The 57671-nt window shown below is 71.1% G+C and carries 44 protein-coding genes and 1 riboswitch (2 of these 45 cut by a window edge); of the genes, 16 read left to right on the top strand and 28 right to left on the bottom strand.

The genetic code is table 11. The features are described 5' to 3' along the window. The 3 genes from ABZ855_RS09940 to ABZ855_RS09930 all read right to left on the bottom strand — a co-directional run. Positions 1–495, bottom strand: the 5' portion of a protein-coding gene (locus ABZ855_RS09940; RefSeq protein ID WP_360803794.1) for a helix-turn-helix transcriptional regulator. Its footprint begins 24 nt before the window's first position; the window shows 495 of its 519 coding nt (coding positions 1–495); it begins with the start codon at positions 493–495; its stop codon lies off the left edge, out of view. Positions 496–604: 109 nt separating this feature from the next. Further along, positions 605–1087: a DUF3017 domain-containing protein gene (locus ABZ855_RS09935; RefSeq protein WP_360804189.1), complete on the bottom strand. Its 483-nt coding sequence runs from the start codon at positions 1085–1087 to the stop codon at positions 605–607. A gap of 31 nt (positions 1088–1118) precedes the next feature. Further along, positions 1119–1973: a bifunctional methylenetetrahydrofolate dehydrogenase/methenyltetrahydrofolate cyclohydrolase gene (locus ABZ855_RS09930; protein ID WP_360803791.1), complete on the bottom strand. Its 855-nt coding sequence runs from the start codon at positions 1971–1973 to the stop codon at positions 1119–1121. Between the two features lie 282 nt (positions 1974–2255). Between ABZ855_RS09930 and ABZ855_RS09925 the strand changes: the two genes are divergently transcribed. Next, positions 2256–2891: a hypothetical protein gene (locus tag ABZ855_RS09925; RefSeq protein ID WP_360803788.1), complete on the top strand. Its 636-nt coding sequence runs from the start codon at positions 2256–2258 to the stop codon at positions 2889–2891. 751 nt (positions 2892–3642) lie between these two features. Here ABZ855_RS09925 and ABZ855_RS09920 read toward each other — a convergent pair. From ABZ855_RS09920 to purN, 3 genes are all read right to left on the bottom strand, one after another. Beyond that, positions 3643–4017, bottom strand: coding sequence for a hypothetical protein (locus ABZ855_RS09920; protein ID WP_360803785.1), 375 nt, complete (start codon positions 4015–4017; stop codon positions 3643–3645). Between the two features lie 185 nt (positions 4018–4202). After that, a complete protein-coding gene (gene purH / locus ABZ855_RS09915; protein WP_360803782.1) occupies positions 4203–5786 on the bottom strand; it encodes a bifunctional phosphoribosylaminoimidazolecarboxamide formyltransferase/IMP cyclohydrolase in 1584 nt (527 codons plus the stop codon). After that, positions 5783–6412 (bottom strand): phosphoribosylglycinamide formyltransferase, encoded by a 630-nt coding sequence (gene purN, locus ABZ855_RS09910; protein ID WP_360803779.1) that lies wholly within the window; start codon positions 6410–6412, stop codon positions 5783–5785. The genes purH and purN overlap by 4 nt, the downstream gene beginning before the upstream one ends. Before the next feature lie 294 nt (positions 6413–6706). Here purN and ABZ855_RS09905 point away from each other — a divergent pair, with 294 nt between their 5' ends. After that, complete coding sequence (locus ABZ855_RS09905) at positions 6707–7477, top strand: hypothetical protein (RefSeq protein ID WP_360803776.1); 771 nt, start codon at positions 6707–6709, stop codon at positions 7475–7477. Positions 7478–7503: 26 nt separating this feature from the next. On the opposite strand, the gene ABZ855_RS09900 is transcribed toward ABZ855_RS09905, so the two are convergent. Next, on the bottom strand, positions 7504–9171 hold the full coding sequence (locus ABZ855_RS09900) for a DUF6350 family protein (RefSeq protein ID WP_360803773.1): 1668 nt from the start codon (positions 9169–9171) through the stop codon (positions 7504–7506). A gap of 97 nt (positions 9172–9268) precedes the next feature. On the opposite strand from ABZ855_RS09900, the gene ABZ855_RS09895 reads away from it, so the two are divergent. Continuing rightward, positions 9269–10312 (top strand): helix-turn-helix domain-containing protein, encoded by a 1044-nt coding sequence (locus ABZ855_RS09895; RefSeq protein WP_360803770.1) that lies wholly within the window; start codon positions 9269–9271, stop codon positions 10310–10312. 173 nt (positions 10313–10485) lie between these two features. On the opposite strand, the gene sucD is transcribed toward ABZ855_RS09895, so the two are convergent. The 5 genes from sucD to ABZ855_RS09870 form a co-directional block, all read right to left on the bottom strand. Next, entirely contained in the window at positions 10486–11370 is an 885-nt protein-coding gene (gene sucD / locus ABZ855_RS09890; protein ID WP_319212911.1) for a succinate--CoA ligase subunit alpha, read from the bottom strand. 21 nt (positions 11371–11391) lie between these two features. Then, the gene (gene sucC / locus ABZ855_RS09885; protein ID WP_360803767.1) at positions 11392–12570 is read right to left on the bottom strand and encodes an ADP-forming succinate--CoA ligase subunit beta; all 1179 of its coding nucleotides are present in this window, start codon (positions 12568–12570) and stop codon (positions 11392–11394) included. 783 nt (positions 12571–13353) lie between these two features. Further along, positions 13354–14571 carry a VWA domain-containing protein gene (locus ABZ855_RS09880; protein WP_360803764.1) on the bottom strand — a complete coding sequence of 406 codons (1218 nt, stop codon included), beginning with the start codon at positions 14569–14571 and terminating at the stop codon, positions 13354–13356. Further along, positions 14568–17606 carry a DUF5682 family protein gene (locus ABZ855_RS09875; protein WP_360803761.1) on the bottom strand — a complete coding sequence of 1013 codons (3039 nt, stop codon included), beginning with the start codon at positions 17604–17606 and terminating at the stop codon, positions 14568–14570. Before ABZ855_RS09875 ends, ABZ855_RS09880 begins: the two co-directional genes overlap by 4 nt. A gap of 154 nt (positions 17607–17760) precedes the next feature. Then, a complete protein-coding gene (locus ABZ855_RS09870; RefSeq protein WP_360803758.1) occupies positions 17761–18906 on the bottom strand; it encodes an AAA family ATPase in 1146 nt (381 codons plus the stop codon). A gap of 167 nt (positions 18907–19073) precedes the next feature. On the opposite strand from ABZ855_RS09870, the gene ABZ855_RS09865 reads away from it, so the two are divergent. After that, a complete protein-coding gene (locus ABZ855_RS09865) occupies positions 19074–20432 on the top strand; it encodes an SWIM zinc finger family protein (protein WP_360803755.1) in 1359 nt (452 codons plus the stop codon). Between the two features lie 104 nt (positions 20433–20536). After that, positions 20537–22249, top strand: a complete 1713-nt coding sequence (locus tag ABZ855_RS09860; protein ID WP_360803752.1) for a DUF5691 domain-containing protein — start codon at positions 20537–20539, stop codon at positions 22247–22249. A gap of 71 nt (positions 22250–22320) precedes the next feature. Here the strand turns inward: ABZ855_RS09860 and ABZ855_RS09855 are convergent, their stop codons facing one another. Beyond that, on the bottom strand, positions 22321–22725 hold the full coding sequence (locus ABZ855_RS09855; protein WP_360804186.1) for a cobalamin B12-binding domain-containing protein: 405 nt from the start codon (positions 22723–22725) through the stop codon (positions 22321–22323). Between the two features lie 400 nt (positions 22726–23125). On the opposite strand from ABZ855_RS09855, the gene ABZ855_RS09850 reads away from it, so the two are divergent. Together ABZ855_RS09850 and ABZ855_RS09845 are read left to right on the top strand one after the other, a co-directional pair. Further along, the gene (locus tag ABZ855_RS09850; RefSeq protein ID WP_360803749.1) at positions 23126–24013 is read left to right on the top strand and encodes an alpha/beta fold hydrolase; all 888 of its coding nucleotides are present in this window, start codon (positions 23126–23128) and stop codon (positions 24011–24013) included. Between the two features lie 240 nt (positions 24014–24253). Further along, complete coding sequence (locus ABZ855_RS09845; RefSeq protein WP_360803746.1) at positions 24254–25804, top strand: M23 family metallopeptidase; 1551 nt, start codon at positions 24254–24256, stop codon at positions 25802–25804. Between the two features lie 96 nt (positions 25805–25900). Here the strand turns inward: ABZ855_RS09845 and pcrA are convergent, their stop codons facing one another. Further along, positions 25901–28444, bottom strand: a complete 2544-nt coding sequence (gene pcrA, locus ABZ855_RS09840) for a DNA helicase PcrA (protein WP_360803743.1) — start codon at positions 28442–28444, stop codon at positions 25901–25903. Between the two features lie 294 nt (positions 28445–28738). Next, a riboswitch (cyclic di-AMP (ydaO/yuaA leader) is annotated at positions 28739–28913 on the top strand. 7 nt (positions 28914–28920) lie between these two features. Between pcrA and ABZ855_RS09835 the strand changes: the two genes are divergently transcribed. Next, positions 28921–30126 carry an NlpC/P60 family protein gene (locus tag ABZ855_RS09835; RefSeq protein ID WP_360803740.1) on the top strand — a complete coding sequence of 402 codons (1206 nt, stop codon included), beginning with the start codon at positions 28921–28923 and terminating at the stop codon, positions 30124–30126. A 27-nt stretch (positions 30127–30153) separates the two neighbouring features. On the opposite strand, the gene ABZ855_RS09830 is transcribed toward ABZ855_RS09835, so the two are convergent. Beyond that, complete coding sequence (locus ABZ855_RS09830; protein ID WP_360803737.1) at positions 30154–30507, bottom strand: hypothetical protein; 354 nt, start codon at positions 30505–30507, stop codon at positions 30154–30156. Positions 30508–30957: 450 nt separating this feature from the next. On the opposite strand from ABZ855_RS09830, the gene ABZ855_RS09825 reads away from it, so the two are divergent. Beyond that, positions 30958–32085, top strand: coding sequence for an NlpC/P60 family protein (locus ABZ855_RS09825; RefSeq protein WP_360803734.1), 1128 nt, complete (start codon positions 30958–30960; stop codon positions 32083–32085). Positions 32086–32101: 16 nt separating this feature from the next. Here ABZ855_RS09825 and ABZ855_RS09820 read toward each other — a convergent pair whose 3' ends face one another. Then, positions 32102–32917 carry a response regulator transcription factor gene (locus ABZ855_RS09820; RefSeq protein WP_360803731.1) on the bottom strand — a complete coding sequence of 272 codons (816 nt, stop codon included), beginning with the start codon at positions 32915–32917 and terminating at the stop codon, positions 32102–32104. Next, complete coding sequence (locus tag ABZ855_RS09815; RefSeq protein ID WP_360803728.1) at positions 32914–34242, bottom strand: PspC domain-containing protein; 1329 nt, start codon at positions 34240–34242, stop codon at positions 32914–32916. The genes ABZ855_RS09820 and ABZ855_RS09815 overlap by 4 nt, the downstream gene beginning before the upstream one ends. 143 nt (positions 34243–34385) lie before the next feature. Here ABZ855_RS09815 and ABZ855_RS09810 point away from each other — a divergent pair, with 143 nt between their 5' ends. Both ABZ855_RS09810 and ABZ855_RS09805 read left to right on the top strand, forming a co-directional pair. Beyond that, positions 34386–35885 (top strand): PspC domain-containing protein, encoded by a 1500-nt coding sequence (locus ABZ855_RS09810; RefSeq protein ID WP_360803725.1) that lies wholly within the window; start codon positions 34386–34388, stop codon positions 35883–35885. Further along, entirely contained in the window at positions 35872–36141 is a 270-nt protein-coding gene (locus tag ABZ855_RS09805) for a hypothetical protein (protein ID WP_360803722.1), read from the top strand. The genes ABZ855_RS09810 and ABZ855_RS09805 overlap by 14 nt, the downstream gene beginning before the upstream one ends. Before the next feature lie 104 nt (positions 36142–36245). Here ABZ855_RS09805 and ABZ855_RS09800 read toward each other — a convergent pair whose 3' ends face one another. Both ABZ855_RS09800 and ABZ855_RS09795 read right to left on the bottom strand, forming a co-directional pair. Further along, positions 36246–36776: a DoxX family membrane protein gene (locus ABZ855_RS09800; protein ID WP_319212944.1), complete on the bottom strand. Its 531-nt coding sequence runs from the start codon at positions 36774–36776 to the stop codon at positions 36246–36248. Positions 36777–36972: 196 nt separating this feature from the next. Further along, on the bottom strand, positions 36973–38250 hold the full coding sequence (locus ABZ855_RS09795) for a hypothetical protein (RefSeq protein ID WP_360803719.1): 1278 nt from the start codon (positions 38248–38250) through the stop codon (positions 36973–36975). Between the two features lie 251 nt (positions 38251–38501). Between ABZ855_RS09795 and ABZ855_RS09790 the strand changes: the two genes are divergently transcribed. Continuing rightward, on the top strand, positions 38502–39383 hold the full coding sequence (locus ABZ855_RS09790; RefSeq protein WP_360803716.1) for a DUF4429 domain-containing protein: 882 nt from the start codon (positions 38502–38504) through the stop codon (positions 39381–39383). 59 nt (positions 39384–39442) lie between these two features. Here ABZ855_RS09790 and ABZ855_RS09785 read toward each other — a convergent pair whose 3' ends face one another. Further along, positions 39443–40237: a class II aldolase/adducin family protein gene (locus ABZ855_RS09785; protein ID WP_360803713.1), complete on the bottom strand. Its 795-nt coding sequence runs from the start codon at positions 40235–40237 to the stop codon at positions 39443–39445. Positions 40238–40424: 187 nt separating this feature from the next. Here ABZ855_RS09785 and ABZ855_RS09780 point away from each other — a divergent pair, with 187 nt between their 5' ends. Further along, the gene (locus ABZ855_RS09780; RefSeq protein ID WP_360803710.1) at positions 40425–40892 is read left to right on the top strand and encodes a pyridoxamine 5'-phosphate oxidase family protein; all 468 of its coding nucleotides are present in this window, start codon (positions 40425–40427) and stop codon (positions 40890–40892) included. An 18-nt stretch (positions 40893–40910) separates the two neighbouring features. Here the strand turns inward: ABZ855_RS09780 and guaA are convergent, their stop codons facing one another. After that, the gene (gene guaA / locus ABZ855_RS09775) at positions 40911–42482 is read right to left on the bottom strand and encodes a glutamine-hydrolyzing GMP synthase (RefSeq protein ID WP_360803706.1); all 1572 of its coding nucleotides are present in this window, start codon (positions 42480–42482) and stop codon (positions 40911–40913) included. A gap of 402 nt (positions 42483–42884) precedes the next feature. Between guaA and ABZ855_RS09770 the strand changes: the two genes are divergently transcribed. Both ABZ855_RS09770 and ABZ855_RS09765 read left to right on the top strand, forming a co-directional pair. Continuing rightward, a complete protein-coding gene (locus tag ABZ855_RS09770) occupies positions 42885–43166 on the top strand; it encodes a chorismate mutase (RefSeq protein WP_330288307.1) in 282 nt (93 codons plus the stop codon). A gap of 707 nt (positions 43167–43873) precedes the next feature. Further along, a complete protein-coding gene (locus ABZ855_RS09765; RefSeq protein ID WP_360803702.1) occupies positions 43874–44911 on the top strand; it encodes an LAETG motif-containing sortase-dependent surface protein in 1038 nt (345 codons plus the stop codon). A gap of 131 nt (positions 44912–45042) precedes the next feature. Here ABZ855_RS09765 and ABZ855_RS09760 read toward each other — a convergent pair whose 3' ends face one another. The 4 genes from ABZ855_RS09760 to ABZ855_RS09745 all read right to left on the bottom strand — a co-directional run bounded on the left by ABZ855_RS09760 (position 45043) and on the right by ABZ855_RS09745 (position 52102). Then, positions 45043–46809 carry a GMC family oxidoreductase gene (locus ABZ855_RS09760; RefSeq protein WP_360803699.1) on the bottom strand — a complete coding sequence of 589 codons (1767 nt, stop codon included), beginning with the start codon at positions 46807–46809 and terminating at the stop codon, positions 45043–45045. A 53-nt stretch (positions 46810–46862) separates the two neighbouring features. Next, positions 46863–48494 (bottom strand): succinic semialdehyde dehydrogenase, encoded by a 1632-nt coding sequence (locus ABZ855_RS09755; RefSeq protein WP_360803696.1) that lies wholly within the window; start codon positions 48492–48494, stop codon positions 46863–46865. 183 nt (positions 48495–48677) lie between these two features. Further along, entirely contained in the window at positions 48678–50618 is a 1941-nt protein-coding gene (locus tag ABZ855_RS09750; RefSeq protein ID WP_360803693.1) for a serine/threonine-protein kinase, read from the bottom strand. Then, complete coding sequence (locus ABZ855_RS09745) at positions 50615–52102, bottom strand: diacylglycerol kinase family protein (RefSeq protein WP_360804183.1); 1488 nt, start codon at positions 52100–52102, stop codon at positions 50615–50617. The genes ABZ855_RS09750 and ABZ855_RS09745 overlap by 4 nt, the downstream gene beginning before the upstream one ends. Positions 52103–52346: 244 nt before the next feature. Between ABZ855_RS09745 and ABZ855_RS09740 the strand changes: the two genes are divergently transcribed. Beyond that, a complete protein-coding gene (locus tag ABZ855_RS09740; RefSeq protein WP_360803690.1) occupies positions 52347–53330 on the top strand; it encodes a hypothetical protein in 984 nt (327 codons plus the stop codon). 25 nt (positions 53331–53355) lie between these two features. On the opposite strand, the gene ABZ855_RS09735 is transcribed toward ABZ855_RS09740, so the two are convergent. The 3 genes from ABZ855_RS09735 to ABZ855_RS09725 all read right to left on the bottom strand — a co-directional run. After that, positions 53356–55071 (bottom strand): serine/threonine-protein kinase, encoded by a 1716-nt coding sequence (locus tag ABZ855_RS09735; protein WP_360803687.1) that lies wholly within the window; start codon positions 55069–55071, stop codon positions 53356–53358. A 96-nt stretch (positions 55072–55167) separates the two neighbouring features. Then, complete coding sequence (locus ABZ855_RS09730) at positions 55168–56823, bottom strand: serine/threonine-protein kinase (protein ID WP_360804180.1); 1656 nt, start codon at positions 56821–56823, stop codon at positions 55168–55170. A gap of 131 nt (positions 56824–56954) precedes the next feature. Next, positions 56955–57671, bottom strand: the 3' portion of a protein-coding gene (locus tag ABZ855_RS09725) for a protein kinase (protein WP_360803684.1). It continues 2385 nt past the right edge of the window; only the last 717 of its 3102 coding nucleotides appear in the window; its start codon lies beyond the right edge, outside the window; its stop codon occupies positions 56955–56957.

Here is a 57671-nt window from a genome sequence, read left to right as displayed (position 1 = left end):
CACGGCGAGAGCCACGAGCGCGGGCACAAGAAGCAGAGCGACGAGCAGCAGCCGCCGGGACGAGTCCACGGGAGCGCCGGCACCCCCGGGGGACTCGGACTCCACCCACCACGGAAGGGTGGGCACCTCCTCCTCGTAAACCCCGTGCGCCCCGTGCGCCCCGTCCACCGAGGCCGCCCCCTCCCGCTGTTCCGGCTTCGCCGGGTCCGGGGCCGGCGGCCGGGGCCAGACCTTGACCGCCAACTCCCAGCGCACGCCGAAGCGTTCGGCGTCGACAGGGGTGAGGCCCGCGACCCGGCACAGTGCGGTTATCGCCTGCCGGGGCGGCGGCTGGGTCGCGTTGAGGTACCGCTGCCAGGAGGACTTGCTGTACGCGGTGCGCGCGCCCAGCGCGGCCAGGCTGAGCCCGGTGCGGTCCTTGAGGAGCCGCACCTGCTCGACGAAGTGCCGTACCTCGGGCGGCAGATCGTCCGGCAGCGGCTGCCAGGCGCTCATCGCGGTTCCTCCTCGACGTGAGTCGGCCGGTCCGAGGCGTTTGACGACGTCAGAGGGTGGATCGGTTCCCACCGGGACAAAGTACGGTCCTACCGAGTCCTGCCGGGTCCTACCGGCCCAGACTGCTGATCGTGTAGTGCAGCGTGTCGTCCAGGAACGGGATCTCCAGCCACGGTTTCGGCTGCGCCATCATCGACAGCAGCACGATGGCCGTGCCCAGCACCGTGTACGTGACCATGTCCGTGAACCGGGACCGTACGGCGAGCATCCCGACGTCCGGCACCACCCAGCGCAGCGCCGCACCGGCCAGCAGCGCGGCCCCGATCAGCAGCGTTCCGTACCGGAACACGTCGAGCGCGGTCAGCAGCAGCCCGAATCCGACCGTGCTGAGCACGACGAGGATGGGCCACTGCCGCGCCGGCGCCGGCGCGTCCCCGGAAGCCGCCCGGCCGCCCCCCTCGGGTCGCGCGGTGTCCCGCGTGAAGAGGGGGAAGCGACGCGTCGTACGCCGGGGGCGGCCCTCGGCGTCCGGCGCGCTGACCGGGTCGATGGCCGTGGGCTCGGGGAGCTCGTCGGACGCGCCCGGGGACACGGCCGCGGGCTCCGCCCGCCTGTCCTCCGCCTCAGCCGACACTGCGCTCCGCCGCCTCGACCACGTTGACGAGCAGCTGGGCGCGGGTCATCGGGCCGACTCCGCCGGGGTTCGGGGAAATCCAGCCCGCCACCTCGGCGACGCCCGGGTGGACGTCGCCCACGATCTTGCCCTCTGCGGTACGCGAGACACCGACGTCGAGGACGGCGGCGCCCGGCTTCACGTCCTCCGGGCGGACCAGGTGGGCCGAGCCGGCGGCGGCGACGATGATGTCCGCCCGCTTCAGGTGCGCGGCCAGGTCTCGCGTACCCGTGTGGCACTGCGTCACCGTGGCGTTCTCGCTGCGCCGGGTGAGCAGCAGCGGCATCGGGCGGCCGATGGTGACACCGCGGCCGACGACCACGACCTCCGCGCCCTTGATCTCCACGCCGTGGGCGCGGAGCAGGGTGAGGATGCCGTTGGGGGTGCAGGGCAGCGGGGCCGGCTCGTTCAGGACGAGGCGGCCGAGGTTCATCGGGTGGAGGCCGTCCGCGTCCTTGTCGGGGTTCATCAGTTCGAGGACGCGGTTCTCGTCGATGCCCTTGGGCAGGGGCAGCTGGACGATGTAGCCGGTGCAGGCGGGGTCCTCGTTCAGTTCGCGGACCGCCGCCTCGATCTCCTCCTGGGTGGCCGTGGCGGGCAGTTCGCGCTGGATGGAGGCGATGCCCACCTGTGCGCAGTCGCGGTGCTTGCCCGCGACGTACTTCTGGCTGCCGGGGTCGTCCCCGACGAGGATCGTGCCGAGGCCGGGCGTGACGCCCTTCTCCTTCAGCGCCGCCACGCGGGCGGTCAGATCGGACTTGATCGCGGCTGCGGTGGCCTTGCCATCGAGAATCTGGGCGGTCATACCCCCATCCTCGCGGATGACCACCCCGTGGTTCCAATCCGGGTGCCTTTCCGGACGTATGCGCATGATCGACGGATGGACCGCGCATGATCACGGATGTTGCACTTGCACAACACACGCACTGTGCTGCTGGACAAGCCCGAGCGAACTAAAGAACGATAAAGGGACAAGCAGCACAGTGCCGCGGGCAGGGCCGGGGGGCGGACCGCATCTGTACATCACCTTCCTCCGTCGGTGCCTCGCGTCGTCCCCGCACTTGACGCAGACGGAGGAAGACCCGCCATGAGTTTCGGCGACCCGAACAACCCCTACGGCCCGCCCCCGCAACAGCCCCAACAGCAGGGCCCCGGCTACGGCTACCCCCAGCAGACTCCGCCCCAGCAGCCCGGCTACGGCTACCCGAGCGCCCCGCCGCTCGGCCAGCAGGGCTACGGGCAGGGGTACGGGCAGCCGGGTTACGGCGGCTACCCGGGCGGCCCGCTCACCATGCCGGGCAATGTGAAGGCCGCCCGCGTGATGCTGTTCGTCATCGCCGGTTTCCAGATGATCGGCGCCGTCCTCATCGGGCTGTCCGCCATCGCGATCAAGGCCGCGAAGAACGACGAGGAACTCAAGAACGACGTCGACTTCCAGCAGCTCGCCGACTTCTCGTCCGGCGCCCTGTGGGCCATCACCGCGGTGGTCGTCGCCTGGGGCGTCCTCGCGATCGTCCTGGGCGCGAAGTTCGGCAGCGGCGGCAGCGGCGTCCGGATCACCACGATGGTGTTCGCGATCATCACCGCCGTCCTCGGCGTCTACCCGTTCGTGATCGTCGGCCTGGTGCACACCGTGCTCGCGGTGCTCGTCGCCGTGTTCGTCGGCAAGTCGGACGGCGCGGCCTGGTTCAACCGGTCGAAGTACCCGGCCGCCCACATGTAGGCACTGACAGGTACGAGCGCGTACGAGCAGGTAAGAGCAGGTAAGAGCAGGTAATCAAGGGCCGTGTCCCACCGCGCACAGCGGGAGACACGGCCCTGGTGCGTCGCCCCGCGCTCAGCAGCCCTTGGCAGACCACCCTCGGGTGGCAGGGGCCGATGAAGCAGGAACCCACGGGAGCATCGCTTAGCTGTGCCGACCGGAATCGCCCGCGTTCACGCAGGCGAGGATGTCAATGCAAGGGCACCTCGGTGCCGCAGGACCACGGAAGCGTCCACCGCCTCGGCACCGTCTGCGGCGCGTCCCCGGACGCACTGCGGTCGCTGCACCGGCTCTGGGCACTCACTGACACGGCCCAGCGCAAGGAGAACGGGGAGCCGAGTGCGGAGGCGCATGCGGCGGGCGAAGAGGTCGACGGGGAGACCGGGGACGCGGTGACGGACCCGGTCGACACCTGCGTCCACGAGGTGCAGCAACTGCTGCACGACAAGGGCGCGGACATCGGCGTCGACTCGGACTTCGGACCGCGGACCCTGCGCCGGGTCACCGCGTCGCCGAAGGTACGCATGAACTGGGCGGCACACCACCGCTGGCCCTGGACCCGGCGTGGAACATCGACGCGGCCGAGCGCCTGTGGAGCAGGAACCACGACTTCCACGACTGGCCGAACTGCGAACGGGCGACCAGGGTCACGTCGTCGCCCACTCCACGTCCCTGAACAGCCGCCCTGCTCCTGCGTCAGGAGGCGCGGGTCCTACGCCGGGCAGGTACCGGTGTACGAGGGTGCCAGTCGGCGGACGAGGATGCCGTCGATCCCGAACAGGGTGTCGCCGGGGGCGATGCCCCTGGTCGTGGTACCGGTCACGCAGTACCAGATCGACGTGTTGTTGGTGATCTCCGCGGCCCTCATCGCGGGCAGGAGGGAGCCGGTCGCCCCCTCCATCACGGTCGCCCTGATCATCCCGTCCGTGGACACCAGACACACGAACCCCGACGGACACGGGACCGCCGCCGTGCCCTGCCCGGCAGCAGACGCAGACGCCGACGCCGACGCGGTGCCGAGCCCGAGGGCGAGGGTGGAACCGACCGCGGCGACAAGGACACGGATTCCACGAGTTCTTCTGCGCATGTTCGGACCTCCGGAGGCGGGTGGGACCAGACTCGTTGCCTGTCGTCACACCGTCGCAGCGGAATCCCGGCGTCTGTACCCAGGTATGAGCCATTCCGCTCGCGTCCCGAAAGACCGGGTCGGCCACCACGACCGGCGGCCCGTCGGAACCGGGGTTCCGACGGGCCGCAGTCGCACACTCTGTCTCAGTGGAAGAAGTGCCGCGTCCCCGTGAAGTACATCGTGACGCCCGCCTTCTGCGCCGCCTCCACGACCAGCTCGTCCCGCATCGAACCGCCGGGCTGCACAACCGCCTTGACCCCGGCGGCCGTGAGGATCTCCAGCCCGTCGGGGAACGGGAAGAACGCGTCGGAGGCCGCGTACGCGCCCCGCGCCCGCTCCTCGCCGGCCCGCTCGACCGCCAGCTTCGCCGAGTCGACGCGGTTGACCTGGCCCATGCCGACGCCGACCGAGGCACCGTCCTTGGCCAGCAGGATGGCGTTGGACTTGACGGCCCGGCACGCCTTCCAGGCGAAGGAGAGTTCCGCGAGCTCGGACGCGGACAGCGCCTCGCCCGTCGCCAGCGTCCAGTTGGCCGGGTCGTCGCCGTCGGCCTGGAGCCGGTCCGTCACCTGAAGGAGGGCACCGCCGTCGATCGGCTTGACCTCGGCGGGGTGCGAGGGCGCGGCCGGGGCCTTCAGCACGCGGATGTTCTTCTTCTTGGCGAGGGCCTCGAGGGCGCCGTCCTCGTAGTCGGGCGCGACGATGACCTCGGTGAAGATCTCCGCGACCTGCTCCGCCAGCTCCTTGCTCACCGGCCGGTTGACGGCGATGACCCCGCCGAAGGCCGACAGCGGGTCGCACGCGTGGGCCTTGCGGTGCGCCTCGGCGACATCCGCGCCGATCGCGATTCCGCAGGGGTTGGCGTGCTTGATGATCGCGACGCAGGGCTCGTCGTGGTCGTACGCGGCACGGCGGGCGGCGTCCGTGTCCGTGTAGTTGTTGTACGACATCTCCTTGCCGTGCAGCTGCTCGGCCTCGGCGAGACCGGTGCCCGTGCCGTCGACGTACAGCGCGGCGGGCTGGTGCGGGTTCTCGCCGTAGCGGAGGGTGCTCTTGCGCTCCAGGGCGGCGGCGACGAAGTCGGGGAACTGGGAGTCGTCGGCGGGCGCGTAGGCGCTCGCGAACCAGCTCGAGACCGCGATGTCGTACTCGGCGGTGTGCCGGAAGGCCTCGGCGGCCAGCCGCTTGCGGGCGGCGAGGTCGAAGCCGCCGTCCTTGACCGCGGCCAGCACGTCGGCGTACCGCGCCGGGCTGGTGACCACGGAGACCGACGGGTGGTTCTTGGCGGCGGCGCGGACCATCGACGGGCCGCCGATGTCGATCTGCTCCACGCACTCGTCGGGCGAGGCACCGGAGGCGACCGTCGCACGGAACGGGTACAGGTTGACGACGACCAGGTCGAAGGGCTCGACGCCCAGCTCGGCGAGCTGGTTGCGGTGGTCCTCCAGTCGCAGGTCGGCGAGGATGCCCGCGTGCACCTTGGGGTGCAGGGTCTTGACCCGGCCGTCCAGGCACTCGGGGAAGCCGGTGAGCTCCTCGACCTTGGTGACGGGGACGCCGGCGGCGGCGATCCGGCCCGCCGTCGATCCCGTGGAGACGAGTTCCACGCCCGCCTCGTGCAGGCCACGGGCCAGCTCTTCCAGGCCGGTCTTGTCGTAGACGCTGATGAGCGCCCGTCGGACGACCCGCTTGTTGCTCTCGGCCGTGACAGTGATGTCGGCGGTCACTGGATAACTACCTTTCGTCCCTCAATGCGATAGCCGTTGCGGGCGAGCCGCCCCACGACATCGACGAGCAGCCTTCGCTCGACTTCCTTGATGCGCTCGTGCAGAGCGCTCTCGTCGTCCTCGTCCCGGATCTCCACCACGCCCTGAGCGATGATCGGACCGGTGTCGACGCCGTCGTCGACGAAGTGGACGGTGCAGCCGGTGACCCGGGCGCCGTACGCGAGCGCGTCGCGTACGCCGTGGGCCCCCGGAAAACTGGGCAGCAGGGCGGGATGCGTGTTGACGAACCGCCCGCCGAACAGGGCCAGGAACTCCTTGCCCACGATCTTCATGAATCCGGCGGAGATCACCAGATCGGGTTCGTACGCGGCCACGGCGGCGGTGAGCGCGGCATCCCACTCGTCCCGGGTGCCGTAGTCCTTGACCCGGCACACGAACGTCGACAGCCCGGCCCGCCGGCCGCGCGCGAGCCCCTCGATGCCGTCGCGGTCGGCCCCCACGGCGACGATCTCGGCGCCGTAGGCCTCGGTGCCGGTGGCCGCGATGGTGTCGAGGAGCGCCTGCAGATTCGTACCGGATCCGGAGACCAGTACGACAAGACGCTTGGCGGCCTGGGACTCGGCCACGGCGGGGGCCTTTCTCGGGGGAGCAGTTTGTGCGGGCGGCTCGTGTATTCATACGAATGCTTCGCGCCCGGGGATACGGGGAAGTCTACGAAGCGGCCGACCGCCAGCAACGATACCGGCACTACGGACAGCCCCCACGGGACGGGGGCGTGGCCGGAAGGTAGCGTCTGGGAGGAGCCGGTCCGGGAACGCCGTCGTCGTACGGCGCGTTCATGGGGTGACGGCTCATGCCGGGAAGCCGTAACCAGAGTGGTAAACCAACGTGGTAACCAACAAGGGGAAGACGCTCACTTGATGTCGGACCGCAGCCTGCGACTCCTCACGCTCACCCCGCAGTCGGTGCTGCTGCGGGAGCGCCCCCCGTCGCCGCCCGACGCGCCCTCGGGCAAGAAGAACGGCGAAGGGCAGGAGAGCGCGGCCCCGGACGACAATCCGTTCGCCCCGCCGCCCGAGGGCACCCCGGACAGGCCCTGGCAGCCCCGCCGCCCGGCGGGCGACGACGCCTCCGGCGACGGCGGGCGCTCCCCGTGGGGCAGTCAGTGGAGCGACCGGCAGCCCGGCCGCTCCCAGGGCGGCTTCGGCGACCGTTCCCGCCGTCCCGGCGGACCGGGCGGCCCCGAGGGCCAGGGCGACGGACCGGGCGCCGGCCCGCGCTGGGACCCGACCGACCCGGCCCAGCGCCGCGCGCGGTACGCCCTGCTCAGCGGCATGTGGGCGTTCTTCTTCGCACTGTTCAGCTGGCCGTACGTGGCGCTGCTGCTCGGCGCGCTCGCCGTGAACTGGGGCATCGGCGCCCTGCGCGCCAAGCCCGGCCCCACCAACCCGGACACGCCGGCGCCCCCGCAGGGCGCGGGCAGCGGGCGCCGGCAGCAGCGGACGGCCGCGATCAGCGGCCTGGTCACGGCGTCGCTCGCGCTCGCCATGGTCGCCACGACGTTCACTCTCCAGTTCGTCTACCGCGACTACTACACGTGCACGAACGACGCCCTCACGACCACCGCGAAGAAGGACTGCACCGACCTCCTCCCCGAGCAACTCCGGAAGGTGTTCGGGGAGACCGGCTGATCCCAGCCGCGGCTGTGGCTCCGGGGCTACGGCTGAGTCTCTTCCGGCTCGGGCGGAGTCGGCGTGGACGACGCCTCCTTGAGCGCCGCCCAGCGGGCCTCGCGGGACGCGGTGTCGTACCAGGGCGAGAGCGTGGGTGACGGCAGGTCGGCGGGGAGGAAGTCGTAGGCGGCCTCCAACTCGTAGGGGTCGCTCGCCTCGTACGCGTCGTCGGTGGTGGCGGGGGCCGTCTCGAGCGGGGTCCTCGTCGTGCCGAGGTCGGCGGAGGATGTCGGCATGCCCGTGCCGGTACTGACACCGGCCCTGCCACCGACACCGACACCGACACCGGTGTCCTTCGGGCGGCGCCAGCGCAGTCGCCACGCGCGCAGCCCAAGCGCCGTCGGTACGGCGACCACCGTCGTCCAGGCCAGCGTCGCCGCGCCCGTCTGCCACCACACCGGCCCGATGTGGGCGAGGTTGTCGCTGCCGAGCGGCCCGCCCGACAGCGCGGCCAACGCCGCCAGGGCGCCGGCGCACAGCACGGCGGCCAGACCCGCGTTCGCGGCGGTACGGCCGCCCGACCAGGGCGTTCTCCCTTCCCCTGAGCTCGCCGCCCGGGCCGTGAACCAGGCCGTGGTCAGCCCGGCCGCCACCGGTACGGCTGCGACCGCCCAGGTCAGCGGGGTGCCCGGGCCGGCGTCCGGAACCGCCGACAGCAGCGGAAAGGGCGGCAGCAGTGGCGCCGGGTCGGCGGCCGACGGGCCGGTGACATGGCCCGCGCCGAGCGCGAAACCCGGCCCGAGGGCGTAGGCCGCACCCCACAGCGCCGCGTTGGGCATCAGCGCCAGACAGAGCAGCAGTACGGCGATCCGGCCCGACCACGCCTCCGTCAGCTGGAGGAAAGAGGCCCGGGCGGCCCCGCCGTGCCCCACCAGCGACACCGCGAGGAGCAGCGCGCCGCCCCCGACGAACACCGCGATCCCCGCCCCGGCGGCCCGCCCGGCGGCAAGGCCACGACCACGGGCACCCGGGTTCAGGACACGCCGGCGTACCAACCTGGGCAGCAGATACAGGATCCGCGGCGACAGGGGCCCGCGCGGGCGGCCGTACGCCGTCCACACCCCGGCGCCCGCCGCGGCCATGGCGAGCAGCGGCACGCATACGGCCGTCGACGCCCAGTCGGGACGCAGCCCGCCCCCGGACGCGTACAGCGCGACACCTCCGCCGACGGTCAGATACCCGGTGACGACGCCGAGCCAGGCGGTACGGACGGGGAGCAGAGGCGCGTCCTGCGCCGCCCCCTCCTCCTCCGGGCCCTCGGTCGCGTCGCGGGCGGCGCGGTGCAGCAGCCAGACGGGGAGCGCGAGCAGCAGCAGAGGGGTGATGCCGACGGGGGCGGGGGCGCCGGAGAGGCCGTCCACGCGGACGAGTTCGGTGCCGTGGGCGAGCAGCCAGAGGGCGGCGGCGATGTGCAGCGCGCCGTCGGGACCGCTGTCCGGATACGGCGAGCTGATCCACAGCACCATGACGAGTACGGCGAACGAACCCAGCCCGAGTCCGGCCGCGAGCGCGCCGCCGAGCAGGCCGACGCCCAGTCCGGGGGAACGGTCGCGCAGCCGGTCACGGACCCGGGTACGCGGGGGGCGGGACAGGGGGCGGGACAGGGGCAGGGCGGGAAACCGGCGGCCGGTCGTCTGGGTCACGAGCGCCATGGTCCCAACGACACGCGCTTTCCCGCCGTAACAGGAGAAGTTACGACGTGTCACTCAAAATTCGCTTTATGCACAGTTCCGCCCGAAGGGGTCCCCGGTGACGCAGAGCCCCGCCATTCCGCTGCCCCCGCCCGCCGAACGCCGGCGCCTGCGCGAGTCCCAGTCCCTGACGCAGGCCCAGGTCGCCAGGCGGGTGGGCGTCAGCCGCGAGACGGTACGCGCATGGGAGACCGGCCGTACGACACCACGCGGACGCAAGGCACAGACGTACGCGAGCCTGCTTGCGGCGGCACGCCCGTCCGCGGCCGTTTCCGAGACAGTCGCCGCCCCCGTCCCCGGCACCCCCCTGACACCCGCTCAGGCATTCGACGCGCTGTACGGGCTCTGCGCCCCCGCCCTCGTACGGCAGACCTATCTCCTCACCGGGCGGCGGGAGTTGGCGCGCGAGTCGGTCGAGCGGGCGTTCCAGCTGGCCTGGCACCGCTGGCCGGAGGTGGCCGTGGACCCGGACCCGCCGGGGTGGGTACGAGCCATGGCGTACGAGTGCGCTCTGTCCCCCTGGCACCGGTTCCGCGCCCGGCACCGCCATCCGGAGCCACCGCCCGCCGACCCGGCTGACCGGGCGTTGCTGTCCGCCCTCCTGCTGCTCCCCCCGCCGCACCGCCGCACCCTGCTCCTCCACGACGGCCTGGGCCTCGGTCTGCCCGAGACGGCGGCGGAGACGGAGGCGAGCAGCCTGGCGGCGGCGAACCGTCTGCTGCGCGCCCGCGCGGCGGTGGCGGACCGCCTGCCGGACCTCGCCGAGCCGGCCCAGCTGGCCCCCCGGCTGGCGGGCCTGGCCACCCACGCCCGCCTGCGCGCCGCCCGCCCGTCGTCCGTCCGCGTGGGCAGCGAACGCCGCGCCCGCAACTGGACCCAGGCGGCCGTCGCCCTGACGGCCGCCCTGATCGGCGCCACCACGTTCACCGTCCGCACGGCCCCCACCCAGTACGAGCCCCCGGTGGCGCCGGGCACCACCATCCAGGGAGTACCCCCGCAAGCGGCCCCGGGCCCCTTGTCCCGAAAGGAACTCAGCCTGCGGAAAAAGCTACGAAAGGCAGCAGCAAACGGTCCGGAAAGAGTCCAACCAGAGCCAAAGTGAACCCGCGTCACCCGCCCCGCCCCGCCCCGGCTGTGGGCAGTCGTTCCGCTGGGGCGGAACGGGTGGGCACAGCCATCGACTCCGGGTGCCCGGTGCATCCACGGCACCCGCACCAACGCCAGTGGGCCCGCCCCGACGAACGGAACGAGCCCACCAAGGTTCAGCTGACCGACTCAGCCGGCGAGAATCTCCCGCGCCAGCTTCGCCGTCTCGGTCGGCGTCTTGCCGACCTTGACACCGGCGGCCTCGAGGGCCTCCTTCTTCGCGGCAGCCGTACCCGACGAGCCCGAGACGATGGCACCAGCGTGGCCCATCGTCTTGCCCTCGGGCGCGGTGAACCCGGCGACGTAACCGACAACCGGCTTCGTCACGTTCTTCGCGATGAAGTCCGCGGCCCGCTCCTCCGCGTCGCCACCGATCTCACCGATCATGACGATCAGGTCGGTGTCGGGGTCGGCCTCGAACGCGGCGAGCGCGTCGATGTGCGTCGTACCGATGACCGGGTCACCGCCGATGCCGACCGCGGACGAGAAGCCGATGTCCCGCAGCTCGTACATCATCTGGTACGTCAGCGTGCCCGACTTCGAGACCAGACCGATACGGCCCGGCTTCGTGATGTCGCCCGGGATGATGCCGGCGTTCGACTGACCCGGCGTGATGAGACCGGGGCAGTTCGGGCCGATGATCCGGGTCTTGTTGCCCTGCGCCACGGCGTACGCGTAGAACGCGGCCGAGTCGTGGACGGCGATGCCCTCGGTGATGACGACCGCGAGGGGGATCTCCGCGTCGATCGCCTCGACCACGGCGGCCTTGGCGAAGGCCGGCGGTACGAAGAGGACGGATACGTTCGCGCCCGTCTTCTCGATCGCCTCGGCGACCGTACCGAAGACCGGGATCTCGGTGCCGTCGATGTCGACGGACGTGCCCGCCTTGCGCGGGTTCACGCCACCGACGATGTTCGTGCCGTCGGCCAGCATGAGCTTGGTGTGCTTCATGCCCGTGGCACCGGTCATGCCCTGGACGATGACCTTGCTGTCCTTGTTCAGGAAGATAGCCATGGCTGTTCTGTCCCTCTTCCTTTACTTCGCAGCCGCGAGCTCGGCGGCCTTGTCGGCCGCGCCGTCCATGGTGTCCACGCGCTGGACCAGCGGGTGGTTGGCGTCGGAGAGGATCTTGCGACCCAGCTCGGCGTTGTTGCCGTCGAGGCGGACGACGAGCGGCTTGGTGACGGCCTCGCCCTTGTCCGCGAGCAGCTGCAGCGCCTGCACGATGCCGTTGGCGACCTCGTCGCACGCGGTGATGCCGCCGAAGACGTTGACGAAGACCGACTTGACGTCGGGGTCGCCCAGGATGATCTCCAGGCCGTTCGCCATGACGGCGGCGGAGGCGCCACCACCGATGTCGAGGAAGTTGGCCGGCTTCACGCCACCGTGGTTCTCACCGGCGTACGCGACGACGTCGAGGGTGCTCATGACGAGACCCGCGCCGTTGCCGATGATGCCGACCTCACCGTCGAGCTTGACGTAGTTGAGGTTCTTGGCCTTCGCGGCGGCCTCAAGCGGGTTGGCCGCGTCCTTGTCCTCGAGCGCCTCGTGCTCCGGCTGGCGGAACTCGGCGTTCTCGTCCAGCGACACCTTGCCGTCGAGGGCGATGACCTTGCCGGAGGCGACCTTCGCGAGGGGGTTGACCTCGACGAGGAGGGCGTCCTCCTTGATGAAGGTGTCCCACAGGGTCACGAGAATCTCGGCGACCTGCTCCGCGACCTCGGCCGGGAACTTGGCCTGCGCGACGATCTCGCGGGCCTTCTCGATCGAGACGCCCTCGTTGGCGTCGACCGGGACCTTCGCGAGGGCGTCGGGGTTCTCCTCCGCGACGACCTCGATCTCCACGCCGCCCTGGACGGACGCCATGGCGAGGAAGGTGCGGTTGGTGCGGTCGAGGAGGTACGAGACGTAGTACTCCTCGACGATCTCGGGCGCGGTCTCGGCGATCATCACCTTGTGGACCGTGTGGCCCTTGATGTCCATGCCGAGGATGTCCGTCGCGCGAGCGACGGCCTCGTCCGGGGTGGCGGCGAGCTTCACGCCGCCGGCCTTTCCACGCCCACCGACCTTCACCTGCGCCTTGACGACGGACTTGCCGCCCAGACGCTCGGTCGCCGCGCGGGCTGCCTCAGGCGTGTCGATGACTTCACCGGCCAGCACCGGTACACCGTGCTTGGCGAAGAGGTCCCTCGCCTGGTACTCGAACAGGTCCACGCGCGTCCGTCCCTATCAGTGATCTCGCGGTTCGTTGGATGCGTGGGCGTGCCGCGAAGGGCAACGTGACGTCCGCTGAGTCACAGGGGTGGCGCACACGATGTCCGAGCGCGCGGCATGTCCGTCTCGCAGGTTATCGCCGCATCCCGCAGGTCCCTAAATCAGGAATCACACCTGAGCGGTGATACCTGTCACAGAGTGCCACTCACGGCCGTTGATCGCCTTTTGTGAGGCCCTTCCCGAGGCACGTTTGCGGTGGAAAGAAGTGCAAACGTGAGGCCTCACCGGGCTGGGGTGGACCCGGTGAGGCCCCTGGAAGGCCCGCCAACGGCTTTGACGGTCCTCCGGCAAGCGGCCCTCACCCCTTTGGGAGCCACTCACCGCCGTCCGCCGGTCGCGTCCCGACCGGCCGATGGCATTCGGCCGTACGGGGCTTTCCCGACGGAGCCCGGATGATCCGCACGTCAGGCAGACGCGCGGAGTCGGGTATGCGGGGTCCGGTACGCGGGGTACCGGTGCGCCGGGTCCGGTGCGCATGGGCTGGATCGGCGGCACTCCGTGCAGTGGTCGCGCGTTCCGTTCGCACGCCCCGGGAGCGACCCTCCGGGACGGGAAAGGGCGGCGTCACGGCGCGAACGTCATACCCCGACAGCGTCACCGGCTGACGGAGGACAGGCCGAGGCGGCGCCGATCCTCGCACGACCCGCCCGAGGTCGCGCAAGGCCTCTGTTCCAATGCACCCCATGTCCCATTTGCCGCTGTGCCGACCGAGGCGCCCTCACCTCACTCGGTGTCGGGTATCGGCAACGGCCGCTTCTCGATCGCCGCGGCCATGATGTCCGGGAACAGATCGGGCGTGCAGGCGAACGCCGGTGCGCCCAACGCCGCGAGCGCCGCCGCGTGCTCCCTGTCGTACGCCGGTGCCCCCTCGTCCGACAGCGCGAGCAGCGTCACGAACTGCACCCCGGACGCCTTCATCGCGGCGACCCGCTTCAGCATCTCGTCCCGTATGCCTCCCTCGTAGAGGTCGCTGATCAGCACGACGACGGTCTCGGCGGGCCGGGTGATCTGCGACTGGCAGTACGCCAACGCCCTGTTGATGTCCGTACCGCCGCCGAGCTGCGTACCGAACAGCACATCCACCGGGTCGTCGAGCTGATCGGTGAGGTCGACGACCGCGGTGTCGAAGACGACGAGGCGTGTGTCGATCGACCGCATGGACGCCAGTACCGCCCCGAACACCGACGCGTACACCACCGACGCCGCCATCGACCCGGACTGGTCGATACAGAGGACGACCTCCTTCTTCACCGACTGGGAGGCCCGCCCGTACCCGATGAGCCGCTCCGGCACGATCGTGCGGTACTCGGGGAGGTAGTGCTTGAGGTTGGCCGCGATCGTGCGGTTCCAGTCGATGTCCTGATGACGCGGCCTGTTGATACGGGCACTGCGGTCCAGCGCCCCGGTGAGCGTGGCCCGGGTCCGCGTGGCGAGCCGCTTCTCGAGATCCTCGACCACTTTGCGTACGACCGCTCTCGCCGTCTCCTTCGTCGTCTCCGGCATCGCCTTGTTGAGGGAGAGCAGCGTGCCGACGAGGTGGACGTCCGCCTCGACCGCCTCCAGCATCTCGGGCTCCAGGAGGAGCGCGGAGAGCCCGAGCCGGTCGATGGCGTCCCGCTGCATGACCTGGACGACGGACGAGGGGAAGTACGTCCGGATGTCGCCGAGCCACCGCGCGACCGACGGCGCGGACGCCCCGAGCCCGGCCGAGCGGTCCCGCCCCGCCCGGTCCTTGCCCCCGTCGCCCCTCCCGTAGAGCGCGGTGAGCGCCCCGTCCATCGCGGCGTCCTGCCCGGAGAGCACACACCCGGTCCCGTCCGCGGCATCACCCCCGAGCACAAGCCGCCATCGCCGCAAACGCTCCTGCGCCGGTTCGACGGCCCCGGTCCCCACGGTCGTCCCGGCCGCCGCGGCCGTCTCGGTCACGGACCCCTCTGTCATGCCCCCACCCCCACAAGGTCGCTGTCATTCACGCCGCCTCCCCCACGGTCCCCGCCATGCCCACGGTCCCCACCGTGCCCGCCGTGCCCGGGGCCTCCAGCGCCCCCGGCTCCCGCATCCGGCGGTCCCAGCAGCAGCCGCACCACCGCCAGCACGGCATCCGCCCGCCGGGTGTCAAGGTCGGGTGCGAAGCCCGGCACCCCGGCGGTGCCGGGCACCGCGCCTCCCCGCTCCCCCGGGCCTCGCCGGACCAGCTCCCCCAGCGTTCTGCGCACCCCGGGCTCGTACGCCGAGAAGGTGCGCCTCAGCAGTGGCAGCACATCGGTGAAGGCCGCGGCCGGCACCCCGGTCAGCCAGGCGTCGACCAGCCCGAGCAGCCGTGTGTCGTGCACGAGGAGCATCCCGCCCCCGGAGCCGCCCCCGACGAACCCCTCGATCCACGCGGCCGCGTCCCCCGGCGCCGTACCCGGCGACAGCACGAGCCCCATGAGCACGGCCGCCTCGTCCTGCGCCAACTCCCCGTCGTCCAGCAACAGCCGCACGGCCCGCCCGCGCACCACTCCGGCCACACTGTCCCGCCCGGCCAGGACCCGAAGCACGGAGTGCCAACGCCGCCGCAACTCACCGCCCTGTCGACCCGGCGCCGCGACACCGGGGACGGTCTCCGCGCGAGCATCCCCAGAGCCACCTACGGAAGCCCCCTCGGCCGCAACGGGCAGCTGCCGGCGCCGCAGTTCGCTGCCATGACCTGCCGCGTGAACATCCTCCGGGCCCTTCACCCCGCCCCCCGCAGGACCGCCCCCGGAGCCCTTCCCGGCCTCGACAGCCTGCCCCGGGCGCCCGGACCCGCCGCGCTCTCCCGCCCCGAGGACATCCTCCGCAACACCGGCCTCAACTACGGCAGGACCGCCTTGGGAGACCACCCCGACCTCACCATCCGGCCCGGGGCGCCCTGACTCGCTGCGATCCTCCGCCCCGAAGACACCTTCCACGGCGCCCGCCCCAGCTATCGCAGGACCGCCCCCGGCAACTTCCCCGGCCGCAACTGGCTCCCCCGGTTCAGGGACTCTCGCCTGGACCTCGCCAGGGCCGCCCGCGGCGACGTCGCCCGCAGAGGCCCCCGAAGCCACCGAGGTACCCGAGGCCTCCGAGTCCCCGATGTCCGCCGGAGTTCCTCCCGGTGCCGGCGCGCTGGTCGGCGCCGGGCTCGTCGTCTCGCCGAGCAGCCCCACCGCCCCGTGCACCGCGTCCACGTGGCGTCGCATCTCCTCCGCCGCGTCCGTGTCGAGCGCTGCGCAGGCCGGGGGCAGGCCGACGAAGACGCGTTGGGCGAGGCCCGCCGCGACCTCGGTCAGCGCACGGGTGTCCGTGCCGCGTACGTCGCCGTAACGCAGGGACCGGACCAGCGCCGGCAGTGCCTGGGCCAGGTGGCCCACGTCGGCGTCCAGAGCCGCGCGGTCGGCGAGGACGCGCATCACCACGGGAAGTGCCTCGGACAGTTCGGCGAGCAGACAGCGCTCGGCGAGCGCCGTCACGTCGCCCAGTGAACCCGCCCCGACGGCGTCGGCCTCCGCTCTGGCGGTCGCCGCCGCGAGCACCGTGGTCCCCCACACCCCGGCCTCGGCGACCCGTACCGCCAGCTCCGGCTCCCACCGCAGCCGCCACGTCTCCCGGAAGGTACCGGTACTGCCGCGCGACGCCGAGGGCTCGCCCCACCCGACGCCGAGCAGTCGCAGCCGGTGCAGCAGCCGACTGCGCGCGGCGTCGGTCTCCTTGCGCAGGTCGAGCTCCAACTCCCTTTCCAGCGCCTCCGGTTTGAGCCGCAGCCGACGCTGGAGCCGAGTCAGGTCCCGCTGCAACGGCACTGCGGGCGCCGACTCCGGGACCTCCCCGAGCACATCCCCGACCACAAGCCGGTCGCGCACCAGGGCCAGCGGTACGTCCGAGCCCTCGCACATCACCGCCCGCACCGCGTCGGTCGTCTCGGTCAGCCCCGGCAGCGGGCGGCCCCGCACCGCGGCGAGCGTCTCCGCCAGCCGCACCGCCTCGATGACGTGCGCCGAGGAGACGATCCTGTCCTCGTCCCGCAACAGCCCCGCGACCTTGGTCATCCACCGCTCGACCGGCCGGTCCCGCGCGCCGAACAGGTGCCCGTACCAGCCGGGCGAGTCGATGCCCGCCCCGTATCCGCTCGCCCGCGCGAGCCTTCGATGCGTCCACGGCACCCAGGTCACATCCACCTTGACCTTGGGCAGCCCCTTCAACAGCGCCCGGTCCGCCGCGACGGTGGCCCTCCGCCGCAGCGCGGGCACATGCCAGGCGCCGCACACCACGGCCACCGCCGCGTCCCCGAACTCCCGTTGCGCCGCCCGCATCTGAAGCCGCATGTACGCCTCGCGCACCGGATCCCGGTCATGGCCCCCGGCCCCGTACACCTCCCGCAGCGCACCCATGGCCTCTTCGAGCACCTCGAAGGGAGCGAACGCGTCGCCTTCCGCCGCCCCCCGGTGCTCGACGACGTCCTCCCACCAGCGCTCCGGGTCGTCGTAACCACCGGACTGTGCGAGCACGGCGAGCGGATCGACCCGCACATCGACATCAACATCGGCATCGACATCGGTGTCCGGGCCCCCACCCGCACCCGTGTCGGGCGCCCGGCCGTCACCCCCGTCACCCCCGTCGCCCCCCTCCCCCTGGTCGGCCAGCGTGTGCGTGGCGGGGAGATCGATGAAGCGGGCGGGGACCCCGTGTTCCAGCGCCCAGCGGATCGCCACCCACTCCGGGGAGAACTCGGCCAGCGGCCAGAACGCCGAGCGGCCGGGTTCGTCGACAGCGTGGGCCAGCAGGGCGACCGGCGGCCGCATGTTCTCGTCGGCGGCCAGTGGGATCAGGGCATCGGCCTCGGGTGGCCCTTCGATCAGTACGACCGCCGGCCGCGCCGCCGTCAGGGCGGCCCGCACCGCCCGCGCCGACCCGGGCCCGTGGTGCCGTACACCGAGCAGCAGCGGCCCGGTGCCACGCTCAATGTCCGTCACTCCGCCTCCCTCCTGCGCCACGTCGAGTCGTCGTCACCAACAGCCACGCTCACCACACCGCCTCGCACGGACACCGAACCGCCTCCCACCGGCATGCCCCCATCACCCCCACGTCCGTTCACGCCCACACCCACACCCACACCCACATCCCGGCTCACGCGCTCACCTGGCGGCACGCCCGGTAGAAGTCCTTCCAGCCGTCCCGCTCGCGGACCACCGCCTCCAGGTACTCCTGCCACACCACCCGGTCGGCCGCCGGATCGCGGACGACGGCGCCGAGGAGGCCGGCGGCGACGTCGGAGGCCCGCAGGACGCCGTCGCCGAAGTGCGCCGCCAGAGCCAGGCCGTTGGTCACGACCGAGATCGCCTCGGCCGTGGAGAGCGTGCCGCTGGGCGACTTCAGCTTCGTCCGGCCGTCCGACGTGATGCCGTCGCGCAGTTCGCGGAAGACGGTCACGACCCGGCGGATCTCGTCGATGCCGTCCGGCACGGCCGGCAGGTCGAGCGAGCGGCCGATCTGGTCGACCCGGCGCGACACGATGTCGACCTCGGCGTCGGCGCTCTCCGGCAGCGGCAGCACGACCGTGTTGAAGCGCCGGCGCAGGGCGCTGGACAGCTCGTTGACCCCCCGGTCGCGGTCGTTGGCCGTCGCGATCAGGTTGAACCCGCGTACCGCCTGCACCTCCTGCCCCAACTCCGGTATCGGCAGCGTCTTTTCCGACAGGATCGTGATCAGCGTGTCCTGGACGTCGGCCGGGATACGGGTCAGTTCCTCGACCCGAGCCGTCATCCCCTCCGCCATCGCCCGCATGACGGGGCTGGGTACGAGGGCTTCGCGGCTGGGACCGTGCGCGAGGAGCCGCGCGTAGTTCCAGCCGTACCTGATCGCCTCCTCCGGCGTGCCGGCCGTGCCCTGGACCAGCAGCGTCGAGTCTCCGCTGACGGCCGCCGCCAGGTGCTCGGACACCCAGGTCTTCGCCGTGCCCGGGACGCCGAGCAGCAGCAGGGCACGGTCGGTCGCGAGAGTCGTGACGGCGACCTCGACGATGCGGCGCGGGCCCACGTACTTCGGGGTGATCACCGTGCCGTCCGGCATGGTGCCGCCTTGCAGATAGGTCGCCACGGCCCACGGCGACAGCTTCCAGCGGGCGGGGCGCGGACGGTCGTCCTGCGCGGCCAGCGCCGCGAGTTCGGCGGCGAAGGCGTCCTCGGCGTGCGGGCGCAGTTCCTCCGTGCCGTTCGCGTGCGCGGACTGCTCGTGACGCGGGTCGACGGATGTCGGTTCAGCGGAAACAGGCATGGCTCGGTCCCCCTCCAGCTCGGCCGGTCTTGGCCCGTTCGGATCTGGTGACCACACTGCACCACGCCACTGACAATCCGTCCTGACCTGCGAAAACGTCGTTTCGAGAGCCGAGCGGGGACAGCGGCGAGGGCCGATTGTCAGTGCCGGGATCTACCTTCGGTGTCATGACTCAGCAGGGGGTGCGCTGGACGGCGGATCAGGTGCTGGCACTGGCGCCTGACGTCTCGTCACGCAAAGCGGGAAGCAAACTCGGTGCGGCCGGGCCTTGGTCGGAGGCCGGCTGTTCTGACGAGGGGACGGTGTGGGGGTTGTGCAAGGGCAGTGGCAGCAAGCCGTATCAGACGGTCGTCGACATCGCGGACTCCACCGGGCCCGCGTACAAGTGCAGTTGTCCGAGCCGCAAGTTCCCGTGCAAACACGCTCTCGGGCTGCTGCTGCTCTGGGCGGCCGAGGACGGGGCGGTGCCGCGAGGCGAGGCGCCGGGCTGGGCCGAGGAGTGGCTGGCGGGGCGGCGGAAGCGGGCAGAGGACAAACGGTCGGCGGGGTCGGACGGTTCCCCGGCCGGGTCCGGTGATGCGGAGGCCGCTCGGCGAAGGGCGGAGCGCCGGGCCGAGCGGATCACGGCGGGGGCGACGGAGCTGGAGCAGCGTCTCACCGACCTGCTGCGCGGCGGCCTGGCCACGGCGGAGCAGGCGGGGTACGGGCTGTGGGAGGAGACCGCGGCCCGCATGGTCGACGCGCAGGCCCCCGGACTTGCCGCACGGGTGAGAGAGTTGGGGGCGATACCGGCCTCCGGGCCGGGCTGGCCGGTGCGGTTGCTGGAGGAGTGCGCGCTGCTCCACCTCCTCGACCGGGGCTGGCTGCGCCGGGAGGAGCTGCCGGACGGTCTGGCGGCGACCGTGCGGTCCCGGATCGGCCTGCCCGGCTCGGCGGACGGCCCGCCGCTGCGCGACCGCTGGCTGGTCCTCGCCCAGTACGAGACGTCGGACGCCCGCCTGACAACCCGTCGGATCTGGCTGCACGGCGCGGAGTCCGGCCGCACCGCCCTGCTCCTCTCGTACGGGGCGGCTGGCCGGGCCCCCGAACTGGCGCTGCCGGTCGGGCTGGAGTTCGAGGCGGAGGTGTCCGCGTTTCCGGGCGCCGGGCAGCTGCGGGCGTCCCTGGGCGAGCGGTTCACCCCGCCCGCGCCGACGAACGTACGGCCGCCCGGGACGACGGCCACGCGCGCGGCGGAGCTCTACGGGGACGCCCTCCGGGACGACCCCTGGCTGGAGTCGTACCCGGTGACGCTCGACCGGGTCATACCGGTCCCGGACAACGGTTCCTGGCAACTGGCGGACGCGGAAACGGACTTGGCCCTGCCGTTGACCCCCTCGGCCGTCGCCCACCCGGGCTTGTGGCGTCTCGTCGCCCTCTCGGGCGGCACGCCCGTCACGGTCTTCGGCGAGTGCGGTCACCGGGGTTTCACCCCTCTGACGGCCTGGCCGGAGGGGGTGGCGGGACAGGCGGTCCCGCTGTGTTGAGGCCCGCGACACCCCACGGCTCCACAACTCACCACCGGCGACCGGTGACCGGGTGACTGGGTGACCGGCGAGCGCACCACTGACGACCGACGAAAGGGAATCTCATGAACGGCAGCAGGGTTTCCGCCCCCGAGGAATCGCCTTCCGTGGGCACTCCCGCGGCGAGCGCCTGGGAGGAGCTGGTCACCGCGGCGCTGCTCGGCACGGAGCGGCGTACGCCTCCGGGCTGCCCGCCCGGCAGGCAGGCGCCGGTCGCGCTGCTCGACGCCGCGGCCGTGGAGACCGTACGGCGCCGGGCGGGCCTGCGTCCGGCCCGGGCCGCCAGACGGCCGGAGCCCGCTGCCCCGGACCCGCGCCCGTCACTGCCGCCCGCAGCGGCCCGTCGGCTTGCCCTGCTGCTGGCCGACCAGCCCGGCACCCCGGGCGGCAGCGGTCGCCGGGATACCGCGCCGGATCTGATGGAGCTGCTGCCCCAGTGGCTCGCGGCGGCCAACGCGCACGGGTTCGCGGCCCCTTCACACACCCTTCCCGCGCTGCTCGACGCGGCCAGGGGGCGTACGGATCTTCGTCCGGCGGCGCTTGCCTTCGCCGGCCCGCGCGTGCTGTGGCTCGCCCGGCTGAACCCGGACTGGCGGTTCGCCCTCCGCTCCGCCCCGGGCGGGGGCACGGCCCTGCCCGGCGTCGAGGAGACCGAGCGGATCCAACGGCTGTGGCAGGAGGGGCTGTTCGCCGAGCGGGTCTCCCTCCTCGCGGCGATACGCGCGCGGGAGCCCGCCGCCGCCCGGGAGTTGCTGGAGACGACCTGGCCGACGGAGCGGGCCGAGGACCGGCTGATGTTCCTCGACTCGCTCCGCATGGGCCTGCGCTCCGAGGACGAGCCGTTCCTGGAGCGGGCGTTGGCCGACCGCAGCCGCAATGTCCGGGCGACGGCAGCGGAGTTGCTGTCGGCGCTGCCGGATTCGGCGCTCGCCGCACGGATGGCGGTCCGGGCCGGAGCCTGTGTGGCGCTCGACCACACCAGTGGCCCAAGCAGCGCGAACAGCCCGAGCCGCGCAGGCGGTACGAGAGGCGAACCCTCGCTCGTCGTGGAGGCACCTCACGAGTGCGACGCCGGAATGGAGCGGGACGGCGTCGTGGCGAAGGCCCCGGCCGGGCGGGGTGAGCGGTCCTGGTGGCTCGGGCAGCTGGTGGAGGCCGCCCCGCTCAGATCGTGGCCGGGGCGGCTCGGTGGCCGTACGCCGGAGGAGATCGTGGCGCTGCCGGTGGCCGACGACTGGCAGGGCGAGCTGCATGCCGCGTGGTGCCGGGCGGCGGTGCGGCAACGGGACGCCGACTGGTCCCGGGCGCTCCTCGGCGCGCCTTCGACACCCGAGGCGGGCGGGCCCGGCGCGGTGTCCCTGGCGGAGCGGGCGAAGCTGCTCGCCACGCTGGACGACGCCGAACGGGCCGAGTGGGTGGCCGGGTTCATCGCGACGCACGGACTGTCCGAGGCCTTCCAACTGCTCGGGGTGTGCGCGGCGCCATGGGCGCCCCCGCTCGGGCGGGCAGTCGTCGACGCGCTCAATATCGCCCGTGACGCGGGGAGTTACCCATGGAGTTTCAGTGGGGTGATGGGGCTGGCGGAACGCTGCCTCGACCACTCCGAGGCCGGGCGGCTAGACGGCCTGCTGGCGGTCCCGGACGAAGGGGAGGACGCGTCACCGGGCGCGGGAACCTACTGGGCGGAGGCGTTCCAACGCCTGGTGGGCACGTTGCGTCTGCGCGCGACGATGGCCGAGGAACTGGGGTCCGCGCCACCGCGCACCCCTTCCGCTTGAAATGTGGGGGTGTGGGTGGGAACGTCTGAACAGCACCCGCACTCACCACCCCACACCCCGCACTCACCCCCTCACGACCGCACCGCTTTCCGAACCCACTCCACGACCGAAGCAGTGGTCGCCCCAGGCGTGAAGATCTCCGCGACCCCCTTCTCCTTCAGGGGCCCGATGTCCGCCTCGGGGATGATCCCGCCCCCGAAAACCTTGATGTCGGCCGCGTCCCGCTCCCGCAGAAGGTCGATTACGGCCGCGAAGAGCGTGTTGTGAGCCCCGGAGAGAACGGAGAGTCCGATCGCGTCGGCGTCCTCCTGGATCGCCGTGTCGACAATTTGTTCGGGAGTCTGATGAAGGCCGGTGTAAATGACCTCCATACCCGCATCCCGCAGTGCCCGCGCGATCACCTTGGCTCCGCGATCGTGGCCGTCGAGCCCCGGCTTCGCCACGACCACGCGGATCGGACCCGTTGCCGCACCCATCGCTGCCTCCAAGACGTGAACGACCGTTAAGTCAAGCATCCCGCAACCGGCAGTTTCACGATGCTCGGCGAGGGGGAAATCACACGGTGGGACACGTTCGCCGCGCACCGGCGGGACCGGCGCAAGGGGAGCCGCATCGAGGTCGTCGTACCACCGCGTCGCGAGCCACGCGCCGTGGCGGTACGGAGCATCGGAGATGGCACGAAGGGCAGGAAGGCACGCAGCGGGGAGCTTCGTGGCCGTACGGCTGGGGAGCTTCGCCACCCCTTGACGTCGCACCAACCACAAGCCCCACTCGTGCACCACCGCCGACGCCACCACCGGCCGCCCTCGTCGCGAGCCCCCATGAGGGCACACGGGGGACAGAGCAGTCCTCCCGCGTGCCGACAGGAGGTCGGCCATGAAGGTCATCCGGGCAGTACTGCCCATGCTTCCGCTCTGTGAGCGCGTTCTGCCGAGCAGGCTGACGGGGCTCTCGATCGCTCTCCTCAAGGCGACCGCCCTGGAGATCGCGATCCTGGCGGGGCATCTGCTCCTCTATCCGTCCGGCATCGTCCAGGAACGCCGGACCACAGCCCCGGAACCCTCCACGCTCCCCGAATCCCCCACCGCCCATCTGCCGACAGAGCCGCAGCCCCCGGTCGTCCTTCTCCACGGCTTCATCGACAACCGCTCCGTCTTCGTCCTGCTTCGTCGCGCCCTCACCCAGCACGGCCGGCAGCAGATCGAGTCGCTCAACTACTCCCCGCTGACCTGCGACATCCGCACCGCCGCCGAACTGCTCGGCCGGCACATAGAGGAGATATGCAGGCGCACGGGCCAGCCCCGGGTGGACATCGTCGGCCACAGCCTGGGTGGCCTGATCGCGCGCTACTACGTACAGCGACTCGGCGGTGACATCCGGGTCCGCACCCTCGTGACCCTCGGCACCCCGCACTCCGGCACCCGGGCCGTCCCGCTGGCCGACGCGCACCCGATCGTCCGCCAGATGCGCCCCGGCTCGGAGGTCCTCGAGGAGCTGCGACTGCCCGCGCCGGACTGCCGTACGCGTTTCATCGCTTTCTGGAGCGATCTGGATCACGTGATGGACCCGCCGGAGACCGCCTGCGTCGAACACCCGGACCTGATGGCGCAGAACGTGCAGGTCACGGGCATCGGTCACCTCGCGCTGCCCGTGCACCCCGCCGTCGCGACCGGTATAGGGCAGGCCCTGGACCAGAGCGACGAGCTCCCCGCCACCGGTGTGCGATCCGACCGGGCCCGAGCCGGTGGCCTGACGGTGGCGTAGTCGACGCTCGGTCCACGTCCGGAGCCGTCCAGAGGCGGCTTCGGACCGCCGCACAGCCACCGCGAATCGAACAATCATCGAACGCCAGGCCAAACCCGTGCCCGCAGTCCCCCGAAACACGGCCGAATGCCCGTTTCCCCCAGGCACGAAACCCACGGAAGATTGTCGCGCCCGCGTACCGCCGGGTACAGTCACCGCACTGCTCTGCCAGCCCCTGTTGTCGAGGCGAAAGAGAAGTTGGTGAACGAACGTCACCCGTCGGGGACCATTACCTCCCCGACTGCGGCTTCCGATGCCGCGACGGCGCATTACCCGTCGTACGGCACCCAGGAAGCTCCCCTCGGTGACTTCACCACGTACGACCCCACCTTCGCCAACGGTTTCGACGCGAACATGGGCACGGGTACCGCCACCGGAAATTTCGAAACCGACCCACTTTTCGGCAACATGGCAGGCGCCGAAGCCACGGGTTCGTACGACAACTCCCAGTGGTCCACCGGCAGTCACCACACCCTGAACTACGACCCCTACGCGGCCCAGCACCACGCCGCCTACGACACAGGGGCGTACGACACCACCACGTGGGCGCCCGGATACCAGCACCTCGCCGACATCCCCGCGCAGACTCCGCCTCCGGGCGCCGAGACCAGCGGTCAATGGGACGCGGGCGCCTGGCTCCAGCCCGAGCAGTCGGCCGACCAGACCCAGCACTGGGAATGGGGCACGCAGGCCTTCGACAGCGGTGTGTACGACGCCACCCAGTGGAACTCGGACAGCGGCCCGGACAGTACGCCGGCTCAGTCCGCCGAGTACGACCACGCTCGTGAGCACGAGTACGACGAGCAGGCCACCGCGATGTTCGAGCAGATCTCGGACGTGGCGGACGCACCGGAGCACGACCGGCACGCCCTCGACCACGACGAGTCGGACCTCGTCGCCGACGGCGAACTGCCCGCCGAGGCCCCCCTGCTCGACGGCCAGGAGGAGATCGACCCGGGCGCGGTACCCGGAGGCGGGCGCGCCGCGTCCCGTACGGCGGCGCGCAACGCGGGCCGGTCCCGGCGTCGCACCCCGGCCAAACGTTCCGCTCTGCTGACCATCGCCGTTCCGTCCGCCTGTGTGATGGGCGTCGCGGGCATCGCCGCCGCCTCCGTGGTCGGGACGAACGGTGATGCCGAGCAGAACACGACGACATCCGCGGCCGACGGCGTCGCCGTGAAGCCGTCCACCGCGAACAACAAGCTCGACTCCCAGCTGGAGAGCCTCTCCGCGGGCGCCGACGACTTCGCCGACCGGGCCAGCCGGACGCAGGAACGTATCGACCTCAAGGCCCAGCAGCTCGCCGAGAAGAAGGCGGCCGCGGCGGAAGCGGCCCGCAAAGAGCGGCTGCGCCCGAAGTACGCCCTCCCGGTCGCGCAGCACGGCCTCAGCGCCTACTTCGGCCAGGCCGGCATCAACTGGATGTCCGTGCACACCGGGATCGACTTCCCCGTCTCGTACGGCACGACGGTGATGGCCGCGACCGACGGCACCGTCCGGACGCAGTGGAACAGCGCGTACGGCAACATGATGATCCTGACCGACAAGGACGGCACGGAGACGTGGTACTGCCACCTCTCCAGCTACCAGGTCTCGTCCGGCACGACGGTCAAGGCCGGCGAGCCCATCGCGTACTCAGGGAACTCCGGCAACTCGACCGGCCCGCACCTCCACTTCGAGGTACGGCCCGCCGGCGGCTCGGCGATCGACCCGCTCCCGTGGCTGCGCAGCCACGGCCTCGACCCGACGTAGTTCCGGCCGGTCCCTGGATCCCCTACCCCGTCAGAGGCGTGACCCGGGCATCTCGACGATGCCCGGGTGTGCGCGGTTGCCCGCTCGCCCGTCCGGTTACAGCTTCTCCACCGGCGCGTATCGCAGCAGCAGCCGCTTCGGCTTGTCCTCGCCGAAGTCGACCGTCGCCTCGGCGTTCGAGCCCGTGCCCTTGACGCCCACCACGGTTCCCAGCCCGAACTGGTCGTGCGTGACCCTGTCCCCCACGGCCAGCGCGACGACCGGCTTCTCGGCGCCGCCCCGGCGCGTGGCGAAGCCGGACGCGCCCGAGGCTGCGGAGCGCGAGCGCGAGGACGCCACTGCCGACGCCGGGCCGGAGGACTTCGCCGAAGTCATCGCGCCCGTGCGCTTCCACTCCAGATGGGTCGCCGGGATCTCCTCCAGGAAACGGGAGGGCGGGTTGTACGAGGGCTGCCCCCAGGCGCTGCGCAGCGAGGACCGCGTCAGGTACAGCCGTTCACGCGCGCGCGTGATGCCGACGTACGCGAGCCGTCGCTCCTCCTCCAGCTCCTTGACCTGGCCGAGAGCACGCATGTGCGGGAAGACGCCGTCCTCCATGCCGGTCAGGAACACGACGGGGAACTCGAGGCCCTTGGCGGTGTGCAGGGTCATCAGGGTGATGACGCCGGAGCCGTCGTCGTCCTCGTCGGGGATCTGGTCGGAGTCGGCGACCAGGGCGACCCGCTCGAGGAAGGCGGCGAGACCGACCGGGGCCGGCGCGTCGCCCTCGGCGGGCTGCTCGCCGGGCTGCTCGGCCTCTCCCGGCTCCGCTGCCGCCGCTGATTCCTGCTCGAACTCCAGCGCGACCGCGGCGAGTTCCTGGAGGTTCTCGATCCGGGTCTCGTCCTGCGGGTCGGTCGACGCCTGCAACTCGGCAAGGTAGCCCGTGCGTTCGAGAACCGCTTCCAGTACGGTCGCCGGGCCCGCGCCCGACTCCACGATCGTCCGCAGGTCCTCCATCAGCGTGTTGAACCGCTTGACGGCGTTGGTCGACCGCGAAGCCATTCCGTACGCCTCGTCGACGCGTTTCAGCGCCTGCGGGAAACTGATCTTCTCGCGCTGGGACAACGCGTCGATCATCGCCTCCGCGCGGTCGCCGATGCCGCGCTTGGGGACGTTGAGGATGCGGCGCAGCGGCACCGAGTCCTCCGGGTTGGCGAGGACCCGCAGGTAGGCCAGGACGTCCCGGACCTCCTTGCGCTCGTAGAAGCGGACACCGCCGACGACCTTGTAGGGCAGGCCGACCCGGATGAAGATCTCCTCGAAGACACGGGACTGGGCGTTCGTCCGGTAGAAGACGGCGACATCGCCCGCCTTCGCGTCGCCCGCGTCCGTCAGCCGGTCTATCTCCTCGGCGACGAACTGCGCCTCGTCGTGCTCCGTGTCGGCGACGTAGCCGGTGATGCGCGCGCCCGCGCCCGCGTTGGTCCACAGGTTCTTGGGGCGGCGGGACTCGTTGCGCTCGATGACCGCGTTGGCGGCGCTCAGGATCGTCTGTGTGGAGCGGTAGTTCTGTTCGAGCAGGATCGTCGTCGCGTCCGCGTAGTCCTCCTCGAACTGGAGGATGTTGCGGATCGTCGCCCCCCGGAAGGCGTAGATCGACTGGTCGGCGTCACCCACGACGCACAGCTCGGCGGGGCGCAGGTCGTACTCGCTCGGCGGGACGTCGACGTCGTCGCCGGTGTGCTCGGCGGTGCCGACGAGTTCCCGTACGAGCGCGTACTGGGCGTGGTTGGTGTCCTGGTACTCGTCGACCAGGACGTGCCGGAAGCGGCGGCGGTAGTGCTCGGCGACGTCGGGGAAGGCGCGCAGCAGATTGACCGTCGTCATGATCAGGTCGTCGAAGTCGAGCGCGTTGGCCTCACGCAGCCGCGACTGGTACATCGCGTACGCCTGGGCGAGGGTCTTCTCGAAGCCGTCGCTCGCCTGGGCGGCGAAGTCCTCCTCGTCGATCAGCTCGTTCTTCAGGTTGGAGATCTTCGCGCTGAAGGACTTGGGCGGGAAGCGCTTGGGGTCCAGGTCCAGATCGCGGCAGACGAGCGCCATCAGCCGCTTGCTGTCGGCGGCGTCGTAGATGGAGAAGGAGGAGGTGAAGCCCAGTCTCTTGCTCTCCCGGCGGAGGATTCGCACGCACGCGCTGTGGAAGGTCATCACCCACATCGCGTTCGCGCGCGGGCCGACGAGCTGCTCGACGCGCTCCTTCATCTCACCGGCGGCCTTGTTGGTGAAGGTGATCGCGAGGATCTGGCCGGGGTGGACACCGCGCTCGCCGAGCAGATAAGCGATGCGGTGCGTGAGTACGCGCGTCTTGCCGGAGCCGGCGCCCGCCACGATGAGCAGGGGGGTGCCGGCGTGCACGACGGCCGCGCGCTGGTTCTCGTTCAGCCCTTCCAGGAGCGCGGCGGAATCCACCACCGGACGGGGTGCGCCGTCGCGGTAGTACGCGTCCCGGTCCGGCGGCGCGTCGAACTTCCCGCCGAACAGGTCGTCCGGAACGGGCTCCGGCGCGTGCTCGTCCTCGGGCGGTGGCGGGAGTTCCTCCGCGTGGGCCCGAGGGCCCTGGAGGTCCGCCAGGAAGCTGTCGTCAAAGAGGCTGCTCATCGCTCTCCGAGTCTAGGCCTCCCCACTGACAGCCCGCCCCCACCCCGAAAACATCCCCTGGTATCAGCACCGCCGACCAGGGCCCCTACGGACAGCAGGCCCAATAACGGCCATACATCGTAATTATCTGACAATCTTCATAAACAACTTCCGATCGACCACACAGAGGCATGTTTAGGGGCAAGGTCACAAAAACGTATCGGGCATAGCGGTCATCAACCTTCACAGGAGGCACACCTGTTGGTTAGCGTTTCGTAAGGCCGCTCGATCTCCACCGGCGAACCTCGCCGGGCCGTGCGGCCACCGCCGAGTCCGATCGTGCCGCCCTGTGCGGCAGGAGCCGGGGACCCACCGAAATCCTGGGGTGAATCGGTCCAACCGCCGTCCAGGCAAGGACCGTAGGGCAACCCTTCCGAACCACCCGCCCGAACCCGACAGCTAACCCGGTAGGCGGAACGTGGAAGGAGTCGCCTCCCTTGGCGTCGTCGCACCGCAAGTCGCGCCCTACGGGAACGCGCGTAGCAGGCCTTCGGACCCCCGCCTTCGCCACTGCGGCCCTGACCTCCGTCGCCCTGCTGTCCCAGACCGCCAACGCCGCGCCCACGGCGCCCTCCACACCCCCGGCTCCGGCGTCCGACGACAAGCCGAGCATGGAGGAGGTCGAGGCGAAGGTCGGCGACCTGTACCGCCAGGCCGAGTCCGCCACCGACAAGTACAACGCCGCCAAGGAGAAGGCCTCCAAGCAGCGGGGACGTGTCGACGCCTTGATGGACGACGTGGCCCGGCGCACCCAGAAACTCAACGACGCGCGCGAGGAGCTGGGTTCCTTCGCCGCGGCCCAGTACCGCACCGGGTCCGCCGCCCCGGACACGGCGACGTTCCTGCTCGCGGACGACCCCCAGGACTACTTCGACCAGAACCAGCTGATGGACCGTCTGACCGCCCGCCAGAAGGACGCGGTCGACGACTACATCACCGAGCAGGCCGAGACGACGCAGAAGCGCCAGGAGGCCTCGGTGACCCTCGAGTCGCTCACCGAGTCCCAGGACGAACTGCAGATCACCAAGACCGCCGTCCAGACGAAGCTCGTGGAGGCCCGCCGGCTGCTCTCCCGCCTCACCGCCGAGGAGAAGCTGCGCCTCGCGGCGATCGAACGGGAGAAGCAGGCGGTGGCCCGTCGGCAGGCAGAGGAACTCGCCCGGCAGCAGCAGGAGGCCGAGCAGCGCCGGCAGGAAGCGGCAGCCGCAGAGGCCGCGGCACAGCCCGCGGCGGGCAGCAGCGCCGCGAACACTCCGGCACCGGCGGCGCCCGACGCCTCGTACGCCGCCAAGGCCGAGAAGGCTTTGACCTTCGCACGCGCACAGATCGGCAAGCCGTACGTCTGGGGCGCGACCGGCCCGGATTCGTACGACTGTTCGAGTCTGACGCAGGCCGCCTGGCGGGCCGCCGGAGTCAGCCTCCCGCGCACCACCTACGACCAGGTGAACGCGGGCACGACGGTCTCCCTCTCCGACATCCAGCCCGGTGACCTGGTCTTCTTCTACGACGACATCAGCCACGTCGGCCTCTACATCGGCAACGGCATGATGATCCACGCCCCGAAGCCGGGTGCGTACGTCCGGGAGGAATCGATCTTCTACGACGGCGAGTCGACGATCCACAGCGTGGTGCGCCCGGCCTGACGCACAGGGCGGGAAGGTTCGGCCGGGTCAGGTCCAGAGCACGGCGATGAAGATGTTCGCTGTCGTGAACACACCGACCAGGCCGAACAGGCGCTTGTCCACGGTCTCCTCGTCCCGCTTCACATAGACGAGGCCGAGGATCACGATCAGCAGGGCCAGTTTGACGCCGATCTTGACGTTGTTGACCGTCTGATCGTCGGCCTGGTTGAGGCCCACCAGGGCGACCCCGGTGACCAGCATGGTGAACGCGCCGTGCAGCATCGCCGGCCCGAAGCGGGCCGTGCCCTGCCCCATCGCCTTCATCTGGGTGAGAAACCCGCCCAGAAGCGACGCGATGCCGATGATGTGCAGGCCGACGACGAGATGGATGAGTACGTCCATGAGGCCGGAGCCTAGTCAGAGGCCCCCGCACCCCATGACACCGGGCCAGGAGAGCGCCGGAAGACTTCGCATATATGCACCCCATAGCACCCGGTCACCCCCACGTGTCCCGTAAACCTCCGCATTGATCAACCCTCTGCGCGAAGGCGGCGGCCCCGGAACCGGATCACGGTCGCATGCGGTCACCCGGCGGTCGGCTCACGCCAGTTCCGTACATGGCGTTACCCCCGCGACACAATCAGGTTTAGCGTCCTCCTCCAGGTGGCCGGCTCCCCACCGCCGCCCGGGCCAGGGGCGGCAGTCGGACACCACCGCCGAGAAAGTCCGGCGGCGGACCGCTACCCCTGTGCGGACCGTCGCCGGACGCGCAACCGCCCTCCTGGGTCCGCTTCCCAGGCAGCCGTCCGGCGGTCGTCGTAGTGGCGGTCGTACGAAAGGACGTGACCCCCCGTGGCAGCGCACCGCAAGCCCCGACAGCGCTCGCTCAACGGCAATACGGCCCGCACCGCAGCGACGATCGCCCTCGCGGGTGCGGCGACGGCGACCGGCTTCGACGGCATCGGCCACGCCGAACCACAACTGACACCGGCGCAGGTCCAGGCCAAGGTGAACAAGCTGTACGAGGAGGCGGAGGTCGCCACCGAGAAGTACAACGGCTCGAAGGAGAAGGCGCAGCGAGCGGAGCGGCGACTGGAGAACCTGCGGGACGAGGCGGCACGCAAGGAGGAGCGGCTCAACTCGGCCCGGGAGGCACTGGGTTCGATGGCCGCGGCGCAGTACCGCGCCGGCGGACTCGACCCCGCACTGCAACTCGCCCTCTCCGACGACCCCGACGGCTATCTGGACGGCGCCGCCTTCGCCGAACGGGCGGGCAGCAGACAGGCGTCGGACGTGGCCCGTGTACGCAACCAGCTGCGGGAGATCGAGCAGCTGCGTGGGGCGGCCCACGTCGAACTGACCACCCTCAAGTCCCGCCAGGCCGAACTGAACCGCCACAAGAAGACCGTCACCGGAAAGCTGGGCGAGGCCCGGCAACTGCTGTCCCGGCTCACCACCGAGGACCGTGCCCGGCTCGCGGCGGACGGCGGAAGCGGTGGCGCGGGCTTGGGCGGAGCGCACGCCTCGCGGTCCTCGGGGAGTGCGCGGCAGGGGCTGGGGGCGGCCGGCACCACCTCCGCCCCCGGCACGCCCGGGGCCGCCGCATCCACCGGCGCGGCCGAGGCGCCCAACTCACGTGCGGCGGCGGCTGTTTCCTACGCCTACCAGAAGCTCGGCAGCCCCTATGTGTGGGGCGCCACCGGCCCCGACGCCTTCGACTGCTCGGGCCTCATCCAGGCCGCGTACCGCAACGCGGGCATCTCTCTGCCGCGCACCACCTACGCCCAGATCAACGCCGGTCAGCGTGTCTCACAGTCCCAACTCCTCCCCGGCGACCTGGTGTTCTTCTACTCGGGCATCAGTCATGTCGGCATCTACGTGGGTCGCGGCCAGATGATCCACGCCCCCAACCCGTCGGCGCCGGTACGGGTGGCCCCCCTGAGCGAGATGCCGTTCGCGGGCGCCACCCGAGTGGCATGAGGCCGCGCCCGCCCGGCTAGACCAGGCGCCGTGCCGTGGCCCACCGCGTCAACTCGTGCCGGTTCGACAACTGGAGCTTCCTGAGAACCGCCGACACATGCGACTCCACCGTCTTCACGGAGATGAAGAGCTGCTTGGCGATCTCCTTGTACGCGTACCCCCTGGCGATCAGCCGCAGTACCTCTCGCTCGCGCTGCGTGAGGCGGTCGAGGTCCTCGTCCACCGGCGGCGCATCCGTGGACGCGAAGGCGTCCAGCACGAAGCCGGCGAGCCGCGGCGAGAACACCGCGTCGCCGTCCTGGACACGGAAGACGGAGTCGACGAGGTCCACACCGGTGATGGTCTTCGTGACGTATCCCCGGGCGCCGCCGCGGATCACACCGATGACGTCCTCCGCGGCATCCGAGACGGACAGTGCCAGGAAGCGCACCGGCCGCTCGGCGTCGGCCATCAACGGGGCGCAGCGGCGCAGCACTTCGACGCCACCCCCGCCCGGCAGATGGACGTCGAGGAGGACCACCTCGGGCCGGGTGGCGGTGATGACGGTGACCGCCTGGTCGACATCGGCGGCCTCGCCGACCACCTCGACGCCGGTCCGCTCGGTCTGCCCGATCTCGGCCTGCACACCCGTACGGAACATGCGGTGGTCGTCGACGAGAACGACACGCACCCGCCGCCCGCTCGCGTCACCACCGCCGCTACCGTCCCCGGCAGGCCCGCCGGCCTGTGCGGTCTCGGCGGCTGCGGCCGGTCCGGCAGCCGCTGTCCGCTCGGCCGACTCCGCCGAACCGGCCGACTCGCTCTGCCTGTTCTCCCCGTGCGCCTCGCTCATGACGTGCTCTCCGCCCTCTCCATCTCCAGCTCGACCTCCGTGCCGCCGCCCGGTACCGCGCGCAGCCGCGCCGTACCGCCGTTGCGCTCCATCCGGCCGATGATCGATTCTCTGACGCCCATGCGGTCGGCGGGTATGGAGTCGAAGTCGAAGCCGGGTCCGCGGTCCCGGACGGACACGAAGACCGTCCTGCCCTCGACCTCGGCGTAGACCTGCACCGCGCCGCCCTCGCCACCGTACTTGGCGGCGTTCACCATCGCTTCCCGCGCGGCCTGCATCTGTGCGCCCGTTCTGTCGTCGAGCGGGCAGTCACCGACGACCACGACCTCTATCGGGACGCCGTGCTTGTCCTCGACCTCCGCCGCGCTGCGCCGCACCGCCTCGGCGAGGGTGCTGGGTTCGTCGGCCTCCTCCTTTCCGGTGCCCTCCGGTTTGTAGAGCCAGTTGCGCAGTTCGCGCTCCTGGGCGCGGGCGAGACGGCGCACCTCGTTCGCGTTCTCCGCGTTGCGCTGGATCAGAGTCAGGGTGTGCAGCACCGAGTCGTGCACATGAGCGGCGACCTCCGCGCGTTCCTGGGCGCGAATGCGCATCAGGCGCTCCTCGGAGAGATCCTGGGTCATACGGACGAGATACGGACCGGCCAGCAGGGCTATCCCGACCAGCACCGCCAGCGCGGCCTGCAGCACCGAGCCGAGGTGGGCGGCGGAGCCCTGCAGCACGAACACGCCGGAGACACCCGCCGTGACCAGCATGACGCCGGCCGCCGTGCGCAGGAGAGTGAGGGTGCGGCGGCGACTGCCGACCTCCATCCAGCGGGCCCGCCGTGCGTTGTCCGCCTGACGCCAGACCAGGGCGACACCGGCGGCGACGAGCACGGTCGGGAACAGATAGGCCTTGGCTCCCCCGCCGAGATTCACGTTGCCGACGAAGACCATGGCCACGACGACCATGAGGAGCAGGGCAACGATCTGCCCCTTGTCCGGCTTTCGGGCGACGAGTCTGCGACGGCCGTCGGGCGAGGTCTCGGCGGTGACGAGGGACGGGGGCCGCTGTGCCTCGACGCCGCCAACACCGAGCGGAACGAAGAACCAGAAGGCCGCGTACAGCAGCGCACCGAGTCCGTCCGCCATGAACAGGCCTACGAACATGAGGCGCAGCCAGATCACCGGCAGCCCGAGATGCCCGGCCAGCCCTCGCGCCACGCCTCCGAGCCAGCGTCCGTCGCTGCTGCGGTAGAGCTTGCGCGGGGGCCGCGGTTCGACGAGTGGCAACGTTGCGGCTTCCGGCATGCCATCGATGTTCACACGCCGGGCGGGCCCGGGCATCAGGGTCGGCCCCCGAGACTCCCCTGATCTTCCGGCCCGTCTGCCGTCGAACGCTTCCCCCGTCCCCTCTCAGGGCCGATATCAGGGTTCGCCCAGGGTCATCCCGACTGCCGCCGGGCCGCCTCAACCGCCACCATGGACGCATGACAGATCACGCACACGCCGCGACGGGTCCGGGACCCGGCCCCGGCCCGCGCCCCGTCCCGGGCGCCGGGCCGCAGGATGCCGCGCCCGCCGCGGCAGCCCCGCCCACGGAGAAAGGGGAACCGCGCGCGCCCGAGCACACGGACGCGGGCGCACAGACAGATACGGGAGCGGGAACACACACGGGTCCCCGCCCGCCCACACCGTCCGCCACGGCCGAGGAGCAGCTGCCGGCCAGGTTCCGGCGCGACCGGCGGCAGAAGATGCTGGGCGGCGTGTGCGCGGGGCTCGGGCGGACCTGCGACATGGACCCGGTGATCTTTCGGATCACGCTCGCGGTGCTCTCCGCGACCGGCGGCCTCGGCCTCATCTTCTACGGCTTCGCCTGGCTGTTCGTGGCGTACGACGACGAGGAGGAGAACGAGGTCCGCAAACTGCTCACCGGCCGAGTGGACGGCCAGGGGCTGGCGGCGGTGCTCTTCGCGCTGGTCGGCTGCGGCGTCTTCCTGACGATGCTGAAGAACGGCGGAGTGCTTTCCTTCGCCGTCATACTGTCCATCCTCCTCGGAGGCGCCGGCTACTGGTCGCGCAACCGCGGCGCCCCCGACCCCGATCCGCTGGCCGCCCAGGCCGTCGCCGACGCCCCACCGGAGGCCCAGGCGCCGCCGGTCCCCGCTTCCTACCCCTCGTGGTGGCGCGACCCCATCGTCAAGGACGGCACCCACGTCGGCGGCACGGGGTATCTGTGGGGCCCCCACGACACCCGGGACCGGGACATCGCGGCGGCGATCAACATCACGCAAGGCAAGTACGGCGGCCGGCATCCGGACATACGGGCCGCCTGGCCCCGCCAGCCGAAGCCGCGCGGCCCGCGCTGGATCGGCGGCTGGATCTTCCTGCTGGCGCTCCTGGCCGGCTTCATCGGAACGGCCGCGCGATGGTACGACCGGCCACTCGCCAACAGTTTGCAGACCGGCCTCGCCTGCGCCCTCATCGTGTTCGGCGTCGGCATCACGGTAAGCGCGTTCCTCGGCCGTACCGGAGCGGGCTCGGTGTTCCTGGCGGTCATCACCGCGGCTCTGCTGGCAGGGTCGGCGGCACTTCCCGAAGAGGTCAGCACTCACTGGGTGCGCAAGGAATGGACACCGACGGCGGTGACAGAGGTCCTACCGAGGTACGACGTCGGCACGGGCGTCGCCACGCTGGATCTGACCGGGTTGCGGCTCGCCAAGGGGCAGACGGTGAAAACCGCGGTCGAGGTGGGCGCGGGCCGTATCCAGGTGATCGTGCCGAAGGGCGTGACGGTGAAGGCGGAGATCGAAGTGGGCATCGGCGACATCCAGTTGCCCGGCGACGGCAAGCAGGACGTGGACGTCGCACCGGGCAAGCGCAAGGAGGTCACCCTGTCGCCGGCGGGTGGCGGTGCCGACGCCGGCACACTCGACCTCGACCTCGGTGTCGGTCTGGGACAGGCGGAGGTGACCCGTGCCGCGTCATGAGTTCCAGCCCGGAAAGCTGATCGCGGGCATCTTCGTCACCATCGCCGGCATCACCTACGTGGGTGACGCGAACGATGCCTGGAAGACACCCTGGTTCGCGGTGATCCCGCTCCTGATGTTCGGCCTGACCCTGGCAGGCGCGGTGGCCCTCCTGACGGGGGCGATACGCCGCGCCAGGGCTCGCCGCGCGGCGGCGCCCATCGGCCGCACGGCGGAGGGGGCGGGGCTGTCGAGGCCGCCGGAGATACCGAGCTGACCGGCCTCGACGTCCGGAGTCGGCACGCTCACGCGCACCGGCGCCAAGGCCCGGGCTCCAACGGGACCGGCTTCAACCAGCCCCGCCTGCTACCGCCCCGCCTGCTAGCGATATCCCCCGGACCGCTGCCGCCGTCGTGCCCGTAGGGCGGCGTCCACGGAGAGGACGGACGCGCCGGCGAGGATCAGGGGGATCCAGGCCATCAGGTAGGGGAGATCGTTGCCGTAGTAGTACGGATCGGCGGCCCAGCTCATGGTCAGCCAGAGGCTGAGGGAGATCAGCGCACCGCCGACCGCCGCCAGCCGGGTGAGCAGTCCGAGCAGTGTGCCGATGCCGACGGCCAGCTCGCCGAAGGCGATGGCGTAGCCGAAGCCGGCGGGGCTCTTGAGGGCGAGGTCCACCAGGGCGGGGATCGCGGAGGAGTCACGGACCGACCGCATCAGGTCACCGACGGAGCCTGATCCGGAGTCGGCGAAGAAGGAACTGTCGGTGAGCTTGTCCAGGCCGGCGTAGATGAAGGTGACGCCCAGGAAGATCCGCAGGGGCAGCAGGGCGTAGCGGGTGGCTGTGTCCCGCCAGTCCCGGTCGCCGTCGAGATAGGGAGAGTGCGTGTCCGTCCGAGTGCTGTGAGCCATCGCCCTTAGCCGCCTCTCGCGCGCCATGTTGACCCCTCAACAGACGATACGCACGACCAGGTGACCTCGCTCACCCCCGGCACAGCATTTTTCCGCACTTTGCCCGGAGAACAGCAGTCACCGAGACCGCAGCCCGCAAGCCCGCAAGCCCGCAAGCCCGCAAGCCCGCAAGCCCGCAAGAGTCAGGAGGCCACGCTCAGTCCGTCACGTCGATCACGCACCGGTTCGTCTCCACGCCCGCCGCCGTCACCACCTGCACCTCCACCCGGCCGGGCTCCACATCCGCCGGTACAGGCACCGTCAGTACCTCGTCCCGGGGGTTGCTGAAGCCACCGGGCACCGGGACCAGGGGGACATGCACATGGACCGGGCCGATGCGGACGACCATGCGGGACAGCCGGTCGGCGGTGCCCGCACCCGGGGGCACGAAGCCGGCGCCGCGGATCTCGATGTCGTCGCCGGTGCGGATCGGGGCGTCCAGGTCGCCCGCCTCCCGGGCCCGCACAACAGAGAGGATCACCGGTCGGCCGCCCTCGGCGTACTTGCCGGCCACATAGGTCGCCGCCGACACCAGCACCACCACCGCCAGCCCCCACGGCAAGTCCGGCAGTTGATCCGGGCGCCGGGCCAGCCGTACGACAGCGAACAGGAGAGCGACCGTGCCGATCACCACGTACTGGATGTCCGCGAAGGTGCCGCGGCCCGCGTCGTCCGTCAGGAGGTCGGCGGCGCGGGGGCGGTCCGCACGGACCTTCTGCAGCCGCTGGCCGAGGACACGCAGACCGACCACCCTGCGTACGAGCACCGCGATGGCGCACACCACCGCGAGGACGGTCACGACGCCCGCGCCCCGGGCGAGTTCGAGGCCGGCGATCAGCGCGTCGCGCTCCTCGTGGCCGGAGGCCGCCGCCAGCCGGCCCACCAGGACGAGCACGGCGTACGCCAGGAACAGCACCCAACCCGCCGCCACCACACGGGAGGTCGACAGGCGGTTGTCCTCGCCGATCAGGGGCGCCAGCGCCCCGCCCCGTGCCCGGTGGAACCAGGACGCGGCGGTCAGCGCGCCGCCGACGAGCACGGCGGCCACCAGCCCTGCCGTCCGGGCGGCGGTCCAGCCCGCCCCGATCGCGGTGAGCGCCTGTACGAGCAGCAGGACACCGATCAGCGCCCACACCGTGATGGCAGTACGGCGCCACAGTCGCGCGAGCCACATCTCGCCCTCGGCCCGGCCGCGCTCGGCGACGACGGCGGCCGACTGGGTCAGTTCGTCCGAGACCCACTGGCGGGAGGCCGAGGCCGAATGGGCCACCGCGGCCGGCAAGCCCTGCCCCGCAGCGAACCCTTCCCGCATGAGCAGGAACTCGGCGACCGCACGCCGGTGCCCCGCACGCGCGCCGTGCGGGCAGTCCCCGCAGGCGCAGCCACCCCCGTGTTCACCGGGCAGCACACCCTGCCTCGCCTCGTGCACCGCCACGCCCGACGCCCGCCTTCCCCACACCCGACACAACACACCAAGAACCAGGACATCAGCACACCGGTATGCACCGGAAAGCACCGGTATGCACAAGGACTCAGGAGGCCCGAAACCCGGCCGCGCAACTCCCCCACGACGAGAGCGAATTGTGCCCTACCTAACACCGGTCGCGTGCGGCAGGTCCGCCCCGGCAGCGGAAAGTGCGAGTGAAACCGCGACACCCGTGTTGACCCGGCTGCAAGAATTCACGTATGGCCGAGATCATCCAGCGCGACGGGACCTGGGCCTTCGACGGCAGCACGGTCAGGATCACGCCGGGGCTCCACCGTTCCGTGCCCCTGTTCCGGCAGACGTACGGCGAGGTCGCCGTGCCCCTGGAGGCCGTCTCGGGCGTCGTCTACGAACCCGAGCGCAAGCGTGGGCGGTTGCGGCTCAGGCTCCGCGAGGGAGCCGACCCGCTGCTCCAGGCGACCGGCGGACGGCTGCCGGACGCGGCCGATCCGTACCGGCTCACCGTGGACATCGATCGGTCCGGGATCGCCGAGTACCTCGCCGAGGAGATCCGCCACGCCCTGCTCCTCGATCCGGTGCACGAGGAGCCCGCCAAGGTGTATCTGCTCCCGGGCCCGCCCGTGCCGGTGTCGGTGCGCTCCAGCGACGGCACGGTGTCGTTCGACGGTACGCGGGTCCGTATCGACTGGGCCGACACCTCCGACCGGGTCAAACGGGCCACCGGCCCCCGCGTCATCGCCACGCAGGATCTCGTCCAGGTCGACTGGCTGCCCAACTCCGGCTACGAGGACGGCTTCATGCGCTTCGTGACCCGCGAGTCGGTGTTCTCCAAGCTGCCGCCCGAGAAGGACCCCTACGCCCTCGACCTGTGGGGCAGCGCGCGCCGCGACCTGCTCACGGCGCTGGTCGCGACCGCGGTCACGGCCCGGCTGCCGCACCCCTCCACCCGGGCGGTCGATCATGGGGAGCGTCCCCGGCTCACGCCCGCTGTCCCGCCCCAGTCCGACCACCACGACGTACTGCTGCGCAGGCTCCGGGAGTTGGGCGAGCTGCACCGCGAGGGTGTGCTCACGGACGACGAGTTCACGACCACCAAAGCGGCCGTCCTGCGAGGCTTCTGACCCGTCCGGGCTCTCGGCCGCGCGCGGGGTTTCCGGTGTCCCCAGGACCGCTGGTTCGGCTAGCTCAGCAGATCCGGCTCGCTTCTGCTGATGTCCCGCCACAGGGGCTGGTAGTTGATCCACGCGACGAGGTCCCCGCCGAGCTGCTCCCGTGTGGAGACCGCCTGTTTGTGGTCGATCAGGATGGGCCGGCCGGCCGCCCTCGCGGTCAACTGGACCTGGCTCGACCGTTCCATCGACAGGAACCACCAGGCCGCCGCGTCCACCGAGTCGCCCACCGTGAGCAGCCCGTGGTTGCGCAGCACGAGGGCCTTGCGGGAGCCCAGCGCGGACGCGATGCGCCGGCCCTCGTCGGCGTCCACGGCGACGCCCGTGTAGGCGTCGTACAGCGCGTGGTCCTCGTAGAAGGCGCAGCTCTCCTGGGTGATCGGGTCGAGGAGGTCGCCGAGGGCGGCCAGGGCGCGGCCGTGCACCGAGTGGCAGTGGGCCACGGCGACGACGTCCGGGCGGGCGGCGTGCACCTGGGCGTGCACGGTGAAGGCGGCCTGGTTGATGTGGTAGCGGCCCTCGATGACCTGGCCGTCCTGGTTGGCCATGACGAGGTCGCTCACGGTGACGTGCTTGAAGGGCATCCCGAAGGGGTTCACCCAGAAGCAGTTGCTGTACTCCGGGTCGCGCGCCGTGATGTGCCCGGAGACACCGTCCTCGAAGCCGAACCGTCCGAACAGCCTGATGGCCCCGGCCAGCCGTTCCTTGCGGTGCCTGCGCTCGTCGTCGAGCGACTCGTACATCGGGGGCATCGCGAACTGCAGCTGGTCGGTGGGCAGCGGCAGGGGCGGAGTGGGCCCGTGCATAGGTCCTCCAGCACTGGGTTCCTTTACGGAGCGGAAGTTACCGTCGGTCCGCGCAGGAGAACAGGGATGTTTGCGAAGTGATGAAACAGATATCTGGGCCAGGACCCGAGGCTCCGACGGGACGTCGGACGAAACTGCGGCGAATACACGTCAGGGGATGTCGGGTATCGGCGTCAGACTCGGCTCCATGAACTGGGCAGTATTCACCACAGCGGAACCCGACCTGGCCGAAACCGTCGAGAAACGCTTCCGGGCCTTCACCCACCACACCCTCGCCACCCTCCGCAAGGACGGGTCGCCGCGCACCTCCGGCCTCGAGGTGCGCTTCCTGAACGGCGAGTTGTGGCTCGCCATGATGCCGGACTCGCTCAAGGCACGGGACCTGCTCCGCGACCCCCGCTTCGCCCTCCAGGCGAACCCCGGCGCGGGGACGGACCTGGGCGGCGGCGACGTACGGATCAGCGGGCGGGCGTACGAGGTCGAGGATCCGGCGGTCAAGGCCGCGTACACCGAAGAGGTGGAACCGCCGGAGCCGTTCCACCTCTTCCGTACCGAGCTGACGGAGGTCGTGCGGACGTCTGTGGAGGACGAGAAGTACCTGGTCGTCCAGGTGTGGCAGCCCGGAGAGCCGGTACGCGCTCTCAGGCGGACGTGACCCGCACGGTCCCTGGGACTACTCCCACTCGATGGTGCCCGGCGGCTTGCTCGTCACGTCGAGGACGACCCGGTTGACGTCGGCGACCTCGTTGGTGATGCGCGTCGAGATCTTCGCCAGGACCTCGTAGGGGAGGCGGGACCAGTCGGCGGTCATCGCGTCCTCGGAGGAGACCGGGCGCAGGACGATCGGGTGGCCGTACGTACGGCCGTCGCCCTGGACGCCGACGCTGCGGACGTCCGCGAGGAGGACCACCGGGCACTGCCAGATGTCGCGGTCGAGGCCGGCGGCGGTGAGTTCCTCGCGGGCGATCGCGTCGGCCTCGCGCAGCAGGTCGAGGCGGTCCTTGGTGACCTCGCCGACGATGCGGATGCCGAGGCCGGGGCCGGGGAAGGGCTGACGCTGGACGATCTCCTCCGGCAGGCCGAGTTCCTGGCCGACCATCCGGACCTCGTCCTTGAACAGCTTGCGCAGCGGCTCGATCAGCTCGAACTCGAGGTCCTCGGGCAGCCCGCCCACGTTGTGGTGGGACTTGATGTTGGCGGTGCCGGTACCGCCACCGGACTCGACCACATCGGGGTAGAGGGTGCCCTGAACGAGGAAGGCGACCTCGGGACCCTCGTCCGCGATGATCTCGGCCTGCGCCTGCTCGAAGACGCGGATGAACTCGCGTCCGATGATCTTCCGCTTCTCCTCGGGATCGGAGACCCCGGCGAGCGCCTTCAGGAACCGCTCCTCGGCGTCGACGACCTTCAGCGTGACACCGGTGGAGGCGACGAAGTCCTTCTCGACCTGCTCGGTCTCACCCTTGCGCATCAGGCCGTGGTCGACATAGACGCAGGTCAGCTGGGAGCCGATGGCCTTCTGGACGAGGGCTGCGGCGACCGCCGAGTCCACGCCGCCGGAGAGGCCGCAGACGGCGCGCTTGTCGCCGACCTGCTCGCGGATCAGCGCCACCTGCTCCTCGATGACGTTGCCGGTGGTCCAGGACGGGGTCAGGCCCGCGCCCCGGTAGAGGAAGTGTTCGAGGACCTGCTGGCCGTGCGTGGAGTGCATGACCTCGGGGTGGTACTGGACCCCGTACAGCTTCTTCTCGTCGTTCTCGAAGGCGGCGACCGGGACGACGTCCGTGGACGCCGTGACCGAGAAGCCCTCGGGGGCGGCGGAGCAGGCATCACCGTGGGACATCCACACCGACTGGTCCGCCGGAGTGCCCTCGAAGAGGGTGGAGGACGTCTTGGTGACGGACAGCGGTGTGCGGCCGTACTCACGGGCTCCGGAGTTGTCGACCGTGCCGCCGAGGGTGGTGGCCATCAGCTGGAAGCCGTAGCACATGCCGAAGACGGGGACGCCGGCCTCGAAGATCGCGCGGTCCAGGCGCGGGGCGCCCTCCGCGTAGACCGACGAGGGGCCGCCGGAGAGGATGATCGCGGCCGGGTTCTTGGCGAGCATCTCCTCGACCGGCATGGTGCTCGGCACGATCTCGCTGTAGACCCGGGCCTCGCGGACTCGGCGGGCGATGAGCTGGGCGTACTGCGCACCGAAATCGACGACCAGGACGGTGTCGGGGGCGGGGGTCGCTGCTGACACGGGGGCCTTCCGGCGGTTGGGCGGGGGTCTGTGCCACCGATTCTACCGGGGTCGGGGTCGGACACCTCGCCGTCTCCGGGGGCTGCCGCCCCCAGGCCCCCCCCGGCTACGGCCCTGAACGGGCCTTGTCCTCGATCTCCCCCAGAGGGGGGACGACCCCCGGACGGGCTGAAGGTGCCCCCGCCTTGGAAAGATGCCCGTGCCCGTGCATACTGGCCCCCATGTTCACGCACACGGCGACCTTCGTCTTTACCTATGGCAACCGGCCCACCGGCTGCCATGGTCGTGCTGCTTGAGCAACTGACAAGCGACTTCCCAGGCGCCCCGGGCCGACAAGGCCCGGGGCGTCTGTCGTTTCCGGGTCCTGCCGGTCCGGGGCACCCTTCCGACAAGGAGCCCCCCATGACCTCTCTCGATGTGACCGGTGCCCGTACCCCCGAGGCCGCCGATGTGATCGCCGGCGCACGGGAACGCATCGACGCGCTGGACGACCGGATCATCGGTCTCGTCCAGGAGCGGATGGCCGTGTCCGCGGTGATCCAGGAGTCGCGGATCGCCTCGGGCGGCCGGCGCGTGAACCTGTCCCGCGAGATGGACGTCCTCAGTCACTACCGGGACGCGCTGGGCCGGCCCGGCACCTCCCTCGCCATGACGTTGCTGGAGCTGTGCCGGGGTCGTATCTGAGTTCGGGCGCCTTCTCACCCGTCCGGTGCGTGACCGGCGTACGCGGCTTTCGTTGGTACCGGTGTCCGTGCCAGCCAGGGGCGGGCCCGCACAAACCACGCGTGGCTCCAGGGTTGTGACCGGACGGCAGGGGACAGCAGCCCGGTCACCCCAGAGAACGGTCGGCTCCGGGGACGCCCGGGGCCGGCCGGCACAGCACAGTCGACTGCAAGCACAAGGGCCAAAAAGTACGAGCCCGGGTCAAAAGGTTGCGTACTCCGTGACCTTCCAGCACGATGCAAGAACAAACCAAGCGGCAAACCCAAGTCCCTTGGCGGGCAAGTGCATTGCTCGCGACCCCCGACCGCCATTGGTCCAGACCATGCGTGCGCCCCCTCGCACGCCGGACGGGACCATGGATGCAGACCATCAATGCGGCGCAACCCCCCGGCGCCGCTTCCCCCAGGCACCGGCGCTGCCCTGACGCCGGTGCTGACGGAGAAGGGCCCCGCGGCTCCGCCCCGCGGGGCCCTTTGCCATTGCCACTCCCGGCGACCAAACGCCTCTCGCCGACCCCATCACCCTCACCCCCTCAAATGTGACCCAGCACACATAAGTTTTCTGTGAGCGAAGAGCAACCATTCACAGCCGCCGCATGTCACACGTTCAGAACCAGGGGCCACGTCCCGTGCCCCTCACCTGGAACGTCCTGAGGTCTTGAGGTCTTCATGAAGCTTCGCCGTGCCATGGCCGCAGCAGCGGCGACGGCTGTCATAGCCCCGCTCGCCCTGCTGTCCGCGCCCTACGCGTTCGCCGAAGGCTCGCCCTCGGCCACCCCGACCGAGACGACGGTCACCGAGACGCCCTCGCAGGCACCGAGCGACACGGCTTCGGCGACGCCCACGGCCTCCGCACCCACCGGCACCAGCCTGCCGTCCGGCGGCCCGTCGTCGAGCAGCGCCTCGCCGAGCGCGAGCACGACTGACTCCACCTCGCCCTCACCGACCCCGTCCGACTCGGCCACGGCCACCGCCGAGCCGAGCGAGGAGCCGTCGGACCCGGACGTCCCGTTCTGTGAGGACCTCGACGAGAGCTACAGCAACGCCCAGGTGTCCGCGGACATCAAGGGCCTGCCGGGCAAGATCGTCGCGGGTGACGGTTTCCACAACTTCAAGCTGATCGTCACCAACGACTCGTCGGCCGACATCAAGGGCGTCGCCTTCTACGCCGAGGTCGAGAACTACGAGGTCGACGAGGCGAAGTTCCTGAGCCCGTACGTCGACCTGGAGTTCAAGAACCCCGAGACCGGCGCCTGGGACCGGGTCGGCGACGACGAGTGGGCCGGTGACTACTTCTTCTACGTCGACAAGCTGAAGGGCAAGGCGAGCCAGTCCGTCGACCTGCGCCTCAGCATCGCCAAGGGTGCGCCCGCGGGCGACGCCTACTCCTTCGGCTCCGGCGCCTACATCGACAACGTCGACGGCCAGGACTGCATCGCCGAGGGCTGGGCCCAGTACGACTTCCAGGTCCTGAAGGCCGGCGCCCCGAACACCGACCCGGGTACGGCCACGCCGAGCGACAACGGCTCCAAGGACTCGCCCCACAAGCCCCAGGGTGATGTCTCCGCCCTGCCGACCGGCAACCTCGCCGACACCGGCTCCAGCTCCGCCCTGCCGATGATCGGCCTGGTCGGCGGTGTCGCCGTCGTCGCCGGTGCGGGCGCGGTGTTCGCGATGCGTCGCCGCAAGGCGGGCACGGAGGCGTAAGCCTCCGGCACGAACTAGAGAAGGACCTGCGCTCGGAGGGGGGCGCGGGTCCTTCTCTTATTTTCGCGGGCCTTCTCTTATTTTCTGGACCTGCTGTTCTGAACCTACGTGTGCGTGTTCCGGACCTGCCGTTACGCCTTCTTCGGCACCGTCGGTATCCCGAGGAACGGCAGGCGCAGGGCGCCGAACGCGTCCGCCGGGACCGCCGGCGCCTTCGGCTCGACCGGCTGCAGTCGCTCGTACGCGGCACCCTGGGCCGGGCGCGGGTCCGCCTCGCCCTTGTTCGGCCAGTACGACATCGCGCGTTCGGCCTGGGCGGTGATCGTGAGGGACGGGTTGACGCCCAGGTTCGCGGAGACCGCGGCGCCGTCGACCACCGAGATGCCCTCATGGCCGTACAGGCGGTGGTAGGGGTCGATCACGCCCGTCTCCCGTGAGCCGCCGATCGCGCAGCCGCCGAGGAAGTGGGCGGTCAGCGGCATGCCCATCAGCTCGCCCACGTTGCTGCCGGCGAAGCCGTTGATCTCCGCGGCGAGCGCTGTGGCGCTCTCCGTCGCGGCCCTGATCTGCTTGGGGTTGGGCGAGCCATGACCCTGACGGGCCGTCAAAAGGCCTCTGCCCGCGCCCTTCGGCTTCAGATAGGTGGTCAGCGAGTTGTCCAGGGACTGCATCACCAGGCCGATGATGGTCCGTTCCGACCAATGGCGGTTGGAGATCGAGCGGAGGATGAGAAGCGGGTGGCGGGCGGCGTTCGCCAGCCAGCCCAGGGCCCTGGACGACCCTTCCGCGTAAGGGACTTGAAGGATGGACAGGCCGCCCATCGAGTTCGATCCCTTGCCGTAGCGGACCGGCTCGACGTGGGTGTTCTCGTCGGGATGGATCGAGGACGTGATGGCGACTCCGCGCGTGAAGTCGGCCTTCGTCTCCCCGGTCGCTCTGCGGTAGCGGCGGTTGTCGGTCTGGGCGCCGACCAGCGCCTCCGAGTTGGTACGGGTCAGCTCGCCCAACCGGTCGGAGAGATACGGGAGTTGACCGCCCGACTTCATCCGGTGCAGCAGGGTCTGGGTGCCGTACGTACCGGCCGCGAGGACGACGCGTCGGGCGGTGAAGGTCCGGCCCCCGCTCTTCTTCGCGTCGGTGGGGAGGGTGGCGACCGCGTAGCCGCCGCGCGAGTCGTCCGTGAGGGACACGACCGTCGTCAGCGGGTGGACGACCGCGCCCGCCTTCTCGGCGAGGTAAAGGTAGTTCTCGTTGAGGGTGTTCTTCGCGCCGTGCCGACAGCCCGTCATGCACTCACCGCACTCGGTGCACGCCTTGCGGTCGGGCCCCGCGCCGCCGAAGTACGGGTCGGGGGCCTCGTCCCCCGGCCGCACCTTGGTCGCTCCCTCGGCGTCCGCGCCGTCCCCGAAGAAGACACCCACCGGCGCCATGTGGAAGGTGTCGCCGACGCCCATCCGCTCGGCCGCCGCCTTGAGATGGACGTCGGAGGGGGTCATCGTCGGGTTGAGCCGTACGCCGAGCATGCGCCGGGCCTGGTCGTAGTACGGACTCAACTCCTCCTGCCAGTCGGTGATGTCACGCCACTGCGGGTCGTCGAAGAACTGCTTCGGCGGTACGTAGAGGGTGTTGGCGTAGTTCAGCGAACCTCCGCCGACACCCGCGCCCGCCAGCACCATCACGTTGCCCAGCAGATGGATGCGCTGGATGCCGTACATCCCGAGCCTGGGCGCCCACAGGTAGTTCTTCAGGTCCCAGGAGTTGCGGGGAAGCGTGTCGCGCGTGAAACGGCGGCCCGCCTCCAGTACGCCGACCCGGTACCCCTTCTCGGTCAGGCGCAGGGCGGTGACGGAACCCCCGAAGCCGGAGCCCACCACGATGACGTCGTAGTCGTACGACACTTGCTCTCCTCGTTGAGAACAGACCTTGCTGGACGCGGCCCTTGAGGCGGGCCCTACCGCAGCCTCAGTGCCTTCATCACCTTGAGGCTCCTGCTCATGAACTCCGCGTACTTCTCGTCGTCCATGCCCAGGGCGGGAGCCAGCGGCAGCAGTCGCTGCTGGGCGACCGTCTGGGCCTCGGTGTACTTGAGGATGCCCTCGGAGCCGTGGCGGCGGCCGAGCCCGGAGTCCTTCATGCCGCCCATCGGCGACTGGACGCTGCCGTACGCCGCCGCGTAGCCCTCGTTGACGTTGACCGTGCCGCAGCGCACACGGGCGGCGACGGCGCGGCCACGGGCGCCGTTCTTCGTCCAGACGGAGGAATTCAGGCCGTACGGAGTGGAGTTGGCGAGGGCCACCGCCTCGTCGTCCGTCTTGAAACGGTAGATCGAGACGACCGGTCCGAAGGTCTCCTCCGAGCAGATGGCCATCGGGGTCTCGACGCCGTCGAGGATGGTCGGCTCGTAGAAGTACGGGCCGATGTCCGGGCGTGCGGTGCCGCCCGCGATGACCTTCGCGCCCTTCGCGACCGCCTCGTCCACGTGCCGCGTCACCGTCTCCAGCTGGCGCTCACCGACCAGCGACCCCATGTCGGCGCCGTACGCAAGGGACTTGCCGAGCCGCATCGCCTTGGTGCGGGCGGCGAAGCGCTCGACGAAGGCGTCCGCGATCGACTCGTGGACGTACAACCGCTCGATGGAGATGCAGAGTTGACCGGCGGAGGAGAAGCAGGCCCGGACCGCGCCCGCCGCCGCCTTCTCTATGTCGGCGTCGTCCAAGACCAACATGGCGTTCTTGCCGCCGAGTTCGAGCGACACGCCGACCAGACGCGCGGCGGCGCCCTGCGCGACCTCGCGGCCGGTGCGGGTGGAGCCGGTGAAGGAGACGTAGTCGGCGTGCCTGACGACCTCGGGGCCGACGACCGGGCCCTCGCCGAGGACGACCTGGAAGACATCGGCGGGCAGACCGGCCTCGATCAGCAGGTCCCGGGCCCACAGGGCCGTCAGACAGGTCTCCGTGTCCGGCTTCATCACGACCGCGTTGCCCGCGACGAAGGCGGGGATCGCGTCGCCGACCGACAGCTCCAGCGGGTAGTTCCAGGGGGCGATCTGGCCAACCACCCCGCGCGCGTGCCGCAGTTCGGTGACCTTGGTGAGGGTGGGCATCGCGCCGGCGTGCCGCTTCGGCTTCAGGTACCGGGAGGCCATGCGACCGTAGTGACGGGAGGCCACGGCGACGGCCTGGACCTCCTCGTGGGCGTGCAGACGGGCCTTGCCGGTCTCCAGCTGGATGAGGTCGAGGACCTCCGCCTGGCGTTCCAGCACCAGGTCGTGGAAGCGGAGCAGCACCGCCGCGCGCTGCCGTACCGGGGTCTGCTCCCAGACGGTCTGCGCGGCGCGGGCCCGCTCGTACGCCTTCTCCACGTCCTCGGGGGTCGACTCGGGCAGGTCGGCCAGCTTCTCGCCGGTGAACGGGGTGTGGTTGGCGGTGCGACCGGAGCCGACGACACCCTTGGTGAGCTGGGCGACCAGCTCGGGGGTGACCACGTCGGCGGCGGTGCGGGCGCCTGTGGGCGCGGGTGCCAGGGGGTTCGTACCGGTGGGGGCGTCGGTGCCGGGCTTTACCGGGGCCTGCGAGTCCGTCATGAGCCGCAGGGTATGACGGACTCGCAGGCTTTGGATACCCATGGGTAACTCGGATTCGCCTGCCTCGCAGGCCAGCGGCCATGCTGCCAGTGATCACTGGCAACGAAACCGCTGATCAGGGCGTTGGTCGTGCGAGGTCGTACCGTCTGCCCGGCGGGAACAGCGCGATAAATCACTTCAGGCTCACTGCCGCTGGATCTTCAGTCGGTCGCGCGCCCCCTTGAAGACGTCCATCCCCCGCTTCTCGTTCGCCGTCCCCTTGGGCATGTCGACACGCAGCTCGTACAGCCTTCCGTCGTCGGTCAGGATCTCCACCTGCATGACGCGGACGAGCCTGCCCTCGGTGTCATAGGTGGTGTCGGCCTGGACCGCCTTGAAGCCGGCGACGGTCGTGTCGGTGTACTGGGTGTGCGACTGGCCGTATCCCGACCAGGTTTCGGCGGCTTCCTGCGCCTGGCCGAGCGGTGAGCGGGGCGCCTTGTCCCAGAGGGTGAGGCGGACCTGGATGACCGCGTCGTTGTCGTAGATCGCCATCCGGGGCTGGTCGACGGCGTCGCCCTGCTCATGGAAACGAACGTACTGGCGAGGCAGGGCGAGGACCGCCTTCAGGTCCTTCTCGTCATGGGCCAGCCAGCTGTCGAGGGTCGGCAGCACCTCCGTCGGCGCGGGCACGGAGGTGGGTACGCCGCCCGAGGTGCCGCTCGGCTCGCGGCCTGCGGCCGCCGTGTCCTCGCCGCTGGTCTCGCCGCTGGTCTCGAGAATCGTGTTCTCGACCAGCATGCCCGCACCCACGAGCGCGACGGCGGCGGCCAGGACCGCGAGGGTCACCCGCAAGGGCCGTCGGCGACGCGCCGGCTTCGGGTCGGGCAGCGCCGTGGCGCGGGTCTCGGCGGAGGGCTTCGGGCCGGGCGCCTCGGGTACGGGGGTGCCGGAGGCGGAGGTGCCGGGTGCGGCCGTCTCGGGCCCGGGGTCGGATTCGGGCCCGGTCTCGGCCGGGGACTCGGGCGCGGGCGCTGGTGCCGGCGTCGGTGCCGGCGTCGGTGTCGGTGTCGGTGTCGGCATCGGTGTTGGCATCGATGTCGGCGTGGGCGACGGCGTCGCGTCGTCGGCCTTCAGGCGTACCGTCCCCTTGTCGTCCGCGAACTCCCTTATCCCGGACGGCTCCTGAGCCTTCGTCGACTCTCCGCTCTCCGGCGCCTTCGGCAGCGGCCAGCCCTTCGCCACCGCCTCCAGGGCCGCCGCGACCTCCTCCGCGTCGGGACGGTCGGCGGGGTCCTTCGCCAGCATTCGTACGAGCAACGGGCCGAGCGGGCCCGCGTGTTGAGGCTGGACCGGCTCGGCGGCGAGGATCGCGGCGAGCGTGGACTCGAGGGTCGTACGGCGGAAGGGGGACCAGCCCTCGACGGCCGCGTACAGGAGTACGCCGAGCGACCAGAGGTCGGAGGAGGGGCCCGCGCCCCGGCCCGACATGCGCTCGGGCGCGACGAACTCGAGGGAGCCGATGAACTCCCCGCTCATGGTGAGGGATTCCTCGCCCATGATGTGGGCGATACCGAAGTCGGTGAGGACGACCCGGCCGTGCGGGCCGAGCAGCACGTTGGCCGGTTTCACGTCCCGGTGGACGATCCCGACGGAGTGCGCGGCGCGCAGCGCGCCGACCACGGCGAGGCCGATGCGCGCGGACTCGGCGGGGTCGAGGGCGCCGCGCTGGAGCAGCTCGTGCAGGGACTCGCCGCGCACCAACTCCATGACGATCCAGGGGAGTCCGTCCTCGACGACGACATCGTGGACGGAGACGGCCGAAGGATGGTCGACACGTGCGGCGGCCCGCGCCTCACGGTGGAGACGGTGGGCGATCCGCTGGTGGGCGGCGTCCTGCGGGTCCCCGGGAAGCCTCGGCTGCTTGACGGCGACCTCACGCTCGACGAGTTCGTCCCGGGCCCGCCACACGGTGCCCATGCCGCCGGAGCCGATGCGCTCGGTCAGCCGGTACCGCCCACCGACCAGCCGTCCTTCGTCCCCCTTGTTGCTCCGCTGGCCGCTCCCCCCGCGCGCCCTGTCCTCCCCGCTCTCCCTGTTCTCCCCGTTCCTGTCCGCGCCGCCGCCTTCCCCGCTGTTGCTCATGCCCCGTCCCTGTCCTGCGGGGCCGACGCCTGCCGACGCCGGTTCAGGGCCTCCGTCGTACGGCTGGGCAGTGCCGTACGGCCCACCGTGGCCGCCAGTTTGCGCAGCCGCCGCCAGTCCATGGGCGGCGTCGGGGCGGGTACGCCGGGCCGGTGCCGGGGGACGCGGACGCGCAGGGCGCCCGGTTCGACGCGGCAGCGGACCGGGGTGGGCAGGACGAGGGCCTCGCCGTCGAGGCCGACCTCGATCTCGGGCCGGTCTGCGTCGACGACGACCTCGTGGGCGGTGACGAGGGTCAGGCCGGTCGCGTACCGGCCGAGCAGCAGTTCTGCGGCCTGGGCCGCGTCCTCGACCTTGATGCCGAGCACCCCGAGGACACCGGCGTCCAGCCGCTCGCGGCGGCCGAGGCCGGCGAAGTCGTCCATGCGGTACCGGTTGTTGCTGACCAGCACGGCCTGCGGCGCGTGCACGACCGTCTCCCCCGACTGCTGCGGCGACTGCTTCGGCGACTGCGGGTACGCCCGCGCGGTCAGCGTCGCGCCGCGCTCGAAGGTGAGCAGTTCGGGCAGCAGCCCCAGGGTGGTGCCGACCTTGTCGTCCCGGTAGGCGGGGCTCTGCACGATCGAGGCGTACGCGCCGAAGGAGGCGTTGTTGACGAAGGGGCGGCTGTCCGTCGTACCGCCGTCGTCCGCGCCGCCGGCGCCGCTGTCGAGGAAGCCCAGATCCACCTTCAGCTCCACGCCGCCCGCGTCGGTGAGGGCCTCGAGACAGGTCGCCGGGTCGTCCCGGTCGAGGCCGAGGTCCATGGCGAAGTGGTTGCGCGTACCGGCGGACACGACCAGGAAGGGCAGGCCGTGTTCGGCGGCGACGCCCGCGACGAGGGCCTGGGTGCCGTCGCCGCCGGCCACGCCGAGCAGATCCGCGCCCGCCGCGACCGCTTCCCTGGCCAGGGCGACGACGTCCTCGGGCTCGGGCTTGTCGGGGTCGATCAGATGGACGCGGGCGCCGAGCCGCTCCGCCTTCTCGCGCAGCCGGAAACGCTCGACCTTGCCACCGCCCGAGCGCGGGTTCATGAGGAGGAAGGGCCGGACGGGCGCGGGCGCCTCGTACTCGCGGACCGGAACGACATGGGACCCGGTGCTGCTCAGCGCGAACTTGCCGGCCCACAGGGCGGCGCCCCACAGGACGAGGGAGGCTGTCGCCGGGGCCAGCAGGTTGGCGGCGGCGAAGATGGCGACGACGGCGACAGGTGTGGCGACGGCGAGCAGTGCTCCCACCGCCCGCACGAGGCCGCGCCGGGCGAGGGCCCACCACAGGCCGGCGGCGGTGAGCGCGGCCCCGCCCACGCTGACCGCGGCGAGCAGCAGGCTGCCGAGGCCGGCGGACCCGATCGGCAGCAGTACGGCCAGCACCGCGGCTCCCAGCGCACCGCGCGCCGCCCAGCGCTGCCGGGCGTGCGCACGCCCCAGCAGTTCGATGCCCACGCCGCTGCCCATGTCCATGTCGACGTTTTAGCAGAGTTCGTAATCTGCCCGCGCGCGGAGGGAACAAAGCGGGCATTCAAGGGTGCCGGACCCACCTCGCTGAGCTGGATCATCACGGCACCCATACCTTGAAGGCACGATCAGGTCACGGTATGTTCACGATCCAGTCGGCACGCATACCCGATCACGGCGCGCGCATTCGCGTTGCACACTTCGCACTTCGCACTGTTTGGAGAACGTGACGATGACCGTGCCGAAAACGGATTCCCTCAGACAGTCCGAGACGGCGGAGACAGGGGAACGGGCAGAGCCTGCGGACCCGGAGATACGTCACCACATCACGAAGGCCGAACTGCGCGGCACCCGGGTCCGGTTGGCCGGGTACGCGTATCTGCACCCGATGCAGACCCACGACGTCACCACCGAACTCGTCCTGCGCGAGCGGGAGTCGGGAACGCAGTACCTGCTGCCTGTCACGCCTGTCAGGCCTGTCACCGGCGCCGAGAAGGCCGGTTTCGAGGCGGAGATCGACATCGACACCGTCGCCGACGGAGCGCCCCTCGACGACGGGCTGTGGGACATCTCCCTCGCGGTCGGCGCACAGGGGCTCACCCGCGAGGTGCGCATAGGCAGCAGCCGGGCCGACCGGCTCCCCGGCCGACCCGACGTACGGATCACGGAGACCGTACGCGGCAGGCGGGCGGTCACCCTCTACACCACCGTTCCGTACGGCAACTACACGATCGACCTCGGCGAACGCAAACACCCTGTGCTGAAGCGGATCACCTTCGGGAACATCCGCTGGCACGCGGGACGGCCCACCGAGTTGCTGATCACCGGCCGCTGCACACTGGGCGCGTACCCGCGCGGAGCACTGACCGTGCACCTCAGCAACACAGAGAACCCGGGGAACACGGAGAACACGGAGAACACGGAGAACACGGCCGCCACGGTCGTCCTCACCGCCGTACGGCCCCCGCACAGCGAGCAGTTCACCGTCCATGTGCCGGTCGCCGAGCTGGGGCCGGGTCTGTGGAGCGGTGAACTGCGGCTCGGGGAACGGGTGTTGCCCCTGCCCCAGCCGCCGAAGAACCTGGCTGCGGTCAAGTGGTGGCGTCGCAGCGGACTTTGGCACGCGAAGTCGGTCAGCCGTCCAGGGGGCGGGTTCGCCCTGCGCGTTGGCAGAACAGGCAAGGCGGGGCTTCTCAGGGCAGCCGTCCGCCGCTGACCTCGCCGCTTCCTGTCAGGGCGGATCAACCGCCGGCCACGAAGGTGTCCAGGGCGACATCGAAGTACTCCTTGGCCTCCCGCACCTTGCCGACGGGCGCCGACACCCACACGTCGTACAGCCGCCCGCCCTCCTCCCAGCACAGGTCGTAGGTGTGCCGCGGTCCCTCTGCCGCGCTGAAGCCGTCCCAGGTGAACTCCCAGAGCGCGGCGGCATGTTGGGCGTGCACCGTCTCGGTGACCCGGCCGTCGCGGTAGCCGGGGTTCGAGGAGGCACCGCTCGCGTCGGCGCGCTTCATCACCGCGAGCGGGCCGCCCGGTTGGGGGGCGACGACCTTGATCCCGAGCCGGAAGGTCTCCCCCGGCGACAGATAGAAGACCCGCTCCTTCTGTTCGGTGCGCGTGAAGTCGTCCGGAACGGCGAGCGAGAAGCCGCGCGGGTCGCGGGCGAGGCGGTAGCCGGAGGGGGCGGTCCGGGAGGAGGCGGAGGGCACGGTCGCACCGGGCGTCGCGGACGCATCACTGGACGCCCCAGACCCCGACCCCGCCCCCGACGCCGTCGCCGTGGAGGTGCCGGTGTCGGTGGCCTTGCCCGACACCGTGGCCGTCGCCGTCGTTGTCGTGGTGCTCCCCGGTCTTTTGCCCCCGTCGTCCCCGGCGTTCATCAGCAGCGCCGCCGCGGAGACCCCCGCCCCCGCCAGCGCGGCGACCAGCACCGCGGCGACGAGCGCGGTCCGTCCCGCAGGCCGCGGCGACTGGTCCGCCGTGCCCACGGCAGCCGTACGGGCAGTGGCCGTACGGCGAAAAGGCGTCGGCGTCGCCTTCGCCTCCCGGCCGCCGGACTCCTCGCGTCGCTGGGTCTGGGTCTGCTGCCGGCCCGGGGTGTATCCGGCCGTCAGCTTCGGCGTCCGCCCGGTCGCCCGGAACGCCCGCAGCATCCGTTCCGCCTCCGCCGCGTCGAGGCGCCGCTCCGGATCGCGTTCGAGGAGCCCCCGTACGACGGGCAGGAGCGGCGCGGCCTGCGCCGGTGGCCGTACCTCGTCCATCACCACGGCGTGCAGGATGCCGCCCAACGAGTCGCGCCGGAACGGCGACTCGCCGCTCAGGGCCGTGCACAGGAGCGCGCCGAGCGACCACAGGTCGGACTCCGGGCCGGTTCTGACGCCGGACATCCGTTCGGGTGCCGTGTATTCGGGCGAGCCGACGAAGGAGCCGGTTTCGGTGAGCGTGGTGGCGCCCGCGACCTGGGCGATACCGAAGTCGGTGAGGACGATCCGGTCGGTGGCGTCCTCGAGGAGCACGTTCGCGGGCTTGATGTCCCGGTGCAGCACACCTGCCGCATGGGCGGTCCCGAGGGCGCCCAGCAGGGCGATGCCGATACGGGCGGCCTCGTCGGCGTCGACCGGGCCGCGCTGGGAGATCCGGTCGGCGAGCGAGCCGCCGTCGATCAACTCCATGACGATGTACGGGCGTTCGTCGTCCTCGACGACATCGTGCACAACGATGATGTGCGGGTGGCTCAACTGGGCGACCGCGCGCGCCTCACGCAGGGTGCGCTCGCGTCGCAGCCTGGCCTCGTCGATGGAGAGGGAGGTGTCCTGCGTCAGCTCCTTGACCGCGACCCGCCGTTCGAGCAGCTGGTCGGTCGCCCGCCAGACGACACCCATGCCGCCCCGGCCGACCCTCGCCTCCAGGCGGTACCGCCCGGCGATCACACGGAAGCTCTCCCCCTCGGTCCCCATGAGCCACATCATGCCCCACCGGAGGACAGGACTCCGGGATGGTGTCCTGCGGATGACCGACAACCGCCGTACCAGGCACGTTGCGTCGGGGCTCGGTCAGCCGGAGCTCGGGCGCCATCCGCGCAGTACCGCCGTGAACTGCTCGCGCGCGGTCGCCCAGTCGGCCGCCGGAGCGGACATGTAGATCAGGTACTCGGCCCCGTCCCGGCCGAGATACGCCTGCTCGATGGCCCGCCGCGGCCCCGGAAAGGCCGAGTCCTTGGCCAGCGCGGTCCAGGTGAAGTCCCAGAGCGAACCCTTGCGGTCACGGTAGATGTTCGATTCCAGGCTCACTGTCCTGTAGTCGCGGAGCCTCTTGAGCTGCTCCTCCAGGTCGAGTTGATGGAGGTAGGGGTCGTCGTAGTCCGGGGACTTGTCGATGGCGATCCGCAGGAAGTGGTCCCCGCCGTCGGGCGAGTAGTCGATCTGGCCGTTGGTCTCCGTCCGGGTCCATCCCTTGGGCAGCGAGAGGCTGAAACCGGCCGGATCGTCGACCCGCACCCAGTCCTTCGGCACGCTGCTCGGCACGCCGGTGGACTCCCCGCCCCCGGCAGGAGCAGACGCGGTACCTGAAGAAGATCCGGACGATGTACCGGACCCGGTACCGGACGCAGGGGCCGGAGCAGCCGAGTCGGCCTTCCGCGTCCCCGAGTTCCACTGGTGCAGCGCGACCGCCCCACCGCCGCCGACCAGCACGACCAGCGCTGCGACGAGGGCGATCGTACGACCCCGGCGAGGCGGCCCGGCCGGGCCTGCGGGCGCGATGGCGGTCCCCTGATGCGGCGTGGGTGAGCCGACCGCCGTCCCGCCTATCCGGAAGGTCCCGACCTCCCCCTCCCCCGGCGTCCGCACCGCCCCGGCGTGCAGCGTCGGCACGTACTGCTGGGCCGCGCGGGGCCGCCGCCCCTCCGCCGCCTCCGCGAGCATCTGCTCGGCCTCGGCCGCTCCCGGCCGTACGGCGGGATCCTTGAGGAGCAGGGCCGTGATGACGGGCGCGAGCGGACCGGCGTACGTCGGCTCGGTGGGCTCGTCCTCGACGACCGCCTGCATGGTGGTCAGCGGGGAGGTGCGGCGGAACGGTGAGCGGCCCTCGACCGCCGTGTACAGCGTGGCCCCGAGCGCCCACAGGTCGGAGGACGGCCCCGGGTCCTCGCCGCGCAGCCGTTCCGGAGCGAGGTAGTCGACCGAGCCGACGATCTCTCCCGTACGGGTGATGGTCGTGTCCCCCTCGACCTGCGCGATGCCGAAGTCGGTGAGCAGCACACGGCCGTCCTGGGAGAGCAGGACATTGCCGGGCTTGACGTCCCGGTGCAGTACGCCCGCGGTGTGCGCGGCGGTCAGCGCGCGCAGCACCCACAGGCCGATCCTGGCGGCCTCGCGCGGGTCGAGCCGCCCGACGTCCTTGACCTCGTCGGCCAGCGAGTTGCCCTCGACGAGCTCCATCACGATCCACGGCCGGCCGTCGTGGTCGAGTACGTCGTGCAGGGTGACGACGGCCGAGTGGTTGATCCGCGCCGCCGCGCGCGCCTCGGCACGGGTGCGGGCGAGCAGGACGGCCTGTTCGCTCTCGGACACGTACAGGGCGGCCGTCAGCTCCTTGATGGCGACGGCACGGTGCAGCAGCTCGTCGTGCGCACGCCACACCCGGCCCATGCCGCCGCTGCCGATGACACCGACGAGCCGGTAGCGGCCCGCGAGAAGCAGGCCCTGCATCTCATTCACGTTTCCCCGCAATGGTCTTGACAGGGGCAACCCTAAGGAGAGCCCACGCCGGAAGGAACCGCAGGGGGCCGTACAGGGACAGCACTGTGACGGTTCCGCCCGCCGGCCAGGCGGACTCCCTGTCAGCCGGTGAACTGGTAGGTGGCCGACGCCTGCTCGTACAAGCGCGTCACCTCGTCCCGCTCGGCCTCCGGTCCGCGTACCTGAACCACGTGATACCGCCCGTCGATGATGATCGCGAGATTGCGCACGAACACCTCACTGCCGGAGCTGTTCTGCCAGGTGAACTGCCCCTCCGCCATGGTCCGTCCGCCCACCTCGATGGTCCGCATCCCGCTGGACGTGGCCCACGTGGAGTCGCGGAACGGCTGCAACTCGTACTCCCGCTCCCGCTGGTACGCCATCGGATCGGCGCCGTCCGCCTTCGTGGTGTCACGGCCCGGCACAACGATGAGCTGGAACGAGCCGTGCGAGTAGACGACTTGCCCGCGCCCGTTCTTGCCCGTCCGGTCCCAGCCGTTGGCCACGGCTATCCGGAAGCCCTCGGGGTCGGCGCGCACGGTGAAACCGGCGGCGGCACCGGGACCGGCGGTCGCCCCGTCGGACGAGCCGGACGTCCCAGTCGAACCGGCCGACGGGGACGAGCTGTTGCCCTTCTCGCTGCTCGGCGAGGTCTGCTCGGGCCGCGGCTCGCTGCTCGCGTCCGGGTTGTCGGCAGACTGCTCCGGCGCGGCACTCACGTCCCCGGCGGAACCCGTCCGCTGCCCGTCCTGCGCTCCGTCGCTCTTGGCCTTCGGCATGAAGAACATGGCGTACGCGATCGCCGCGGCCAGTGCCAG

This window comes from Streptomyces sp. NPDC047042 (assembly GCF_040644035.1).
Taxonomy (GTDB): domain Bacteria; phylum Actinomycetota; class Actinomycetes; order Streptomycetales; family Streptomycetaceae; genus Streptomyces.
The sequence above is the reverse complement of the archived record's forward strand: the minus strand, read 5'-3'. Positions and strand labels throughout refer to the sequence as shown.

Coding starts and splice junctions, on each gene's coding strand:
- ABZ855_RS09930 (WP_360803791.1), bottom strand. CDS start 1,973: ATGACCGCCCAGATTCTCGATGGCAAGGCCACCGCAGCCGCGATCAAG.
- ABZ855_RS09925 (WP_360803788.1), top strand. CDS start 2,256: ATGAGTTTCGGCGACCCGAACAACCCCTACGGCCCGCCCCCGCAACAG.
- ABZ855_RS09920 (WP_360803785.1), bottom strand. CDS start 4,017: ATGCGCAGAAGAACTCGTGGAATCCGTGTCCTTGTCGCCGCGGTCGGT.
- ABZ855_RS09905 (WP_360803776.1), top strand. CDS start 6,707: ATGTCGGACCGCAGCCTGCGACTCCTCACGCTCACCCCGCAGTCGGTG.
- ABZ855_RS09900 (WP_360803773.1), bottom strand. CDS start 9,171: ATGGCGCTCGTGACCCAGACGACCGGCCGCCGGTTTCCCGCCCTGCCC.
- sucD (WP_319212911.1), bottom strand. CDS start 11,370: ATGGCTATCTTCCTGAACAAGGACAGCAAGGTCATCGTCCAGGGCATG.
- ABZ855_RS09880 (WP_360803764.1), bottom strand. CDS start 14,571: ATGACAGAGGGGTCCGTGACCGAGACGGCCGCGGCGGCCGGGACGACC.
- ABZ855_RS09870 (WP_360803758.1), bottom strand. CDS start 18,906: ATGCCTGTTTCCGCTGAACCGACATCCGTCGACCCGCGTCACGAGCAG.
- ABZ855_RS09865 (WP_360803755.1), top strand. CDS start 19,074: ATGACTCAGCAGGGGGTGCGCTGGACGGCGGATCAGGTGCTGGCACTG.
- ABZ855_RS09860 (WP_360803752.1), top strand. CDS start 20,537: ATGAACGGCAGCAGGGTTTCCGCCCCCGAGGAATCGCCTTCCGTGGGC.
- ABZ855_RS09855 (WP_360804186.1), bottom strand. CDS start 22,725: ATGGGTGCGGCAACGGGTCCGATCCGCGTGGTCGTGGCGAAGCCGGGG.
- ABZ855_RS09850 (WP_360803749.1), top strand. CDS start 23,126: ATGAAGGTCATCCGGGCAGTACTGCCCATGCTTCCGCTCTGTGAGCGC.
- pcrA (WP_360803743.1), bottom strand. CDS start 28,444: ATGAGCAGCCTCTTTGACGACAGCTTCCTGGCGGACCTCCAGGGCCCT.
- ABZ855_RS09830 (WP_360803737.1), bottom strand. CDS start 30,507: ATGGACGTACTCATCCATCTCGTCGTCGGCCTGCACATCATCGGCATC.
- ABZ855_RS09820 (WP_360803731.1), bottom strand. CDS start 32,917: ATGAGCGAGGCGCACGGGGAGAACAGGCAGAGCGAGTCGGCCGGTTCG.
- ABZ855_RS09815 (WP_360803728.1), bottom strand. CDS start 34,242: ATGCCCGGGCCCGCCCGGCGTGTGAACATCGATGGCATGCCGGAAGCC.
- ABZ855_RS09810 (WP_360803725.1), top strand. CDS start 34,386: ATGACAGATCACGCACACGCCGCGACGGGTCCGGGACCCGGCCCCGGC.
- ABZ855_RS09800 (WP_319212944.1), bottom strand. CDS start 36,776: ATGGCTCACAGCACTCGGACGGACACGCACTCTCCCTATCTCGACGGC.
- ABZ855_RS09790 (WP_360803716.1), top strand. CDS start 38,502: ATGGCCGAGATCATCCAGCGCGACGGGACCTGGGCCTTCGACGGCAGC.
- ABZ855_RS09785 (WP_360803713.1), bottom strand. CDS start 40,237: ATGCACGGGCCCACTCCGCCCCTGCCGCTGCCCACCGACCAGCTGCAG.
- ABZ855_RS09780 (WP_360803710.1), top strand. CDS start 40,425: ATGAACTGGGCAGTATTCACCACAGCGGAACCCGACCTGGCCGAAACC.
- ABZ855_RS09770 (WP_330288307.1), top strand. CDS start 42,885: ATGACCTCTCTCGATGTGACCGGTGCCCGTACCCCCGAGGCCGCCGAT.
- ABZ855_RS09765 (WP_360803702.1), top strand. CDS start 43,874: ATGAAGCTTCGCCGTGCCATGGCCGCAGCAGCGGCGACGGCTGTCATA.
- ABZ855_RS09755 (WP_360803696.1), bottom strand. CDS start 48,494: ATGACGGACTCGCAGGCCCCGGTAAAGCCCGGCACCGACGCCCCCACC.
- ABZ855_RS09750 (WP_360803693.1), bottom strand. CDS start 50,618: ATGAGCAACAGCGGGGAAGGCGGCGGCGCGGACAGGAACGGGGAGAAC.
- ABZ855_RS09740 (WP_360803690.1), top strand. CDS start 52,347: ATGACCGTGCCGAAAACGGATTCCCTCAGACAGTCCGAGACGGCGGAG.
- ABZ855_RS09735 (WP_360803687.1), bottom strand. CDS start 55,071: ATGGGGACCGAGGGGGAGAGCTTCCGTGTGATCGCCGGGCGGTACCGC.
- ABZ855_RS09730 (WP_360804180.1), bottom strand. CDS start 56,823: ATGCAGGGCCTGCTTCTCGCGGGCCGCTACCGGCTCGTCGGTGTCATC.